The sequence below is a fragment of the Pseudomonas sp. B20 genome (assembly GCF_020515755.1).
GTDB lineage: Bacteria > Pseudomonadota > Gammaproteobacteria > Pseudomonadales > Pseudomonadaceae > Aquipseudomonas > Aquipseudomonas syringae.
This window is the reverse complement of sequence record NZ_JAHPJG010000004.1, coordinates 1-57671: the sequence shown is the minus strand read 5'-3', so window position 1 is coordinate 57671 and position 57671 is coordinate 1. Positions and strand designations below refer to the sequence as shown.

At 60.6% G+C, this 57671-nt stretch carries 45 protein-coding genes, 1 tRNA gene, 1 pseudogene and 1 riboswitch (1 of these 48 running past the window's edge); of the genes and pseudogenes, 17 read left to right on the top strand and 30 right to left on the bottom strand.

Annotation, left to right across the window (positions count from 1 at the left end):
- The 7 genes from LIX91_RS05425 to LIX91_RS05395 all read right to left on the bottom strand — a co-directional run.
- Window positions 1-816 carry the start of a hemagglutinin repeat-containing protein gene (locus tag LIX91_RS05425; RefSeq protein ID WP_226488083.1) on the bottom strand. It extends 17565 nt beyond the left edge of the window, so only the first 816 of its 18381 coding nucleotides appear in the window; it begins with the start codon at window positions 814-816; its stop codon lies off the left edge, out of view.
- 39 nt (window positions 817-855) lie between these two features.
- On the bottom strand, window positions 856-2565 hold the full coding sequence (locus tag LIX91_RS05420; RefSeq protein WP_317135431.1) for a ShlB/FhaC/HecB family hemolysin secretion/activation protein: 1710 nt from the start codon (window positions 2563-2565) through the stop codon (window positions 856-858).
- Between the two features lie 611 nt (window positions 2566-3176).
- Entirely contained in the window at window positions 3177-4418 is a 1242-nt protein-coding gene (locus LIX91_RS05415) for a M20/M25/M40 family metallo-hydrolase (RefSeq protein WP_003411431.1), read from the bottom strand.
- Window positions 4419-4491: 73 nt separating this feature from the next.
- On the bottom strand, window positions 4492-7545 hold the full coding sequence (locus LIX91_RS05410; protein WP_226488082.1) for an efflux RND transporter permease subunit: 3054 nt from the start codon (window positions 7543-7545) through the stop codon (window positions 4492-4494).
- Window positions 7542-8675 (bottom strand): efflux RND transporter periplasmic adaptor subunit, encoded by a 1134-nt coding sequence (locus LIX91_RS05405; protein ID WP_226488081.1) that lies wholly within the window; start codon window positions 8673-8675, stop codon window positions 7542-7544. Before LIX91_RS05405 ends, LIX91_RS05410 begins: the two co-directional genes overlap by 4 nt.
- A gap of 16 nt (window positions 8676-8691) precedes the next feature.
- A complete protein-coding gene (locus tag LIX91_RS05400) occupies window positions 8692-9540 on the bottom strand; it encodes a MipA/OmpV family protein (RefSeq protein ID WP_003411437.1) in 849 nt (282 codons plus the stop codon).
- Between the two features lie 19 nt (window positions 9541-9559).
- Window positions 9560-11032 carry an efflux transporter outer membrane subunit gene (locus LIX91_RS05395; RefSeq protein ID WP_226488080.1) on the bottom strand — a complete coding sequence of 491 codons (1473 nt, stop codon included), beginning with the start codon at window positions 11030-11032 and terminating at the stop codon, window positions 9560-9562.
- 98 nt (window positions 11033-11130) lie between these two features.
- Between LIX91_RS05395 and LIX91_RS05390 the strand changes: the two genes are divergently transcribed.
- The gene (locus LIX91_RS05390; protein ID WP_226488079.1) at window positions 11131-11820 is read left to right on the top strand and encodes a response regulator; all 690 of its coding nucleotides are present in this window, start codon (window positions 11131-11133) and stop codon (window positions 11818-11820) included.
- A gap of 5 nt (window positions 11821-11825) precedes the next feature.
- Entirely contained in the window at window positions 11826-13001 is a 1176-nt protein-coding gene (locus tag LIX91_RS05385) for a sensor histidine kinase (RefSeq protein WP_100072927.1), read from the top strand.
- A 23-nt stretch (window positions 13002-13024) separates the two neighbouring features.
- Here LIX91_RS05385 and LIX91_RS05380 read toward each other — a convergent pair whose 3' ends face one another.
- Entirely contained in the window at window positions 13025-14512 is a 1488-nt protein-coding gene (locus LIX91_RS05380) for a SulP family inorganic anion transporter (RefSeq protein WP_003411446.1), read from the bottom strand.
- A 427-nt stretch (window positions 14513-14939) separates the two neighbouring features.
- Between LIX91_RS05380 and mapR the strand changes: the two genes are divergently transcribed.
- Window positions 14940-16349 (top strand): GntR family transcriptional regulator MpaR, encoded by a 1410-nt coding sequence (mapR, locus tag LIX91_RS05375; protein ID WP_226488078.1) that lies wholly within the window; start codon window positions 14940-14942, stop codon window positions 16347-16349.
- A gap of 372 nt (window positions 16350-16721) precedes the next feature.
- Here the strand turns inward: mapR and LIX91_RS05370 are convergent.
- The 6 genes from LIX91_RS05370 to LIX91_RS05345 all read right to left on the bottom strand — a co-directional run bounded on the left by LIX91_RS05370 (window position 16722) and on the right by LIX91_RS05345 (window position 23483).
- Window positions 16722-16797, bottom strand: a tRNA-Asn gene (locus LIX91_RS05370).
- Between the two features lie 127 nt (window positions 16798-16924).
- On the bottom strand, window positions 16925-17776 hold the full coding sequence (locus tag LIX91_RS05365) for an energy transducer TonB (protein WP_226488077.1): 852 nt from the start codon (window positions 17774-17776) through the stop codon (window positions 16925-16927).
- Window positions 17773-18219, bottom strand: a complete 447-nt coding sequence (gene tolR, locus LIX91_RS05360) for a protein TolR (RefSeq protein WP_103695581.1) — start codon at window positions 18217-18219, stop codon at window positions 17773-17775. Before tolR ends, LIX91_RS05365 begins: the two co-directional genes overlap by 4 nt.
- Window positions 18220-18228: 9 nt before the next feature.
- Complete coding sequence (gene tolQ, locus LIX91_RS05355) at window positions 18229-18939, bottom strand: protein TolQ (RefSeq protein ID WP_226488076.1); 711 nt, start codon at window positions 18937-18939, stop codon at window positions 18229-18231.
- A 55-nt stretch (window positions 18940-18994) separates the two neighbouring features.
- Window positions 18995-20929 (bottom strand): phytase, encoded by a 1935-nt coding sequence (locus tag LIX91_RS05350; RefSeq protein ID WP_226488075.1) that lies wholly within the window; start codon window positions 20927-20929, stop codon window positions 18995-18997.
- Between the two features lie 37 nt (window positions 20930-20966).
- Complete coding sequence (locus tag LIX91_RS05345) at window positions 20967-23483, bottom strand: TonB-dependent receptor (RefSeq protein WP_226488074.1); 2517 nt, start codon at window positions 23481-23483, stop codon at window positions 20967-20969.
- A 611-nt stretch (window positions 23484-24094) separates the two neighbouring features.
- Here LIX91_RS05345 and LIX91_RS05340 point away from each other — a divergent pair.
- Together LIX91_RS05340 and LIX91_RS05335 are read left to right on the top strand one after the other, a co-directional pair.
- Window positions 24095-25009 (top strand): GGDEF domain-containing protein, encoded by a 915-nt coding sequence (locus LIX91_RS05340; protein WP_100072922.1) that lies wholly within the window; start codon window positions 24095-24097, stop codon window positions 25007-25009.
- Between the two features lie 9 nt (window positions 25010-25018).
- Complete coding sequence (locus LIX91_RS05335; protein WP_003417501.1) at window positions 25019-26056, top strand: AraC family transcriptional regulator; 1038 nt, start codon at window positions 25019-25021, stop codon at window positions 26054-26056.
- A 7-nt stretch (window positions 26057-26063) separates the two neighbouring features.
- Here LIX91_RS05335 and LIX91_RS05330 read toward each other — a convergent pair whose 3' ends face one another.
- Genes LIX91_RS05330 through LIX91_RS05320 form a run of 3 tightly spaced genes read right to left on the bottom strand, consistent with a single transcriptional unit; the run spans window position 26064 to window position 28323 of the window.
- Entirely contained in the window at window positions 26064-26738 is a 675-nt protein-coding gene (locus LIX91_RS05330) for a response regulator transcription factor (protein ID WP_003417503.1), read from the bottom strand.
- 20 nt (window positions 26739-26758) lie between these two features.
- Window positions 26759-27661 carry a phosphatase PAP2 family protein gene (locus tag LIX91_RS05325; RefSeq protein WP_226488073.1) on the bottom strand — a complete coding sequence of 301 codons (903 nt, stop codon included), beginning with the start codon at window positions 27659-27661 and terminating at the stop codon, window positions 26759-26761.
- Entirely contained in the window at window positions 27628-28323 is a 696-nt protein-coding gene (locus tag LIX91_RS05320) for a histidine phosphatase family protein (protein ID WP_226488072.1), read from the bottom strand. Before LIX91_RS05320 ends, LIX91_RS05325 begins: the two co-directional genes overlap by 34 nt.
- Before the next feature lie 314 nt (window positions 28324-28637).
- A riboswitch (cobalamin riboswitch) is annotated at window positions 28638-28838 on the top strand.
- A 129-nt stretch (window positions 28839-28967) separates the two neighbouring features.
- Between LIX91_RS05320 and LIX91_RS05315 the strand changes: the two genes are divergently transcribed.
- The 4 genes from LIX91_RS05315 to LIX91_RS05300 all read left to right on the top strand — a co-directional run bounded on the left by LIX91_RS05315 (window position 28968) and on the right by LIX91_RS05300 (window position 33901).
- Complete coding sequence (locus LIX91_RS05315; RefSeq protein WP_226488071.1) at window positions 28968-29981, top strand: ABC transporter substrate-binding protein; 1014 nt, start codon at window positions 28968-28970, stop codon at window positions 29979-29981.
- The gene (locus tag LIX91_RS05310; RefSeq protein WP_004417354.1) at window positions 29978-31000 is read left to right on the top strand and encodes a FecCD family ABC transporter permease; all 1023 of its coding nucleotides are present in this window, start codon (window positions 29978-29980) and stop codon (window positions 30998-31000) included. Before LIX91_RS05315 ends, LIX91_RS05310 begins: the two co-directional genes overlap by 4 nt.
- Entirely contained in the window at window positions 30997-31788 is a 792-nt protein-coding gene (locus LIX91_RS05305; protein ID WP_226488070.1) for an ABC transporter ATP-binding protein, read from the top strand. The genes LIX91_RS05310 and LIX91_RS05305 overlap by 4 nt, the downstream gene beginning before the upstream one ends.
- Before the next feature lie 106 nt (window positions 31789-31894).
- Window positions 31895-33901, top strand: coding sequence for a peptidase U32 family protein (locus LIX91_RS05300; RefSeq protein WP_226488069.1), 2007 nt, complete (start codon window positions 31895-31897; stop codon window positions 33899-33901).
- A gap of 56 nt (window positions 33902-33957) precedes the next feature.
- Here LIX91_RS05300 and LIX91_RS05295 read toward each other — a convergent pair whose 3' ends face one another.
- On the bottom strand, window positions 33958-34452 hold the full coding sequence (locus tag LIX91_RS05295) for a GNAT family N-acetyltransferase (RefSeq protein ID WP_226488068.1): 495 nt from the start codon (window positions 34450-34452) through the stop codon (window positions 33958-33960).
- A 741-nt stretch (window positions 34453-35193) separates the two neighbouring features.
- On the opposite strand from LIX91_RS05295, the gene nirB reads away from it, so the two are divergent.
- Both nirB and nirD read left to right on the top strand, forming a co-directional pair.
- Window positions 35194-37755, top strand: coding sequence for a nitrite reductase large subunit NirB (gene nirB / locus LIX91_RS05290; RefSeq protein WP_226488067.1), 2562 nt, complete (start codon window positions 35194-35196; stop codon window positions 37753-37755).
- Entirely contained in the window at window positions 37755-38141 is a 387-nt protein-coding gene (nirD, locus tag LIX91_RS05285) for a nitrite reductase small subunit NirD (protein ID WP_003411481.1), read from the top strand. The genes nirB and nirD overlap by 1 nt, the downstream gene beginning before the upstream one ends.
- 68 nt (window positions 38142-38209) lie before the next feature.
- Here nirD and LIX91_RS05280 read toward each other — a convergent pair whose 3' ends face one another.
- Complete coding sequence (locus tag LIX91_RS05280; protein WP_226488066.1) at window positions 38210-39208, bottom strand: alpha/beta fold hydrolase; 999 nt, start codon at window positions 39206-39208, stop codon at window positions 38210-38212.
- A gap of 217 nt (window positions 39209-39425) precedes the next feature.
- Between LIX91_RS05280 and LIX91_RS05275 the strand changes: the two genes are divergently transcribed.
- Complete coding sequence (locus LIX91_RS05275; RefSeq protein ID WP_003411485.1) at window positions 39426-40355, top strand: LysR family transcriptional regulator; 930 nt, start codon at window positions 39426-39428, stop codon at window positions 40353-40355.
- Here the strand turns inward: LIX91_RS05275 and pstB are convergent, their stop codons facing one another.
- The 4 genes from pstB to pstS form a co-directional block, all read right to left on the bottom strand.
- Window positions 40356-41135, bottom strand: a complete 780-nt coding sequence (gene pstB, locus LIX91_RS05270; protein WP_002553918.1) for a phosphate ABC transporter ATP-binding protein PstB — start codon at window positions 41133-41135, stop codon at window positions 40356-40358. It lies immediately after the preceding gene.
- Window positions 41135-42019, bottom strand: a complete 885-nt coding sequence (gene pstA / locus LIX91_RS05265; RefSeq protein ID WP_003396464.1) for a phosphate ABC transporter permease PstA — start codon at window positions 42017-42019, stop codon at window positions 41135-41137. Before pstA ends, pstB begins: the two co-directional genes overlap by 1 nt.
- Complete coding sequence (pstC, locus tag LIX91_RS05260) at window positions 42016-43011, bottom strand: phosphate ABC transporter permease subunit PstC (protein WP_003371940.1); 996 nt, start codon at window positions 43009-43011, stop codon at window positions 42016-42018. Before pstC ends, pstA begins: the two co-directional genes overlap by 4 nt.
- A gap of 81 nt (window positions 43012-43092) precedes the next feature.
- Window positions 43093-44112, bottom strand: a complete 1020-nt coding sequence (pstS, locus tag LIX91_RS05255) for a phosphate ABC transporter substrate-binding protein PstS (RefSeq protein WP_003411488.1) — start codon at window positions 44110-44112, stop codon at window positions 43093-43095.
- A 517-nt stretch (window positions 44113-44629) separates the two neighbouring features.
- Between pstS and LIX91_RS05250 the strand changes: the two genes are divergently transcribed.
- Together LIX91_RS05250 and LIX91_RS05245 are read left to right on the top strand one after the other, a co-directional pair.
- Complete coding sequence (locus tag LIX91_RS05250) at window positions 44630-44917, top strand: hypothetical protein (RefSeq protein ID WP_032698735.1); 288 nt, start codon at window positions 44630-44632, stop codon at window positions 44915-44917.
- Window positions 44918-45010: 93 nt separating this feature from the next.
- A complete protein-coding gene (locus LIX91_RS05245; RefSeq protein ID WP_046235354.1) occupies window positions 45011-45313 on the top strand; it encodes a hypothetical protein in 303 nt (100 codons plus the stop codon).
- Here the strand turns inward: LIX91_RS05245 and LIX91_RS05240 are convergent.
- Window positions 45289-46992, bottom strand: coding sequence for a VRR-NUC domain-containing protein (locus LIX91_RS05240; RefSeq protein ID WP_226488065.1), 1704 nt, complete (start codon window positions 46990-46992; stop codon window positions 45289-45291). The genes LIX91_RS05245 and LIX91_RS05240 overlap by 25 nt on opposite strands.
- Window positions 46993-47160: 168 nt before the next feature.
- Here LIX91_RS05240 and LIX91_RS05235 point away from each other — a divergent pair, with 168 nt between their 5' ends.
- Window positions 47161-47679, top strand: a complete 519-nt coding sequence (locus LIX91_RS05235) for a nucleoside 2-deoxyribosyltransferase (RefSeq protein WP_003417522.1) — start codon at window positions 47161-47163, stop codon at window positions 47677-47679.
- 10 nt (window positions 47680-47689) lie between these two features.
- Here LIX91_RS05235 and LIX91_RS05230 read toward each other — a convergent pair whose 3' ends face one another.
- Window positions 47690-48592 (bottom strand): LysR family transcriptional regulator, encoded by a 903-nt coding sequence (locus tag LIX91_RS05230; RefSeq protein ID WP_003417523.1) that lies wholly within the window; start codon window positions 48590-48592, stop codon window positions 47690-47692.
- A 106-nt stretch (window positions 48593-48698) separates the two neighbouring features.
- Between LIX91_RS05230 and LIX91_RS05225 the strand changes: the two genes are divergently transcribed.
- On the top strand, window positions 48699-49787 hold the full coding sequence (locus LIX91_RS05225) for an AbrB family transcriptional regulator (protein ID WP_103695567.1): 1089 nt from the start codon (window positions 48699-48701) through the stop codon (window positions 49785-49787).
- A gap of 48 nt (window positions 49788-49835) precedes the next feature.
- Here LIX91_RS05225 and LIX91_RS05220 read toward each other — a convergent pair whose 3' ends face one another.
- The 5 genes and pseudogenes from LIX91_RS05220 to LIX91_RS05205 form a co-directional block, all read right to left on the bottom strand.
- Window positions 49836-51080, bottom strand: a complete 1245-nt coding sequence (locus LIX91_RS05220) for an AGE family epimerase/isomerase (protein ID WP_103695566.1) — start codon at window positions 51078-51080, stop codon at window positions 49836-49838.
- Between the two features lie 125 nt (window positions 51081-51205).
- Window positions 51206-52045 (bottom strand): methyl-accepting chemotaxis protein, encoded by an 840-nt coding sequence (locus LIX91_RS25695; protein WP_371676311.1) that lies wholly within the window; start codon window positions 52043-52045, stop codon window positions 51206-51208.
- Window positions 52046-52060: 15 nt separating this feature from the next.
- Window positions 52061-52831, bottom strand: a pseudogene (locus tag LIX91_RS25690) (MCP four helix bundle domain-containing protein); the annotation flags it as partial.
- A gap of 173 nt (window positions 52832-53004) precedes the next feature.
- Window positions 53005-54144 (bottom strand): glycerate kinase, encoded by a 1140-nt coding sequence (locus LIX91_RS05210; RefSeq protein WP_226488064.1) that lies wholly within the window; start codon window positions 54142-54144, stop codon window positions 53005-53007.
- A gap of 111 nt (window positions 54145-54255) precedes the next feature.
- On the bottom strand, window positions 54256-55347 hold the full coding sequence (locus LIX91_RS05205; protein WP_226488063.1) for a sugar diacid recognition domain-containing protein: 1092 nt from the start codon (window positions 55345-55347) through the stop codon (window positions 54256-54258).
- Between the two features lie 230 nt (window positions 55348-55577).
- Between LIX91_RS05205 and LIX91_RS05200 the strand changes: the two genes are divergently transcribed.
- Window positions 55578-56669, top strand: coding sequence for an alpha/beta hydrolase (locus LIX91_RS05200; protein ID WP_226488197.1), 1092 nt, complete (start codon window positions 55578-55580; stop codon window positions 56667-56669).
- Window positions 56670-57671: the final 1002 nt, after the last annotated feature.

Sequence of the window (57671 nt, the reverse complement as noted above, 5' to 3'; positions counted from 1 at the left end):
GGCATACATGCCGCCCAGCGCCGAGCTGTCGACGGCCAGTTCCGGTTTGGCGCTGCCGTCGTCAGGCAAGGCGGTGGGGTTCAGCGTCTGTGCGTCGACATCGTTGCGACCGGCAATGATGTTGAGGCGCTTGGCGTGTATCTCGGCATTGATCTTCGCGCTACGGGTGATGATGTCGAACTGGTCGACGTTGTCTGCGTTCAGCCCCACACCGTCGATGGATATGCTGCCGCCCTGCACATTGAAACGCTGCAACTGCCCGTTGGCATCCAGCACCGGTTTGCCGGTGGTCAGCGTGACCTGCGGGGTATTGATGAAACCGCAGCCGTTGCAACTGATGCCGTAGGGGTTGGCGACGATGACACGTGCCGCCTGCCCGGCCACTTCCGTATAGCCTCTAAGCTGACTGGCGTTGGCCCCGACCACTTCGTTGAGAATGGTGGTGGCCGCCGTGCCGCGCAGGTTTGAGTTGCCGACGATGATGCCGCCCAGTTGAGTGCTCTGGGTCTGGTTGGTGGAGTTGTTGAGGATGACGCCCTGGCTGTCGACGTTGAACTGCTGGTACTGGTTGTGTGACAGGCCGCTGGCATTGGGCGCGGCAATATTGACAATAGGCACGCCATTGCCTGCCTGGTTCAGGCTGGTATTCGTGCCGCTGACCACGATGCCTTCGGCTTGAACCAGCATCGGCTGCCAGAACATCGCATTGGCGAGAATCAGCGCGAGGCCGCGCTTGGGCATTCCCCAGAAAGACCGGCGCTCGACCAGCACAGCAGAAGGCTGACGAGCAAGCAGAGCCAGTTGGTGAACGTCCATGTAAATGACCTCGGAACAGGTAGGTTGAATACGGTGTGGTTAGAGGAAAAAGTCCATACGGAAATAGATCGGCGCTTCGCGCTCGATCACATCGGGACGTTCCAGGGAATGAGCGAACGTCACTGAGGCAGCAACGTGCTGGCCACGCGTAAACAGCTCGAACGAGTTACTGGACAAGCGCCCATGCTGATTGCCGTTGTAACGGTCATTGCGAATAACACCCTGGTCGTAACCGGCAGCCGCGCCATACTCGGCGAACACCGGGCGCAGCCAGTCCAGGGCCACCGGGCGAGTCAGGCGCAACTCGTTACGCCAGTAACCACCGCTGTCGCCAGACAGAAACTCATCCTTGTAACCGCGCACCGATGCTGATCCGCCCAGGCTGGTGCGTTGCGAGCTGAACAGCACATCCTCACTGCGCTGCCCGGTGGCCAGGCTGGTGAAGCTGAGGTTTTCGCCCCACAGTTGAAAGGGGTGCAGATAGCTGAGGGTGCCGGTGTATTTGCGATACCGCGCATCGGCCTCACCCGGGCGAGGATCGTGGTTGCCCTGCGCGTCCAGTGCACCGATGCCTTGCTGCATGCCCAGATCGATGTTGACGAACGCCGAGCCGACCCGCCGACCGTGGTTGATGCCGAACTGCGCCTCGGTGATGCGATTGCTGCTGACTGCCAGCTTGCTGCCTTCGACATAATTGTTGGTGCGCAGGTAGGACAGACCGGCATTGAGCGAGGTCTTGCTCAGCGCGTCGCGATACACGACCCGCTCGGCCTTGAACTGGTGGTTCTGGCTATCGCCGTCCTGCTTGAAGTTGACGTTCGAGGCCTGCGCCACCGAACGATATTCACTGGTGTTGTACAGGTAGCTGAACGTCCACCAGCCCCACGGCAGGCTGTAGGCAAGCGAGGCGTTGCGGGAGGCTTTCTGCCGATCGCTGATCGCATCGTGGCCGCCGCGCAGGCTGAACTGGTCGGCCAGCCCCGACGGATTATCCCACTCAAGGCCGGCGTTCCATTGCTGCTCGCCGGTGCTGCGCTGACCTTCGTTGGTACGCGACAGGTTGGCCCGCCATGGTTTTTGCGGAGTGTTCTTGACCACTACGTCACTGCCGCCGACGACTTGGCCGGGGGTCAGTTCCATCTGCGCCTGATTGGATGGCAGGCGATTGAGCTGATCGACCATCTGCTCGATTTCGCGCAGGTTGACCATCTGGCCTTCTTTACCGGGAAACGTCATGGCCAGCTCACGCGCCGACAGGCCGCTGGCGGCATCGCCACGCAGATGCTCCAGCTTGCCTTCGATGACCAGCACTTGCAGGTCGCCTGTCGACAGGTCCTGTTGCGGCAGGTAGGCGCGAGTCGTCACCAGGCCTTTTTCGAGGTAGTGATCGGTGATGACTTTAAGCAGCTCATTGAGCTGCGCGACACCAAGGCACTTGCCGATATAGGGCTTGGTCAGCGCATCGCGCTCGGCGGCCGACAGCGAGTCGGCGCCCTTGAGCTCAATACGATTGATGGTGAAACAACGTGTATCGGCCGGAGAACTCGGGGCAGCGGGCGTGGCTTGTTTGCCCGGCAGGTCCTTGAGCTCTTCAAGACGGCGGCGCTGCTCTTCGAGCAGGCGATCCTGACGGTCACGAATAAGATCCTGGTCACCTGGCAAACTGGCGGGGGCAGTGGCTGCAAGCGAGGTAGCTGGCGCGATGGCGAGCAGTAGCAGCAAAGCCAGTTTGAGGGCATGAGGATACACGGCGCGTCCTTGCGGTAGCAAATTGATATCAAAAAGGTGGGCAATATTAGAACGCCATCATAGCGGCGTCAAATATTTGTATCGACCTTGTATCCGATTTGCTGAACTTTTTTTGAAGCTTATTTTTACAACACTGACCTTTAGCCAGCGCTCAAGGGTCATGTGCTTAATATTGATAGGGGACAGCGTATCTTTTCGACATAGCATTAAGGTCATAATTAAATATATGCAGAAATGCTGATCGGCTAGCACGCGAAAACCGGCTCGGCTCAAGGCCGCAGACACACTAATAAAATGACTATGGGTTAAGGAAACAGGCGCAAGCATGCTGACCTTCCAGGGCTCTGGAGCCGCGACGACGGTCTTTTTTGCATGGCTAGAGTGTAAGACAGAGGCAGCAGGTTTCGATCAAACCCTGTGGTGTGGCGCATGAGCAAAACGGGGATGAGTAATAACACTAGTTGTCGGCCACCACTCGACAATGAGCCGCTATGTCAGAATCAGCGCCGCCTGCCGTTGTATGCAGTATCGGGTCTCTGCAGCCTGTGTCTATTTAAAAGCGAGTCATCGACTCTACAGCCTCCCGCGCCACGCACGGGAGGCCTGTCGAATCACTGTTGCCCGGACAACTTCATGATCATTCGCGACAGCAAGTAGATCCGCGGCGCCACGCTGCCTACTTCGGCATACTCTTCGGGCGTATGGATATTGCCGCCGACAATCCCGAAGCCGTCCAGCGTTGGTGTACCCACGCTGGCAGACAGACTTGAATCCGCCGCCCCGCCGCTGCCCTCAATGGTCAGGGTGCGACCCAGTTCACCGTAGATGCCTTGTGCCATCGCGACCAGTGCATCGGACTGCGCGGTTTGTGGCATCGGTGGCAGGCCACGGACCAGGCTGGTCTTGACCTCGGTATCAGGCACCAGCTTGTTGGCCGACACCCTGGCCAGGTCCTGTTCGACGCGGTCGAACTCCTCCGGTACGGCAGCACGCACATCAGCCTTGGCGCTGGCCTGATCAGGAATCACGTTGGTGCGATCCCCTGCCTTGAGCACGGTAAAGTTGATGGTGGTTTTCTTCTCCTCGTCACCCAGCTTGCCGAGTTGCAGGATCTGATGGGCAACTTCGGTCGCGGCGTTACGTCCCAGCTCAGGCGCAACGCCTGCATGCGAGGCCTTGCCCTTGACTTCGACCAGCGCGGTGGCCGAGCCTTTGCGCCACACCACCAGACCGTCGGCCGGACGACCCGGTTCGAGGTTAAGGGTGACGTCATGCTCCTTCGCGGTTTTCTTGATCAGCTCGGTAGCGACGCCTGAGCCGGTCTCCTCGCTGGCGTCGAGCAACACCGTAATCTGTGCGTAGTCGGTGAACTTCAGGTTGTGAAGCACCTTCAGCGCATAAATAGCGGCAACGATGCCGCCTTTGTCATCCATCACGCCTGGGCCGTAGGCACGCCCGTCCTTGATATGAAACGGTCGCTCGGCCGCGGAGCCTTCCTTGAACACGGTGTCCATGTGCGCCATCAGCAGAATCTTCGCCTTGCCGGTGCCTTTCAGGGTGGCGATGACGTGGTTGCTGGCTTCTGGCGTATTTGGAACGAGCTCGATGGTGGCTCCGAGCTTTTTCAGTTCTTCGATCGCGATGTCGCTGACCTTGGTCAGGCCCGGGACATACCCGGAACCCGAGTCGATGTTCACCAGACGCTCCAGCAGCTTCAAGGCTTCGTCCTTGTATTGCTCGGCATCGGCCTGGATGGCCTTGTGCGGTTCGGCCATGGCCGCCGGTGCCAGGGCTGTCAACGCAAGCGCCAGGGCGAGATGAGCAGCCAGTGGCGAGCGGGAAAATGAGCGCATGTGTTTCATCCTTGTGTTCGATCATCGAGGTTTTTTCAGGACCATACCCTACACACGTACCGGCCGTCATGGTTCAGCTCGCCTTGCGCCAGCGCTCGAAGCGGTCGAACAGCAACGCGTAGAGGATCGGAATCAGGCCCAGTGTCACCAGCGTACCCAACGCAAGGCCACCCATGATGGTGATCGCCATGCCCTCCCAGAGCGGGCCGGCAAACAGCATCAGCGGCACCAGCCCGATGATGCAGGTCAGTTTGGTCATCACGATCGGCCGCAAGCGCTTGATCGCGGCATGGACCACTGCGTCACGCACCGACAGGCCTTGCTCGCGCTCAGCCTCGATACGTTCGAGCAGCAGCACGGCGTTGTTGACGATGATGCCGGCCAGCGACAGCAGCCCGAAGGTGGCCATGAAGCCGAACGGATAGCCGGTGAGCACCAATGCCAGCGCCACGCCGATCAGCACGAAGGGCACGCTGGAGATGACGATCAGCAGCTTGCGAAACGAATTGAACTGCCAGACGAACAACAACAGCATCGCAACCAGTGCGTGTGGCATGTACTGCAACAGCGCCTGATTGGCCTCGGCCGAGTCTTCTATTTCGCCACCCGGTTCGATGTGGTAACCCGCCGGCAGGCTGATTGCAGCTATCTGCGGTGCCAACTGCTCGACGATCGAGGTCGCTGTCATTGACGGATTGTGTCCGACCACCGTGATCGCGCGTTGCAGATTACGCCGCTGGAGGGTCGATGCCTCGGCCCTGGGCTCGACAGTGGCAATGGCCGACAACATCAACGGCACGCCCCCGGAAGCCGGGTAAATCAATGTGCTGTCCAGATCATTGCCCGGTTTGCTCAGCGTGCTCTGCTCGCGCGCCACAATGGCGACAGCAGTATCGCCATCCTGCAGCGACGACACGGACAGCCCGCTGTTTCTCAGTTGCAGGGCCTGGGCGATGTCCTGAGTGGCAACACCGGCCTGCAGGGCCTTGTACGGATCGACGACAACGTCGTAACGCAGCAATCGGGTCCGCCAGTCATCGTGCACATCCAGGGTTCCGGGCAACGCCAACAACGCCTGCTCGATCTGCCGGGCAATACCGCGCAGCACGTTCTCGTCAGGACCGATGACCCGGTAGACCGCAATTCCCGCCTCAGTGGTGCCCATCGAGAATCGTTTGGGCTGCGCTTCGATTTCGGGGTGCTGCGCGAGGATAAACTGCCGTGTGCGCTCGATCACCGCATCGAGGTCGGCACCCTCGCGCACGCTGACAGTGAAATACGCGATATTCGGCGCCGGCAACGGGGGATTGAGGCCAAGCACGATCCGCGGCCCGCCACTGGCGACATAACCAATACTGTGTTCCACATCCTGATCGCTGCTCAGCCACTGGCTGATATCACGCACCGCTCGCGACGTGTCTCGCGAGCTGCTGCCGGGCTCCAGCACCAGCGGAATCTGGAACTGCATGCGGTCTGACTTCGGCAGAAAATCGTACGGCACCCGGGTCAGCACCACGACCGCCAACGCCAGCAACCCCATCATGCAGGCGATGAAGAGCAACGAGTGATTCAGCAACCCCTCGATGACCTTGCGATAGCCACGGTAGAACACCGAGGCATACTCATCGGCCTCGTCCGCCGACGCTTTGACGGCCGGCATCCTGGCGAAGTAAAAGCACAACAGGGGCGTCACCGTGACGCTGAGCAACCACGAGCTGATCAGCGTAGTGGCGAGCACAACCGCCAGCGAACGCAGGTATTCGTTGGTGCTGGTCTGCCCCAGAAAGAAGGGCGAAAACGCCAGCACGATGACCAGTGAAGAGGTCAGCAGAGGGATCATCAAGGTGCGCCCTGCCTCCTCACAGGCACTTCGTCGATCCTCGCCCGCATGCAGGCGTCGCTCGATGTCTTCGGCGATGACAATGCCGTTGTCCACCAGCAAGCCCAGCGCCAGGATGATCGCGGCAATCGACACCGTCTGCAGCTCGATCCCCAGTGCGCGCATGACCAGCAGCGTACTGAGGATGGTCAAGGGCACAATCACCCCAACCACCAGGCCGGTGCGCCAGCCCAGAAACAGCATGACCACGCACATCACGATCACCACCGTCTCGGCCATGACGTGATACATCTTGCTCATCTCGTGCTCGACCACGCTGGACTGGAAGGTCACCACGTGCAAGGTAAAGCCCGTCGGAAGTTGCTGCTCCAGCTCACCGAGTCGCTTGCGCAAGGCATCACCGAACGTTTGCACATTGAGGCCTGGCTGCATCGAAACGGCCAGCACGACAGCATCCTGTCCCTGGTAGATCGCTTCGGTTTCCGGCGGATCGACAGGGCTCACCGATACCCGGCTCAGGTTCTGCAACGCGACCTTCTGACCATTGGGCAACTGCACCGGGAACTGCCGAAGCTGCTCCAGCGAAAGCACCTCGCCACTGATCGAAAGCGTGGTGCTCTGCTGCCCGATGACCGGGTTGCCTCCTGTCGCGATCAGGTTGCGGGCTTGCAGTTGCTGAAGCAGCTGTTGCGGGGAAAGTCCGGCGGCGGCCAGCGTCTGGTGCTCGACATCGAGGTAGATGCGTTCATCCTGCAGACCATATAGCTGGACCTGATCGACGCCCTTGAGCGCATAAAGCTGATTGCGCAAGCGTTTGATCGGGCCGCGCATCTCGCTCATGGTGAAACCCGGTGCGGTCATCGCGACCGAAGCCACGGCCACGCGACCGAAATCATCATCGACAAACGGCCCTTGGGTGCCAGGCGGAAAACCACCGCTCGTTTCGCTCACCTTCGCCCGGAGCCGTTGCCACAGCAGCCCAAGATCCTTGACGTTGTCATACGCCGTGACCTGCACGATCACTCGGCCAGGCTGGACCGTGGTGAGCACGTTCTTGATCTCGGCCAGTTCACGGATACGCTCTTCGAGCGGCCTGGCGAGCAGTTCCTCGGTGCGCTCTGCGGACAGCCCTTCCAGAGACACGCTGACCAGTGCGTCGCGAACGGTCACCGACGGCTCTTCCTGAGAAGGAAAGCTCAAAAAAGTCGCGACACCGGCCAGCAAAATCAGCAAGGCGGCAAACAGGGTCAGGCGGCTTGCGCCCATGGCGCGGGAAGTAAGGTTCATTGCGCGGCACCGCTCAGGCGAGTGTCTGAATGAAATAGCGTGACGGGCTGACCGTCCTGCAGAAAAGCAGCGCCGGCAGTGACCACTTGCTCACCAGCGGTTAGCCCGCTGACGACCACTGCCCGTCCTTCTCTGACCGTACCCAGCGTGACAGAGCGGACGGCGACTGTTCCTCCCGGCTGGTAGACGAAGACTTCGGCAAGGTGGCTGCTGGTCCCCATCCATAACGCTTGCACCGGAACCGACAGTGCTTGTGCGTCGGCAGCGGGATGCATTTGCACAAGTAGCGTGACGCCACTGGGCAGCCTGCCGGCAGGTCGCAGCACTCGGAACACGGCCGTTCTGACCAGCCCGTCATCAGCTCGGGGCGAAATGCCTTCCAGGGCGAGATCAAACCCTACCGTACCGTCTGCGCTACTGGAGGCGCTGGCGAGGTCGCCCGGCTCAAGCGAATTGGCAAGTGCCAACGGAACAGCAGCTACCACTTGTTGCTCTGCGGCGGACTCGATATCCAGCAGCACCTGCCCGGCGGGCAACAAGCTCTGCGGTTGTGCATGACGGGCCACCACGCGCCCGGCAAAGGGTGCGATCAACCGGGTGCGATCCAGTTCGCGACGGGCCAGGTCCAGCTCGGCTTGCGTGCGCATCAGCTCGGCGCTGGCTTGTTCACTGGACGACTGGGCCGACTCGACCACGCTCTGGGCGACACTGCCCGCTGCGAGCAGATTTTGCTGACGCTGGTAGTTACGCTGGCGCTCCAGCGCCTGAGCCCGAGCCAGCCGCAAAGCGGCCTGCGCCTCCTGCAGGCGCAATTGCGCAGGCTGCGGATCAAGGCGGGCGAGCACCTGGCCCGGCTTGACGCTATCGCCAATATCGACCCGCAGCTCTGTCAGGGTGCCTGCCGATTCAAACGCCAGACTGGCGCGCTCCTGCTCTCGAACGGTGCCGATGAAGCGCAGCGCAGCGCCCTCTCCCGCCCGCACCATCTCAACCTTGACTGCCCGGACAGGCGGAGCACTGGCCGTCTGTTTATCACCGCAGCCACCGATCATCAGGGTGATCAGCACGACGCCGCAAGCGCGTGACACACACCGCCGTAGAGCCAGAAACGCATCAGGATTCAATCGCATGGCAGGCTTCAACCCTTCAGAAAGCGTAATTCAAGGCAATCAGGCCACTGCCTTCGGCATCGGTCTCGACCAGTGGGCTGCCACGGGTCTGATCGGTGTAGTGCGTCACCCCGACGCTGGCGACGGTTGACCAGTGGGCGTCGAAGGTATGCTGCCAGGCGAGCGCCGCCGAGTACGCATAAATGCCGCTGTCTGCGTTGAAACGGGAGAAGCCGGTGCGCTGACTCTGGATCGGGCTCACGCCGAAATAGGTCTGGTTGTAACGACCGTCACCGGCGTGCGCATCGATGTCGAGGGTCACCGTATCGGTCTGGCTGTGATAAGCGATGCCCTCGAAGCCCAACCGATAGCGATTGCCACGTTGTTCGCCAGCCACCCGCAGTTCGGCCTCGGCACTGACGGACAGCCACGGCATGAGTTGCTGAGAAACCATGAAGTCGCCAACGGTCGCGCCCTTGACGGTGCCCATCCCTCTCAGCTCGTTGGAACCAGGCCGATTCGTGCTGTTTTTCTCGGTACGACCGAAATCGTAATTGAGTGCAGCGCTGGCGCCGAACCCGGAATCCGACTGCCATTGCAGCCCCAGACCGCGTGTGGTGTCGGCGAAGAAGATGCCGCGCTGGACCGTCAGCATGGGCACCACCTGACTGCGGTATTCATCGGCCCCCATGTAGCGCGGCAGCACGGCCATGCCGAGCCCGAAATTGACGTTGAACCGGTCACCCAGCATCGACTGGCTTTCAGCGGTGCTGTCCTGGGCACAGGCCTGACCGGCCAGGGTCATGGCCGCAGAGGTGATCAACACGGTCAGCACAGGTTTAAGCAGCGCAGACCGCAGGTGAGTACGAGAGATTGCAGGGCTCATGGGGATACTCCGGTGTCATTCAGGATTGGGGTGGGGTTGTCGGTTCTGCTCCGTGCAGCACTCGAAACAGATCGACGCGGTTTTGCTGCAGCGCGTCGAGAGACTTGCGAGCGGCTGCGTCGGCTTCGGCAATACGGAGAGTGGAAACCAGCAATGCAGTACGCTCGACGGCGCCCGCATTGAGTTCAAAGGACAGGCGCCGCACTTTTTCCTGGACCAGCGCAACCCGCTCGACCTCGTTGCGGACATGGTTCAGGGCCTGCTGACGGCGGGTCAGCACGGCGGACATTTCACGGAAGGCGTTCTGCACGGCCTTTTCATACTCGGCCACTGCGATCTGCTGACGCACCTTGGCAAGATCCAGGTTGGCCTGATTACGCCCGCCGTCGAACAGCGGCAGATTCAATTGCGGCGTGAACAGCCACGCACCGCTGCCGTTGCTGAACAAGGTGCGCAGGCTGTCGCTCTGCAAGCCCACGCCGGTACTGAGTTTTATCGACGGAAAGAACGCCGCACGAGCAGCACCAATGTTGGCATTGCTGGCCTTGAGGGCTTCTTCGCGCTGACGGATGTCAAAACGCTCCAGCAGGCGCTGAGACGGCAGATTAGACAGCCAGGCCGGCGTATCGACCAGCGCGGCGCTCAGCGCAGGGGTGTCTGGCGTGCTGACGGGCAATACCGTCGAATAACCGGTGAGTAACAACAAGGCCTGCGACGCGTTGGCGTGATCGCTTGCCGCATCCTGTACCTGCTGTTGCGTGCTCAGGGTGTCGAGGCGCTGTGCCATCAGATCATCCAGCGAAAGCGCACCTTGACGCTGCTGCTCTTCGGCCGCCTTGACCAGCATCAGCCGGGCCTCGTGAACCGCCTGCGCATCCTGCTGCACGGCAGCGGCCAGACGCTCGGCCAGCCAGGCGCGGGCGACTTCCGCAATCAGCGCACTGCGTGCCGCCTGCTGGCCGTAGGTGCTGGCCAGATAATCGTGCCGCGCCGCCTCTGACAGGCTGCGCACGCGCCCGAAAAAATCCAGTTCGAAGTCAGAGACGCCCACCGACGCGATGGAAATGTCCTGACCATAACGCTCGTCGGCGGCCGCATTATCGAAGTGCTGACGATCGCGCTCGACACCTGCGGCAAGGGTCGGAAAGCGATCGGCGCGGGTAATGCCGCGCATTGCCCTGGCCTCCTCCACACGCAGCACCGCCACACGAAAATCGCGATTGAACGCCAGGGCCGATTGCAGCAACCGGCGCAGTTCGCCCTTCGGCGATAACTCGCCAGCCAGCGCTTCTTCGTCGGCACTGAGCACGACGGCTGTGGAGGTATTCGGAGCCGCGACCACAGCAGACACCTGATCGACAGGGACCGGCAACGCCGGACGCTGATAGGCCGGTATCAACGAGCAGCCCGAAAGAACCAGGCTCGCCAGCATGGCCAGGCAATACCGGCGGCGGTTGCGGATACGCTTGGACAGCGGTGCACTCATCGGCATAGGATCTGTCCGCGACAGTGGGCTCTGGACAGCATCCTGAACGTCGACTTTCAACAAACCGTTCGTGAATTATCAAGATTTGATCAAGAGGCGCTCTCGTGTCAGGAAAACGCATTCTTATCGTTGAAGACGACGCCGACAGTGCCAGCATTCTCGAGGCTTACCTGCGTCGTGACGGTTTCAACGTCGGGCTGGCCGAAAACGGTCAGCGCGGTATCGATATGCACCGTCAGTGGAAACCCGACCTGATTCTGCTGGACGTCATGCTGCCGCTTGTCAGTGGCACGGACGTGCTGTCGGCAGTCCGGCGCTGCAGCGACACGCCGGTGATCATGGTCACCGCCATGGGCGACGAACCGGAAAAACTCGGTGCCTTGCGCTATGGGGCCGACGATTACGTGGTCAAGCCCTACAACCCTCGGGAAGTGGTGGCCCGCGTGCATGCGGTTCTGCGGCGCTCCCAGCAGAACGGCAACAACGAGCGTCATTTGCGCTACCAGAACCTGCTGGTAGAGCTGGACGCCGTCACCGCGATCATTGAAGGTCCGGATGGCGCAGAGACCGTACTCGACCTGACACCTACCGAGTTCAAGATCCTTTCGACGTTGCTGAAAACGCCGTCCAAGGCCTTCACTCGCGAAGAACTGCTGGAAATCTGCCTTCCCGACAGCGAGGCGCTGGCCAGGGTTGTCGATGCGCATGTGCATAACCTGCGGCGCAAACTGGAGATCCATGGCGTGGACAACGTGCTGGTCACCGTCCGTTCGGTTGGCTATCGGTTCAGGTGATCCTCATGCGACATTTTTTCAGGCACAGACAAAAACCGTTGTGGCACTGGGTCGGCATGCGCATGAGCATGCTCGCCGTCGGTGCGGTCATCGTCATCGCATTTTGCATGTGGCTGCACGTCACGGTCTCTGACTGGCTCACCCTGCAGGCCATGCCGGCCGACGTGCGCATGGAATTCCTGCGGCTGCAGGCCGAGCCCACCCTGGACATGGTCAAGCTGCGCGAACTGTTCTTCGAGTATTACCCGATCGAAAACCTGCTGCCGGGCATTGCCAACAAGGAATGGTGGGTGCTGGCAGCGCTGGTGTCGATCGCGATCCCGATCATCATATTCTTCGGCTTTCTGTTTTCCCGTCCGCTTTCCAGCCAGTTCTCCTCGATTGCCAGGGGCGCACGTCAGGTCGCCCAGGGTGACTTCAAGACGCGCCTGCCGATGAGCACCAACGGCCCGGACGAATTGCAGGCGCTGGTCAGCGACTTCAACACCATGACCACTCAGCTCGGCCGTTACGAACTGGAAGTCAGCGAGTCCAGTGCCATGATTGCCCATGAGTTGCGCACGCCACTGAATGCCGCCATGGGACGCATACAAGGCATGATCGACGAAGTGTTCCCGCGTGACCTGGCACAACTGGAAATGGTCCATCGCCAGCTCGGCCAGTTGAACAAACTGGTGAGTGATCTGCACCTGCTCTCGCTCGCCAGCGCGGGTCAGCTGACCCTGGACAAGACGGAGTTTTCCCTTGAGAAACTGGTGGTCGAACGTCTGGGCTGGTTTGCCACGCCGCTCGATGAGGCAGGTGTCGCCGTGACGATCGATATCCCGCGGAAATTGACCGTCAACGCCGACCGTGACCGGATCGGTCAGGTGGTGAATATTCTCGTCGATAACGCGCTGCGCTATTCGGCGATGGGCAGAGAGCTGCTGATTGTCGGCAAAGCCAGCGCTGGGCGCATGGAACTGACCGTCTCGGACCGCGGGCCCGGCTTTGACTCGGAGAACCTCGAACAGGTATTCGACCGCTTCTGGCGTGCCGAACGTTCGCGGGCGCGTTATTCGGGAGGCAGCGGCCTTGGCCTGTCCATCGCCAGAGCCATTTGCCTCGAGCATGACGGCACTATCGAGGTCCGCAACAGGCCAGGCGGAGGATCCGTCATCCGCCTGGAGATTCCGGGCTGAGCCTGCCTGCCCGGCCCCGCAGATCAGTGCCCCATCAACGAGTCGATGCCGTCCGGCTTGTCGTGCACACCAAACCGGTCCACCAGCGTGGCGGTGGCCCGGTTCATGCCGATAACGTCGACGCTGATGCCTGCCTTTCTCAGTTTCAAAACCACCTTGTCCAGTGCGGCCACAGCGGTGATGTCCCAGAAATGCGCCTCGCGCAGATCGATGACCAGTGTCTCGAGGCTTTCACGCAAGTCGAATGAGGCCATAAAACGGTCAGCGGAAGCGAAGAATACCTGGCCGGTGACGTAGTAGGTGCGATGGCTGTGGAAGGGATCACGGTGCGACGTGACGTCAAGGAAGTGAGCGATCTTGCTGGCAAAGAACATCGAGGCAAGCAGAGAACCGACCAGCACACCGTAGGCAAGGTTGTGGGTCGCCACGACCACCACCACGGTGACCACCATCACGATGTTGGTCGAGAGCGGGTATTCCTTGAGGTTGCGGATCGATCCCCAACTGAAGGTACTGATCGACACCATGATCATCACCGCCACCAGCGCCGCCATCGGAATACGCGCCAGCCATTCGCCCAGAAACAGCATCATGATCAACAGCAGCAAACCCGCACTGAGGGTTGAAAGGCGTGTTCTGCCTCCAGACTTCACGTTGATCATCGACTGGCCGATCATGGCGCAGCCAGCCATGCCGCCGATCAGACCCGTGGCGATATTGGCAATGCCCTGCCCTTTGCACTCACGGTTTCGGTCACTGGTGGTATCAGTCAGGTCATCGACGATGGTCGCGGTCATCATCGACTCCAGCAGGCCCACCACAGCCAGCGCGGCGGAATACGGCAGAATGATCAGCAGCGTGTCGAGATTGAGCGCGACGTCCGGCCACATGAAGGTCGGCAGGCTGTCGGGCATTGCGCCCATGTCTCCCACGGTTCGTACATCAAGCCCCATGTAAATGGAAATTGCGGTGAGCACCAGAATGCACACCAGCGGCGAAGGCAGCAGCTTGCCCAGCACCGGCACGCGCGGGAACAGGTAGATGATTGCCAGGCCCGCCGCGGTCATCGCGTACACCGGCCAGGTCACATGGGTCAATTCCGGCAACTGGGCCATGAAGATCAGAATCGCCAATGCATTCACGAACCCGGTAACCACCGAGCGTGAAACGAAGCGCATCAACTCACCCAAGCGCAGATAGCCGGCGATGATCTGCAATACGCCGCAGAGCAAGGTGGCGGCCAGCAAATACTGAAGCCCGTGCTCTTTGACCAGATTCACCATCAGCAAGGCCATCGCACCTGTAGCTGCAGAAATCATCGCCGGGCGTCCGCCCACGAAAGCGATGACCACGCAGATACAGAACGACGCGTAAAGCCCGACTTTCGGGTCTACCCCGGTGATGATGGAGAACGCGATGGCCTCTGGAATCAGGGCCAATGCAACAACCAGCCCGGCCAATACATCGGCACGAACGTTGGAAAACCACGTAGCTTTGATTTTTTCGAGCATGGAAATACCTGTGACAGACGCAGCAAGACGCACGGCAGCAGTTGCCGGACGAGCAGGAGCATCGGTTTTCGATTGAGTAGTCAGATTGGGAGTGGCGGCGACCAGAAAACGGGCGCAGCAACGGGCGACTGCAGCAAGAAGGCAGTCAGGTGTTGCGAGGGGGGCGTAGCGCTAAGGCGGCGTAGGCAGCCAGTTGGAACGGGACACGTCTATTTCCTTCGATGGGTCGTAAGGCGCTGGCATCATAGACCTATCCGTTTGAGTGATTCAAGGGCAAGTCATCTCCCCGAACGACCTGAGTGACGGATGGCGCAACACCCTGAAACACGCAAAAAAGCCATCTGATACTGTTTTTTACAGCTGTTGTGTCTCTGTTCGTTATGACCGGTTTCGCTCATGATGCAGCCTTGCTCATTCGAAGCCGCTTATGAAACGCTACGAAAAATTCGCCGCCGACATCTCGGAAATGATTCGCAGCGGCGTCCTGCCCGCCGGGGAAAAAGTCCCGTCCGTACGCGTCGCGAGTCGCACATGGTCCGTCAGCCCGGCGACGGTCTTCAAGGCCTATTACCTGCTGGAAGACAAGGGACTGATTCAGGCCCGCGCACGCTCCGGGTATTACGTGCGCGAGCATGCCGCCAATGCACTGACCGAGCCTGAACTGATCAGACACACCAGCGAAGGCACCGAACTGGGCGTCAGCGACCTGATCTTTTCAGTGCTCGGCTCGCTCAAGGACCCGGACACCGTGCCGTTCGGCTCGGCGTTTCCCAGCCCGCACCTGTATCCGCTGGCGAGCCTGGCAAAGTCGATGGCGTCAGCTGTGCGTGCGCTGACGCCTGCGGGCATCGTCAGCGACATGACCACCGGGAATCCCGAACTGCGCCGACAGATCGCCCTGCGCTACATGATCAGTGGCGTGCGCTTGCCGGCGGACGAACTGGTCATCACCAATGGTGCGATGGAAGCCCTGAACCTGTGCCTGCAGTGCGTCACCGAGCCCGGCGACCTGGTCGCCATCGAAGCCCCGGCGTTCTATGCCTGCCTTCAGGTGCTGGAGCGTCTGAAGCTGAAAGCCGTCGAAATCCCCGTGCATCCGCGTGACGGCGTGGACCTCGACTCGCTGCAGGACAGCCTGACACGCCTGCCGATCAAGGCTTGCTGGTTCATGAGCAGCTTTCAGAACCCATTGGGCGCGAGCATGACTCAGGAAAACAGGATCAGGCTCTACGACCTGCTGGAACAGTATCAAATCCCGTTGATCGAGGACGATGTGTACGCCGAACTGTATTACGGCGCCAAGGCGCCTCACCCGGTGAAAAGCCTGGACCGCAGCGGACTGGTGATGCACTGCAGCTCGTTTTCCAAAACCCTCGCACCCGGCTATCGGGTCGGCTGGGTGGCAGGCGGGCGTTACACCGAGCAGATTGACCGCCTCAAGCTCATGACCACCCTCTCCCCTTCGGTCCCCGCTCAGGCGGCGCTCGCCGACTACCTCAAGCACGGCGGCTATGACCGCCATCTGCGTAAACTGCGTGACACTCTCGAACTGCAACAAGGCGCGATGCTCGCCGCTGCCGCCCGCTATTTCCCGGCGGCGACACGCGTCACCCGCCCCGTCGGCGGCTACTTTCTGTGGTTCGAATTCCCCGAGCAGGTTGATTCGCTGCAGCTCTTTCAACTCGCGCTAGCACAGGGCATCAGCCTGGCACCCGGCCCGATCTTTTCCGCGTCACGGCGCTTCAAGAATTGCGCGCGCCTCAACTACGGCACGCCCTGGGACGAACGCAGCGAGCAGGCCATGGCGATGCTGGGCCGTATCATCGCGTCGTTCTGAGCGTTTTCATGCCTTGCACAAAGGCAACTGATCCGTATTTTTAAGCTGTTTCTGAATCTGTATCAGAATCTGTCCGAGCACGATAATGGCAGCGCTTTCAAACGCGCAGGCCAACCGCCAGAAGCGGCGCCTGCGGCTCGTTACAGACGGATCGATCAGCAGGAGACGCTCATGGGCAAGCTCGGACTTTCTTTGATAGGTTTTTTATTGTTGGCAATCGCGGTGGGTTTGTTGGGGACTATTTCGCCGTATTGAGGCGCCGCGAGCCAGGAATGCTGAAGCCGCGTTGCATTAGCGCCAAAACGAAAAAACCCGCCATCAGGCGGGTTTTTTCTTGTTCAAAGGCCTACACATCGCCTTTGAAATATCGTCTGGCTCCACGACCTGGACTCGAACCAGGGACCCAGTGATTAACAGTCACTTGCTCTACCAACTGAGCTATCGCGGAATGAGCGCTATGTTACTGATTCGGAAAAGGAAGTCAAGCAGAGCAGAAAAAAATCCTGCTCGTTCATCCGGATGCCATTTCCGGCCAAACAGGAGCACGGTTCAGAAGCCTGCCTGACACGGTAGCCCTACTTGATCCGATAGTGGAAGGTATTCTTCACCCCGGGCACGGTCACCGCCCTGCCCTCGACAACCCGTGGCTGATAACGAAAGGTTTGCGCTGCGGCCAGTGACGGACGGATGAACAATGGATGGCAGGCACCCTGCACTTGCGGGTTGATCACTGTGCCTTGCGGTGACACGTCGTAGACCACCGTGCAATCACCCTCGATGCCTTTGTCCAGTGCCCGTTCAGGATAGTCCGGGGCCTCCTTGCTCAGCGGCTGGTACTGGCTGCTGTCGGCAGCGGCAGCCTGTTGCTGTGCTGACTGCTGCGTCTGACGGGCACGCTCGGCGGACTGGCGTGCCTGTTCAGCCTGACGCTGCTGCTCGATCTGCTGACGTTGCTGTGCGGCCAGTTGCTGTTCCTGTTGCTTGCGCTGCTCGGCCTCGCGCAGGCGTTGGGCATTCTGCAGTTGCTCGCGCTCGTGCTTTTGCTCTTCGACGCGCTTGCGGGCCACTGCAGCCTGGTCAGGTTGACGCTGCGGCTCTGCCTGCGGTTTCGCAGCTTCGAGCGGTTTGCTGACCGGCAACGATGCCGGTGCAGGGGGTGGCGGCGCCTGCACAGGCTCGGTTACCGGTGCCGCCGCCACCGGGACTGGCTCAGGCGCTGGCGCTGGCGGCAGAATCAGTAACTGGGTGGTCAGGGTTCTGACCTGTTCGGGCGGTTTTTCCCGGGCGCTCCAGCCGAGCATCAGACCGCTCAGCAGTGCGCCATGCAACGCCAGCGCGACCGCCGCCGCGAGGCCATTGCGGCGCAGCCAGGGCCCGGTCCCCCATTCGCGGCGCGGCGGCTGATAGTCGAGGGTCAGGGTGTTCATTGCGGCGCCTCGGTCACCATCCCCAGTTGCGTCACGCCACTGCGTTGCAGAGCCGCCATGGCAGCGACCACACGACCGTAATCGGCTTTATCATCCGCACGGATGAACACTTGCGTGTCGTTGCGCTCGGCCACCAGTTGAGCAATGCGCGCCTGCATGTCCTCCAGGCTCGCGGCCTGATCGGTCTGCGCCTGAGTGTCGACGGTGTCGCCCAGGTTCCAGTAGTAGCCGCCCTGCGCCTTGACGGACAACGTCACGATACGCTGCCGGGTGTCGGTGACGAGCGCTTCGCTGGCGACTTTCGGCAACTCGATTTTCACGCCTTGGGTGAGCATCGGCGCCGTCACCATGAAAATCACCAGCAGCACCAGCATCACGTCGATGTAAGGCACGACATTCATTTCGGCCTTCGGGCCATGTTTGCGTTGTGGTTTGACCAGCATGACAAGTCCTCAGGCCGCAGCGGCCATGTTGCGTGTCAGGCCTTGCAGAGTGCGGTTCAGGCGCACCTGCAGTTCGTTGCCGAAGCTGTAGTAACGCGCCGTGAGGGTCTGGCCACGGGCGGCAAAGCGGTTGTAGGCGATCACCGCCGGAATGGCCGCGAACAGGCCGATGGCGGTGGCGATCAGCGCTTCGGCAATACCCGGCGCGACGGTCGACAGCGTGGCCTGCTGCACCTGCGACAGGCCGATGAAGGAGTTCATGATCCCCCAGACGGTGCCGAACAGGCCGATATACGGGCTGACCGAGCCTACCGTGGCGAGAAACTGCAGGCCTTTTTCCAATTGCAGCTCTTGCTCGCTGATGGCGACCTGCAGCGAGCGCTCGACGCCGGAGAGCACCACATCAGGCTCGATGCCCGGCCGCTGCTTGAGCTGCATGTATTCGGCGTACCCCGCATGAAACACGTCCTCGATCCCGCCCGCATCGCCCTGCGCAGCGGATGCCTGGGCCTGCAGCGGCGCCAGGTCGGCGGCACTGCGAAAGCGTTGCTGGAAGGCATCCAGTGAGCGCTCGTAATGACGCAGCGCAAGGCTGCGCTGGATGATCAGGAACCAGCTGACCAGCGAGGCGAGCAGCAAAATCAGCATCACGGCCTTGACCAGCAGGCTGGCATCGCTGATCAGGCCCCAGATGGTCATGTGTTCGAGAGTGGCGTGCATTGGGGTAGTCCTCTGTAATGGAACGAATGATTAGCACCGCTTGATGACAAACGACTTACGGCAGCTTCAAGGTCTTCATGACCTCGGCCCACGGCACGAACTTGAAGTTCTGCGCCTGCTCGGGCATGCGCTTGCGTCCGTCCTGAACCACCAGCATGCCTTTGCTCCAGGGGCCGCCGAGGTTCATGGCGGTCACTTCGATGCCGTCGGTTTCCGAGGTGCCGTCGATCCCTGCCTTCGCGTTCAGGCCGACCCTAAATGCGCCGCGCAGTGCATAAGGCGGCTCGGCATCCACCACCACATAGCTGTCGTTGCCCTGGCTGGAAATCAGCAGATAGTCATGACCATCACTCTGGTACAGCGCCAGCCCCTCGACGTCGGCGTGCACCACTTCACCCACCTTGATCACACTGGACAGCGTCGCAGGCTGATCCGCCCGCGCATCGACTTCCCAGACGCCAACGTCTTCTTCACCGAGAAACAGGCGCTGACGCTGGTCATCGGCCACGCAGCCTTCCGGTTGGGTGTCGACCTTGAAGCGGCGCACCAGCTCGCCTTTGGCCTTGCCGTCCGGTGCACTGAGCCGGTACTGGAGAAAGCTGCCGTCCTTGCCATTGGCGAAGGCATACAGCTCGCCACTGGCCGGCTTGAACAGGCAGACGCCGTAGATTTCCGCCAATGGCGTGGCAATTTCCCCCGCCTCATGAAGCGTGCCGCTGGCCCGATCGATGCTGAACAGACTCAGGCTGTTGCGATCGCGATTACTCGCCACCGCCAGATCGACGTTCTTGCTACCCAGCATGAAACCGGGGCGCACATCGACATTGTTCAAACGCCCGACCGGCAGTTCCTGTAACTGCTTGCCGCTCAGGTCGTAGGCCAGCAGACCCTGCTTCTTGTTGGTGCCCAGCACCCGGCTGAGCGCCGGATTTTTCGGGTTGACCCAGATCGCCGGGTCATCGGCAGCGTCACCCTGACGCCCGACCGACTGGCTCTGACTGGCCGGCATGACACTCGGCAGCGGCGCAGCAACCGCGACCGGTTCAGGCGTCCAGTTCAGCGCCCCCTGATACAGATGCTCGCCGTCCTTGTCGTTGACCAGCACCTGCAAACCGCCCTTGTCCTGATGCACCGAGAGACCTTCGGGCTTCTTCAGGTTCATCAATGACAGATCGGCCACCGGCGTCCAGGCTGCCTGCTGTTCATCATCCTGCTGCTGATAGAGATGCAACGACTTGCCCTTCGGGTCCAGCGCCAGCAGACCGCCAGGCACCACGGCCATTGCCCCGGCGGCCTGTTTCAGCTCGCCAAACGGCTCGCGCAATGCCACCGGCTGCCGGGCGACATCAGCCTCGGGATGCGCTGGGTAGGCCCACCAGCCGATGTTCGCTTCATTGACGAACAACCTGTGCGCGGCATCGTCGACCTGACAAAACTCGGCATCGGGAGGCAGCGGCAGATTGCGCACCAGGCGCGGCTCGCCGTTGAGCCGGTTGTTCGCACCAATCAGCCATTGCTCGCCCTTGCCCTCTTCGCCCACCAGGAACACAAACAGGTTGCTGGCATCATCGCGGTACAGACACAGGCCGGCCACTGAATAGTCGCGTGTCGGCAGGTAGACCGGCTTCGACCAGTGCATCTTCGTCGGATCGAGCTGGGTCAGCAGTGCCTGTTGACGTGTGTTGTCCAGCGTCGCGACCAGGACGTTGTCGCCCGTTGAGCGACTGTCGAGCCCTTGAAATGAACCCGGCATTTTTGCCAGTTCGCGGCCCTGTTCATCCAGCAGCAACAGGCCGGCCTTGACGCTCGCGGCCAGACGCCGACTGCCGTCACTGTCCGGCAAGAAGGCGACAGACTGAGCCTTGAACGAGGCGTTTTCAGCCCAGCGCGTCAGGTTCAGGTCCATCGGCGACGCGGCCTGCGCAGCCCCGGCCGTCAGGCAAAGCAAGAGCGCCAGGCACACTGGCTTGGGTGATAGCGAAATCATCATGAACGGTTGAATCCTTTGAATGAGCGCTTCAGATCGATCAGAAATGGGTGAAGGTCAGGCCGACCTTGTAAGTCGGGCCGTACTCTTCGTACTGGCCGTTGTAGGCACGATGGCCGCTGTAGACGAAGTACGGCTGATCGGTGAGGTTCTGCGCCTCGAAGCTGACCTTGAGGTTCTTCGTCAGTGAGTAGCGCGCGCTGAAATCAACGAAAGTCTGCGCGTCCACGTACTGGTCATGGTCCTTGTCGCCGATCGCCGCCAGCTCGTAGAGGTAGGCCGACTTGTAGTTGGCGGACAGACGCAGACTGAGTTTGTCGTTCTCCCAGCCGAGCATGACGTTACCGACGGTTTTCGACTGGCTGGGCAGGTCGATATCGCGTTTGCGATTGGTGCCGGTGCTCTGGTCGAAACCGTTGATGCTGGCGTCGGAGCGGCTCAACGTGGCGTTGGCGCCCAGCAGCAGACCGTTCCATGGCGCAGGCAGCCAGTCGAGTTTCTGCGAGTAGGCCAGCTCCAGGCCATACAGCTTGGCCTTGTCGCCATTGGCAAAGGTGTTGGCTTCGGAGAAGTTCGCCCACTGTCCGGTGCCCGCCAGGTCAGTGTTGTAGACGAAATTCTGAATGTCCTTGTAGAACACGAACGCCGACACCGTGCCGGCGCGGCCCATGAAGTGTTCGATGCCCAGGTCGAGGTTGCTCGACTCCAGCGGCTTGAGATTCGGGTTACCGAAAGACGCTTCGTCATCGTCGATCACAAAACCCGGTGCGAGTTGCCCGAAGGTGGGACGTACCACGGTTTTGGTCCACGCGGCGCGCAGCTGGGTACTCTTGTCGATCTGATAACGGGCATGCAGGCCCGGCAGCCAGTGGTGATAGCGACGGTTGGTGGTACTGGACTCGAAAGCGCCATCACGCACACCGGTGCCCTTGGCGTCCATTTCAGTGCCTTCATAGCGCAGGCCGGCGATGAAGCGCCACTTGTCGACATCCAGGGTATTCATGAAGTAACCGGCGTTGATGTCTTCGTTGATCTTGAAGTCATTGGCCCGGCTTTCGGCCTCGTCGTAGGCATCGGCAGCGTTCAGGCCACCGATCAGCCCCTTGATTGCACCGGGGCTGATGCCGCTGCCAAAGTTACCCAGTCGGTAGTCGATGTTGCCTTTCTGGAACTGCGTCAGGTTGAGTTGCTGGTCGCTGAAACCCAGATCATCGAAATCCTCGTATTTCCATACTTCCAGGTCATTGCTCTTGTCGCGGCGGCTGACCTTGCCGCCAAACTTGAATTGCGAGGCGTAGCCCTTGAAATCGTAATCGCGGGCCAGGTCCAGACGCAGGTTCTTCTCGGTGTCCTTGGTGTACTGCTTTTCCCAGTCGACCTTGTCCAGGGTGAAGTTCGAGTTGTCGTAGAACGCGGAGCCGACAATAGGCCGCGGCTTGTCGCGGTCATAGAAACCGCTGTCGGCAAAATCATCGTTGCCGACGAACGTGGCGCCTGCGATATGGCCAGGGCTGTCCTCGCTGGATTCGCTGTAACCGGCCTGGCCGCTGAGGGTCCACAGACCAACCATGCGCTCGCCACCGAACACGTAGGACTGGATTTCCTGGGTTTCCGTACGCGCCTTGAGCTTGCGCGTGCCCTCGGCATCGCCTGTCTGCCCTGCGCTCTGCGCATCGGCAAACTCGAAACCGTTGGTGGTGCGGACCTCGTCGTCCTTGAAGCGGCTGTACAGGGTGCGCAGGTAATACTTGCTGACGTCATCGGGCCGGTAATCGAAGTTCAGCCCGCCACCGGCGCGCTCGCGACTGATGTCGTAGTCGCGCTGTTCGAAGGATTGCAGCCGCGCGCCATCCCAGTCACCGCCGGTTTCGACGTTGTCGGAGCCGAAGTCACGCTTCTGCCAGCTCAGCGCTGCCGCCACGCCGAAGTTGTCGATGCCGTCGCCGAGGCTGAAACGATTGCTTGCCGCGCCGGAAAACTTGGGGCTGGTCTGACGGGTGTTCTTGTCGTAGCTGGCCTCGCTGCTGCCGGTGTAGAACAGGCCCTTGTGGTCGAAGGCCGAGAGGCTCTCGACATCGATGGTGCCACCCAGCGAATTGGCGTCCATGTCCGGGGTCAGGGTCTTGATCACTGACAAGGACTGCACCAGTTCGGCGGGCAGAACATCCAGTGCCACGGCACGTCGATCACTTTCCGGGGCGGGCACCATGGTGCCGTTGATGGTCACGCTGTTCAGGTCGGGGGCCAGGCCACGAACGGTGACAAAGCGCCCCTCACCCTGATCGCGCTCGACGCTGACGCCCGGCAGGCGCTGCACTGCTTCGGCGACGTTCTGGTCCGGTAACTGCGCAACACCGTCGGCATGCACCACGCTCTTGATGCTGTCGGAGCTGCGTTGTTCCTTGAGCGCGTTGTCGATGCTCGCGGCCTGCCCGACCACTTGCACGTGCTCGGTGGTATCGGCTTCGGCGGCCTGCAAACGTTCGCTGCCGATTGCAAACGCCAGCGCGCTGAGTGTGAAACCGACCAGTTGGGCCCTGCTGCGACGCCTGTGCATGTAAGTCCTCCCCCATAAACCCGACAGACCAGGCAAATGGCCCGGCAACTGGAGGCGCAAGCTAGAGTCGTGCAGTGACGGTTCTGTGACAGGTAACGGGCTAAGGGACTGAAAACAGGGGGGTTGAGGGGAATGGGGCAAGTAAATGAGCTGATTTGACTTTCCGGCGGGGCTGGAGCTGTAGGTCTTACTAAGGCTCGGTGTGTCTGGCACATCGTATGCGCCGATTCTACTGTCGGTTCCCGACAGATCGCGAGCAAGCTCGCTCCCACGGCCGCTGGCCAGAATCAAACGCCGACATGCAGGTAACTCTGATGCGACACAACCTCATGCGTTAACCGCGACCGCTGCCAACGCAGTATTTCTCGAACGCGATGGCACTGACGACGCAGCGCTTTTCGATCGCGATGGCACTGACGACGCAGAGTGCGACGTTAGTGACGGCTGAGTCCTCGCGCTGATCCGGGGTGGCGTACACGTCAGATGCGAAGCAAAAACCTGCAACACACGTGAGCTGATTCGACCTTTCGCGGTCCGCGTTACCCGTCACCTAAGTGTCATGTGCATCTGTTCTGCTGGCCGATAATCAGCACCTCGGGAGCCGTCTGTTCATGTTCAGGATCATCCAACCTCATCGCTGGAAACTCGCCGTGCTGATGGTCGCCTCCAATCTCGGCCTGCTGGCGTTTCTGGCATTCGGCACCGTCAAACATGTCAGCGAATGGCAATGGCTGGACATCGTCGGTGAAGGTGGCTCTGCCCTGCTATCGCTGGTCTGGCTGTTTCTGGTGTTCAAGAGCAGACCGGCCGGCCGGGTAACCAATTACCTGTCGATCGGCCTGAGTTGCGTGTTCTTCTCGTGGTGGATCGACGCGCTCGACGAATTCATCCGCCTGCCCGCCGCGATCGAATGGGATCACTGGCTGGAATCCGGCCCGATGCCGGTCGGCCTGATCCTGCTGACCCTGGGCATCTACCACTGGCATCGCGAACAACTGGCGATCAGCGCACAAATGGAAAAACGCGAGCGCGGCTTCCGGGAACACCGGCTGTACGACAAACTCACCCCGCTGGGCAGCGCCGACTACCTGAAACGCCAACTGGTGGTCAGCCTGGAACAGAGTGTCTGCCAACAGCAGCCGCTGTCGCTGCTGGCGCTGGACGTGGATGGTTTCAGCGCGATCAACAATGCCTTCGGGCATGCCGAAGGCGACGAGGTGCTGTCGGCGCTCAGCCACTTGCTGGTACTCAATCTGCGCCGCCAGGACCTGCTCTGCCGTCTGGCTGGCGACCGCTTTGTGGTGTTATTGCCCAACACCGGAGAAAGCCAGGCGAAGCTCCTGGCGCTTGAGTTGCAGCAGGCGGTCGCCAGTCTGGCGCACAAGACCCGGCAACAGGGCGAACGCATTCACCTGTCGGCCAGCGTGGCGGTCGTCATGGCACTTAATGAAACGCCGGACAACCTGCTGCGCCGCCTCAATCTGTCGCTGGCCCGCGCCCGACGCCCTCTGACCTGCACTGCCTGAGCGCCTGCCATGACGCTTAAAAGTGACTGGTATGAAATCGACAGCCGCTTCATCCCCGGCCACTACCAGCCGGCGACGCTGATTGATCTGGCTTTGTCGCGCGGCATTGACAGCCATCGTCTGCTCAAAGGAACCGGGCTGTTCTACGAGGATATCGTTGCGGGCAAGACGCGCCTGAGTCCACAGCAGTTCTTCGTCCTGATCGGTAACGCGCAACGTCAGATGGAAGCCGACGACACCAGTTTCCTGTTCGGCCAGCGGCTGTTTCCCGGCCACTACGGCGCGGCCAGTCACGCGCTGCGGCATGCGCAAAATCTGCATCAGGCGCTGGAGATACTGATCCGCCAACAGGCGCTGCTCAGCCCGCTGCTGATACCGCGTCTGGAGCTGGACGAACAGTTCGCCTATCTCTACTGGCTGGACAGTTGTGGTGCAGACGAACAACAGCGCTTCCTGCTCGAAGCCGGCATGACCGCCCTGGTGGCGATGAGTCAGTCGCTGAGCGGCGAGCGTTTGCCGTGGGAATGCAGTTTCTGTCACGAAGAGCCACGCTACATCGAGCAGTACTGGGTTCATCTGGGCGAAAACACGGCATTTGGCCGCCCGCTGGACATGATGCGCCTGCCCAGGCATTACCTCACCCATGCCTGGCCTGGCGCCTCCCCCATCGCCGTGCAGGTCGCGCAACAGGAAGCCGACGGGCAACTCGCAGCGCTGGGCATGTCGTTCAGTCTGCTGGACCGCTTGCACCAGCACCTGCGTGAACATGTGCGACAGGCCACCAGCCTGGAACAGGTCGCTCACGCTTTCGCCATGAGTCCGGCCACGCTGAAGCGCAAGTTGCACAAGCACGGCACGCACTTTCAGGCGCAGCACGATCTGGCCCGCAAGCACGTCGCGTTGTACCTGTATCAGATCAAGGGGATGAGCAACGAAGCTGTGGCGGACTACCTGAACTTCAACGATCCGGCCAATTTCCGCCGCTCGTTCAAACGCTGGACTGGCAGCACACCGACCCTGATCCAGCGCCTGTTCAACTTCGAATGAGTCCGCCTCAGCGCTGCACGCACAGTTTGTAACCCAGGCCATGGGCGGTGTGCAGCAACGGCGTGTCGTGGCCGCCATCGAGTAACCGCCTGAGCACATGGATATTGCTGCGCAAGCTGCTGCTGTTCGGGGCATCACGGCCCCAAAGCGCCTCTTCCAGCTCGGCCCGCTTGACGATATGCGGGCTTTTGCGCATCAGCAGTTCCAATAGCTTCATGTTGGTCGGGTTGAGCTTCAAAGGCACCCCTTTGCGGGTGACCTCCAGGGTGTCCAGATCGAACTGCAGGTCGGCAACCACCATCGTCCGGTTGTCCTGGCGCTGCCGTCGGCTGACGATCGCTTCTACCCTGGCGAGCACTTCGGACATTGCAAACGGCTTGGTGATGTAGTCGTCGGCCCCCACCTTGAAACCGGTGAGCCGGTCATCCAGTTCATCGCGCGCGCTGAGCATCACAATCGCGACTTCCGACTTCGAATACTGACGCAGGCTGTGGCAGATCTGGTTGCCGTCGATGCCGGGCAGCATGATGTCGAGGATGATCGCATCGAAGCGTTTCGAGGCGGCCAGATGCAACCCGCTCAGGCCGTCCAGCGCCCCTTCTACCGCATGCCCCCTGAGCTCGAAGAACTCCAGCAGGTTGTCGTGGATATCACGATGGTCTTCAATAACCAGAATGTTCATTGCCGCGCCTTGTTATTTTTCTACCCGACCGACCGGGCATCTGCTGCCAATGCGTCTGCAGGCCGAGTGCCGAATGCATCAGGTTTGTTGACGGCCACTGCCCGGCTAATCGGCTGTTGCAACCTCGATCGGCCATAGAAGCACAAGGCAACCAGCAGCGTGCTCAGCCACACCACGATACCCGCCCAGAAGGTGTGCGACATGAAGTGCCAGCCTTGCAGCACCCGCGTGGTGCCGTAAATCATCCCGAGCAGGAGAATGACCGCCAGCAGGATTTTCGAGTGTTGCCAGCAATAGCGACGAGCCACGAAGTACAGGGCAAGCAGACTGAACGCGCTTGACGCATGACCGCCCGGCCAGCATCGCCCGGCGCCGGCCTCGTGGAGCAGGTTGAAGTTTCTGAACCACTCGATGTGCGCCTGGCTGCCACCGTACAGGGTGGTCTCGACAGGGCAGTAAACGCTGGTGTGGCTTTTCAGGTAATGGATCATGCCGGTGCTCAGCGCAAAGGCAACGATGACGAAAAAGAAGTCCAGCCGGTGCCTGCGCGCAAAGCGCAAACAGGTGCCCAGCCGAGAGCCCGTCAGCCGCCTCGCGAGGCGCGAATCATCATATTTTTCCAGCAACGGCCAGACAAAGGATAGCACCGCACCGATGATCGCCAGCTCCCCGGTCCAGTTCGGAAGGATCCGCGCCCATCTGTGCGTGATGTTCTCGAACAGATGGCTCTGGCCGATGGGGAACACCCCGGCCGTCGAATCAAAAAACAGGTCAGTCAGTTGCCGGTCGATCGTGGTCAGGTCGAAAGTAACGAAGACCAGTAGAGCGAAAAACACCGGTACACCCAGGTTTATGCCGTAGAACCGCAGTCTGGCACTGGAAGATGTCGTCAATTGAATTGCTCGCTGTTGAGGTTTGCCCATTGCCCGGCATTCAGGGAGCCGAGAATTTTCGGCGGGTGGTTGCCGTCTATTTGTACGAAAAACGCCTGGGCGTACTCACTGGAGCGCTCGCCGCCAGGTACGCCGGCCTTGCGTTCGAACTGGTCGATGCAGCCACTGTGAGTGACCAGTACCATGTTCTCGCCGCTGACCTTGTGGGCCTGCACAGCCTTCATGAAGCCGCTGTCACAGTCGTTGATCCAGTCCTCAGCGACCACCGCGTGTCCTGCCAGCAGTTGCGCAGTCTGTTGCGTGCGGGTCTTGGGGCTGGCGATCATGCGCGCGTGGTCCATGCCCATCTTCTGCAACCCGGCACCCACCGCCAGCGCGGTATCGCGGCCGTTGGAGGTAATGCCGTCGGCGTCGCTCATGCACGGGTTGCTCGAGCGGTCACAGCGTTCGGCGTGGCGAATCATCACCACCACATTGCCTTGTCGCCAGTGCTCGCCAAGGCCGGATACGCTCAGGTTTCTACCGACCCCCAGGTCCACTACATGCACGCCGGAGAACGCCGAGTAGAACCACGCGCAGATAGCCATCAGCACGACGGCAACGGACATCGATACGATGTGCCGATGCAATTTGTAGCGCTGACTGATGCCCGAACGGGGAAGTACATTCTTGTTGATTATCGTGTTGGTCAAGGGACCACTCCTGCCATGAACCTATGTGTGGCGTTGACCCAGGGAGTGCCCGAGGTCTTCGCCGCTCCCATGCAGGCAAGATAGGTTCAGCATCGTCCCGATGCAGTGAAGAAGATGTGAAAAACGTGTTGTGGCCCAGCGCCATGTTTTTCACGCGAGCGCTCTGGAATGGGGGTTTGCGGTTTTACGGGCATGAACATGAAGATAATTTAAGCGTTTTTGCCGAAAGTTCCGTGCTCATCAGGACGATTTTGAACTGGCCGACCGTCTGCTGCAGCGGCGCTGCAAAGGATTAGCCACTAAAACGCTTATCGTTTACCATGCCGCGCGTCGGTTTCCGAGAGGAACTAACAGGGAATTCGCGCGCCTTTTTCCACCAGGCGAAAAACGAAACTGCCCCCGCAACTGTAGGCACCGAGCCTGCTCCATGACTGCCACTGGATCGTGATCCGGGAAGGCCGGAGCCTGGCGATGACGTGTCAGTCAGGAGACCTGCCGACCCGATTCAACCAACTAACCGGCGGGGTGTCCGGGAAGGACATCCGCACGCGTCGGCATTTCCTGCCGTGCCCGGTTATCTTCCGGGGATGTGTTTCCTGATGTGCATTGCGCCCTGGCACCTGCTCCAAAGGAGACCGCATTTCATGTCGTTGCCCCGCCTCGCCGCACTCGCTGCCAGCCTGACGCTGTCCACCCTGGCCCTCGCTGCCCCTACTCAGTACCCGCTGCCCCTTGAAAACTGTGGCGCGACCCTGACCTTCACGCATGCGCCAACCAAGGCTGTAACCATTGGCCAGGCCGGCACCGAAATGCTTTACGAGCTGGGTCTGGGTGACAGACTGGTCGGCACTTCGCTGTGGTTCAACAACGTATTGCCACGCTTCAAGGCGCAGAACGACAAGGTCGAACGCCTGGCCGACAACGAGCCCAGTTTCGAAGCAGTGATCGGCAAGCGACCGGAACTGGTGGCCGTGCAGCTGGAGTGGATGGTCGGCAAACAGGGCGTGGTCGGCACCCGCGAGCAGTTCCATGACCTGAAGATACCCACCTACATCCTGCCGTCCGACTGCGAAGGCAAGGACAATCTGGTCGGCGCCGATGGCACACGCCTGGAGCCATTCCGCATCGAGACCATCTACAAGAGCATCGAGCAACTGGCGCAGATTTTCGATGTGCAGGATCGCGGCGACGCGCTGGTCACCGACCTCAAGGGCCGCCTGAGCGCAGCGATTGCCAACGTCAGGCAGAACAAGGCCAACGACGTCTCGGCGCTGTTCTGGTTCTCCAGCTCTGACCTTGCCAGCGACCCTTTCGTGGCAGGCCGCAAAGGCATTCCAGACTTCATGCTCAACAGCCTGGGCATGCGCAATATTGTCCAGTCCGACGAAGAGTGGCCAACCGTGGGCTGGGAAACCATCGCCAAGGCCAACCCGAGCATTCTGGTCATCGCGCGCATGGATCGCCGCCGTTTCCCGGCCGACGATTACCTGAAAAAAATCGAATTCCTCAAGACCGATCCGGTGACCCGCAACATGGACGCAGTCAAGCATGACCGGATCGTGATCATCGACGCCGAGGGCATGCAGGCCGGCCTGCGTCTGTTCACCGGGTTCGAGGAACTGGCTGACGCCGCCAACCGTTTCAACGCTGCCAAATGAGATTGCCGATAGCGTTGGTTCATGTGCTCTGGGTTTCGGCGGTGCTGGTGCTGGCGATCATGATCGGGGCCGCGATCGGCGAAACCTCGATCAGCCTGCAGGTGGTTTTTCAGGTGCTGGCCAACAAACTCTGGGCCGCCGGCTATGTGCTCGACCCTATCGACGAAGGCATCGTCTGGAACTACCGGCTGACCCGCGCCATTGTCGCAGCGGCCTGCGGGGCCGGGCTGGCGATCTGTGGCGTGGTGTTGCAGTCGCTATTGCGCAACCCGCTGGCAGACCCGTATCTGCTGGGGATCTCCGCAGGGGCCTCGACCGGCGCAGTACTGGTCGCCATTCTGGGCTTCGGTGCAGGTGCGATCTCGATGTCGGCGGGCGCTTTTGTCGGGGCCGTGGCGGCATTTTCGCTGGTCGCCCTGCTGGCGCACTCTTCACGCGGCACGACGGCAGCCGGGCAGATCATTCTGGCCGGGATCGCCGGTTCGCAACTGTTCAATGCTCTGACCTCGTTTCTGATCACCAAATCGGCAAGCTCCGAGCAGGCACGCGGCATCATGTTCTGGCTGCTGGGTAACCTCAGTGGCGTGCGCTGGCACTCGGTCTGGCTGGCTGTGCCGACGGTGCTGGTCGGTCTGCTGGTGTGCCTCTGGCACCGGCGAGCGCTGGACGCGTTCACCTTCGGCAGCGACTCGGCGGCATCACTGGGGATCGCGGTACGGCGCGTGCAGATCATCTTGATCGCTACCGCCGCGCTGGTCACCGCAGTGATGGTCTCGATTGTCGGCTCCATCGGTTTCGTCGGGCTGGTGATCCCGCACGCGGTGCGCATGCTGGTCGGTGTCCGGCACGCACGGCTGGTGCCGCTGAGTGCCTTGAGCGGCGCACTGTTCCTGATCGCTGCCGATATCCTTTCGCGCACACTGATCAAGGGCCAGGCGCTGCCGATCGGGGTGATTACCGCACTGATCGGCGCACCGGTCTTCGCTTTGATTCTTATCCGGGGCAACAGCACGCGATGAATGCCTTACCTCATCCGCTCAGTGCACCGGTGCTCGGTTGTTCCGGTCTGGGTTATTCGGTTCGTGGCGCGGCGCTGCTGCGCGATGTCGACCTGAGCATTGCCGCGGGTGAAACCCTGGCCGTGGTCGGCCCCAACGGCTCGGGTAAATCCACCCTGCTCAAGCTGTTGGCCGGTATTCAGAAGCCGGTCAGCGGCTCGGTCAGCCTGGGCGGGCAAGCACTTGAGTCCTTGAGCCGCAGGGACGTGGCGCGCCTGCTGGCGGTGGTCGAGCAGCAGGCTGAAACCAGCGACGCCGTGACCGTACTGGACGCCGTCGAACTGGGCCGCACGCCCTGGCTGTCGGCACTCCAGCCGTGGAGTGCAGAGGACGATGCGATCGTTCGCCAGGCGTTGCAGGATGTGGACATGCTGCACCTGCAAAAACGCGCCTGGCACACCTTGTCCGGTGGCGAGCGGCAGCGCGTTCACATCGCCCGGGCGCTGGCGCAACGGCCGCAGATCCTTCTGCTGGACGAACCGACCAATCATCTGGACATCCAGCATCAACTGACCATCCTCGGCCTGGTCAGAGCCTTGCCGGTGACCACCGTAATTGCCCTGCACGATCTGAATCAGGCGCTGGACTGCGACCGTGTGGCGGTCATGGAAAAGGGTCGGCTGGTCGCGCTGGGTGCGCCGCTCGAGGTGCTGACCCCGGAACGTCTGCTGAGCACCTTCGGCGTCGTGGCGCACTGGCTGACCGACCCCAGTGACGGGGCGAAGATTCTGCGCCTGCGCTCGCGCTGAAACCGCGCCGATGGTCAGTCCGGCACCTGCTGCAATCTGCAACAGGTGCACCGCGCGGTCTGTGGCACTACAATGCGCGCTTTGCCCGCAGCCGGATCCCGTTGCCATGTCGTTACCCAAGCACCACCTGGAATTGCTCAGCCCTGCACGGGATGTGACCATCGCCCGTGAAGCCATCCTGCATGGTGCCGATGCGGTGTATATCGGCGGGCCGAGCTTTGGTGCGCGGCACAACGCCTGTAACGAGGTCAGTGACATTGCCGAGCTGGTCAAATTCGCGCACCGCTATCACGCGCGGATCTTCACCACCATCAACACGATCCTCCATGACGACGAACTGGAGCCTGCGCGAAAGCTGATTCACCAGCTCTACGACGCCGGCGTGGACGCACTGATCGTGCAGGACCTCGGGGTGATGGAGATGGACATTCCGCCCATCGAGCTGCACGCCAGTACGCAAACCGATATTCGCACCCTGAGCCGGGCGAAGTTTCTCGATCAGGCCGGTTTCTCGCAACTGGTGCTGGCCCGCGAACTGAATCTGCAGGAAATCCGCGCAATCGCCGACGAAACCGACGCGGCCATCGAATTCTTCATCCACGGCGCACTGTGCGTGGCGTTCTCCGGGCAGTGCAATATTTCCCACGCGCAAAACGGCCGCAGCGCCAACCGTGGTGACTGCTCACAAGCCTGCCGCCTGCCGTACACCCTCAAGGACGATCAGGGTCGCGTTGTGGCCTTTGAAAAGCATCTGTTGTCGATGAAAGACAACAACCAGAGCGCCAACCTGCGTGCTCTGGTGGACGCCGGCGTGCGCTCGTTCAAGATCGAGGGGCGCTACAAGGATGCGGGCTACGTAAAAAACATCACCGCTTATTATCGCCAGCGTCTGGACGAGATTCTCGAAGACCGCACCGACCTGGCACGTGCGTCCAGCGGCCGTACCGCGCACTTTTTCGTGCCGGACCCGGAAAAGACCTTTCATCGCGGCAGCACCGATTATTTCGTCAGCGACCGCAAGATCGACATCGGCGCGTTCGACACGCCGACCTTCACCGGTCTGGCGGTGGGCGCCGTTGAAAAGCTTGGCAAACGCGACCTGATCGCCGTGACCCATGAGCCGCTGTCCAACGGCGATGGCCTCAATGTGCAGATCAAGCGTGAAGTGGTGGGCTTCCGCGCCAACATCGCCGAGCTCAAGGGCGAGTTCGAAGAAGACGGCCAGAAACGCTGGCGCTATCGCGTGGAGCCCAACGAGATGCCCGCGGCCCTTTCCGGCCTACGCCCCAATCATCCGCTGAACCGCAACCTGGACCACAACTGGCAACAAGCGCTGCTCAAGACCTCGGCCGAGCGTCGTATCGGCGTTCAGTGGCAGGTCACGCTGCGCGAAGATCATTTGAGCCTGAAAGCCACCAGCGAAGAAGGCGTGAGCGTCACCGTCGGCCTCGATGGGCCATTCGGCACGGCCAACAAGCCCGAGCAGGCGCTGGATCAGCTGCGTGACCTGCTCACCCAACTGGGCACCACGATCTATCATGCTCAGGACGTCAGGCTTGACGCGCCACAGGCGTTCTTCGTACCCAACTCGCAGCTCAAGACCCTGCGCCGCGACGCCATCGAGGCGCTGACCGAAGCCCGTATCAAGGCTCATCCGCGTGGTGGCCGCAAGGCCGAAACCGCCCCGCCACCGGTGTACCCGGAGTCGCACTTGTCTTTTCTGGCCAACGTCTACAACCATAAGGCTCGCGACTTCTATCATCGCCACGGCGTGCAGTTGATCGACGCGGCCTACGAGGCCCACGAAGAGACCGGCGAAGTGCCGGTGATGATCACCAAGCATTGCCTGCGCTTCTCGTTCAACCTGTGCCCGAAACAGGCTAAAGGTGTGACGGGCGTGCGCACCAAGGTCGCGCCGATGCAACTGGTGCACGGTGATGAAGTGCTGACCCTCAAGTTCGATTGCAAGCCTTGCGAAATGCACGTGATCGGCAAGATGAAAGGTCACATTCTCGACTTGCCGCTCCCCGGCAGCGCGGCGGCCAAATCGGTGGTCGGCCACATCACGCCGGAAGACCTGCTCAAGACTGCGCGCCAGCGTTCTCCGCACTGATCGGTACAAGGGGTTGGCGCCCTGCCAGCCCCTTTCTGTCTTCTGATAAAGGCCTCTTAAAGAACGCGCTCCATATGAGTGGTGTTCCACACCGGATCGCTCTCCACACCGGTTACAGCAAAGCCCTGTTTCTCCCAGAAACGGATCGCGCCGGGCAGAAACGGATGGGTATGCAGGTACAAAACCTCTATGCCACCTGCCTCGGCATGGGCCCAGAGCGCCTGACACAAGCGGCTGGCCAGCCCGTCGCCACGAAACTCCGGCGTGACGAACAGACGTACGATCTCGACGGTTTTGCGCCCGCGGTAATCGAACTGCGGGAAACGATGATCGTATGGCAGATAGCCCACAGCTGCGATGATCTGCCCTTCACTGCGGGCGATCAGAAACTTGCCGTCCTCACCGTTCAGATACACCTGCTCGAAACCGGCCAGATCGGGCGGAACGGTGACGGTGTCGAGCAAGGGGAAGATCCCGGCGCGCGCAAGCATGACGAAATCGACAGTGTGCGGAATCTCGGAGGGGTGCACTTCAGTGATAGTGATGTTCATGAGCACGGACTTATTGGGGGAATTGCAGGGTGATACAAATGTTACGCCAGACTTGGGCTTCTGGACGCACGGCTTAACTATAGAGCAGGCGGCGCGGCGCAGAATTGTGACGCGGAGCGTCACGACAGGCATTCCCACCCGGAGCGCTCAGCGTTATACGCAAGTCCGCTTTTGATTCTGGCCGAAGGCCGTGGGAGCGAACTTGTTCGCGAAAGCGCCGGTACAGTCTGAGGAAATGCGTCGTCTTGCCCGCCGTCTTCGCGAACAATGCAGATCGCCGCCCCGGTCGCTCCTACGCCCAGCGGGCAGAATCAATGACAGACCGCAGGCACGCCGTTATCGTGCCCACGCTCCGCGTACGGCGCACAGCTTTACAGCGCAGCCTCCTTTGTGCGCACCAATGCAAGGCAGGAAAAATCATGCGCCAGACGCCTTCGTAAACGCTGCGCAGCTTTGCAGGCGTTGCCAATTCGGGCTTGAAGCGCTGCCGGCGCAAGCTGGCACAACCTCTGCATAATTCTCAACAACCCCACCATGAATGTGGTCGGGCCGCCCCGGTTGATCGACGTGGATCGCCAGTCTCGCAAAGACCAGAGGGCTACTCGGGTGCTTCCGGCAACGTGGCTCGATGACACCCCCGAATACCCAATAAGACAACAGGCAAAGGCGCCTGGAACCGAACGGTTCCGGGCGCTTTTTTTTTGCTTTGAAAAACCTGATTGGCCTCGGCCGGGACTCGCTATGAACACCACAGTCTTCCCCCCCAACGATGTAAAAACCCTGATCGTCGTCGGTAATGGCATGGTCGGGCATCATTGCGTCGAGCAGTTGATCGCAGGCGGCGCACTCGATCGTTATCGCATCCACGTCTTTGGCGAAGAAACACAGCGCGCCTACGACCGCGTGCACCTGTCCGAATACTTCACGGGCCGCGACGCCGAATCGCTGGCCATGAGTGAGATGTCTGTCTACGAACAACCCGGCCTGACGCTGCACCTCGGCGTACCGGTGCTGGAGATCGATCGTGATCGTCACGAAATCATCACCGCCGAGGGCTGCTTCGGTTACGACAAACTGATCCTGGCCACAGGCTCCTACCCGTTCGTACCGCCTATCGAAGGCGCCCGGGGCAATTCCCGGCTGGTCTATCGCACACTGGAGGACCTGGACAGCATTCGCTATGCCGCGACTAAAGCCCGCCGGGGCGTCGTGGTCGGCGGCGGTTTGCTGGGGCTGGAAGCGGCCAATGCGCTTAAATCGCTGGGGCTGGAAGCCCATGTCGTCGAGTTCGCGCCGCGTCTGATGCCGGTGCAACTGGATGAGCTCGGTGGCGCTGCGTTGAAAGCGCGTATCGAAGCGCTGGGCGTCGGCGTGCATTTGTCCCGCGCCACGCAGTCGATCAGCGACGGCAAGCAGTACCGCTATCGCATGAACTTTGCCAATGACGAGTTTCTCGAAACCGACCTGATCGTGTTCTCCGCAGGTATTCGTCCGCAAGACGCCCTGGCCCGTCAGTGTGAACTGGCGCTCGGCCCACGCGGCGGCATCGCAATCGACGAGCATTGCCGCACCAGCGACGCCGATATCTATGCCATCGGCGAATGCGCAGCCTGGAACGGCAGTGTGTTCGGCCTGGTTGCGCCCGGTTATCAAATGGCCCGCGGCGTGGCAGCGCAGCTGTGCGAACAGGATACTGACGCGTTCTTCGGCGCCGACATGTCCACCAAGCTCAAACTGCTGGGCGTGGATGTCGGCTCCATCGGTGATGCGCACGGTGCGCTGGCCGGGGCCGTCAGTTATCGCTTCATTGACGAAGCCACCGCCAGCTACCGTCGCCTGGTGGTGTCGGCCGATGGCAAGCAGGTACTCGGCGCGGTGCTGGTCGGCGATAACAGCTATTACGACACGCTGCTGCAGTACGCGCAGAACGGCATCCCGCTGCCGGCCGACCCATCGAGCCTGATTCTGCCGCGTGGCGAAGGCGCGCCGACGCTGGGCGCCGATGCCCTGCCCGCCACAGCGACCATCTGCTCCTGCCATAACGTCAGCAAAGGCGCCGTGTGCTCGGCTATCGACAATGGCTGCACCGATCTGGCCGCAATCAAGTTCTGCACCAAGGCGGCCACCGGCTGCGGCGGTTGCACCGCACTGCTCAAACAGGTATTCGAGCATGAACTGATGGCTCGCGGCGTGGCGGTCGACAAAAGCCTCTGCGAACACTTTGCTTATACCCGCCAGGAGTTGTACTCGATGGTCCGCGTCGAAGGCATCGAGACCTTTGATGAGCTGCTGACTCGCCATGGCAAAGGCGCGCATGGCTGCGACATCTGCAAGCCCGCAGTCGGCTCGATCCTGGCGTCGTGCTGGAACCGCCCTATCACCGAGCCTTCGCTGGTGCCACTGCAGGACACCAACGACACCTTCATGGCCAACATGCAGAAAAACGGCACCTACTCGGTGGTGCCACGTATTCCGGGTGGTGAAATTACCCCGGACGGCCTGATTGCGATTGGCGCGGTGGCGAAAAAATACGACTTGTACACCAAGATCACCGGCGGCCAGCGCATCGACCTGTTCGGCGCACAGCTGCACGAGTTGCCGGATATCTGGAGCGAGCTGATCGAGGCAGGCTTCGAGACCGGCCATGCCTACGGCAAGTCGACCCGTACGGTTAAATCCTGCGTCGGCAGCACTTGGTGCCGCTACGGCGTGCAGGACAGCGTCGCCATGGCGCTGCGCATTGAGGACCGTTACAAGGGCCTGCGCTCACCGCACAAGCTCAAGTTCGCCGTGTCCGGCTGCACCCGCGAATGCGCCGAAGCGCAGAGCAAGGACGTCGGCGTGATTGCCACCGAGAACGGCTGGAACCTGTACCTGTGCGGTAACGGCGGTATGCGTCCGCGTCACGCCGAGTTGTTCGCCACCGACCTGGATGACGAAACCCTGATTCGTTACATCGACCGCTTTCTGATGCTCTACATCCGCACCGCCGACAAGCTGCAACGTACCTCGGTCTGGCGTGAAACGCTGGAAGGCGGCCTCGATTATCTCAAGGCGGTCATCATCGACGACAGCCTGGGCCTGGCCGCAGAGCTGGAGTCGCAAATGCAACTGGTGGTCGACCGCTACGAATGCGAATGGGCCAACGCCCTCAAGGACCCGGAAAAACTCAAGCGCTTCCGCACCTTCGTCAACGACGGGCGTGCTGACCCTGACGTGCAGTTCGTCAAGGAACGCGCTCAGCGTCGTCCGGCAAAACCCGAAGAGCTGGCCCTTATCCCGTTGTTCAAGGAGGTGGTGTGATGAACGTGTCTCAGACGATACTCGCTGGCGAAAACGCGCCCACGGCAGCGCAGCCTCATTGGCAAACCCTGTGCGGACGCGCGGATCTGGTCGCCAATTCAGGCGTCGTGGCGTGGCTGGACGGCGCGCAGGTCGCGCTGTTCTACCTGCCCGAAACCGCGCAGGGCGAGCAGCTTTTTGCTATCGACAACCGCGACCCCAAATCGGGGGCCAACGTGATCGGTCGTGGTCTGATCGGGCAGATCGCGGGCGAGCTGGTCATCGCCTCACCGCTGTACAAGCAGCACTTTCGCCTGCACGACGGCAGTTGCATCGAATACCCGGAACAGCGGCTCGACGTCTGGCCGGTAAGGCTCAAGGGTGATCAGGTAGAGATTGCCGTTTAATCGACAATGCCGGTCGCAGACAACCTGGTCGCTGTCGGACCAGGTTGCTGCGGGGCATTTCTTGCAGCTTATTGAAGCTCGGAGACCAACGACTTGTTGAAGCCCTGCGGGTCTTCCATCTGCGGGGCATGGCCCTTGCCCTTGAACTCCACCAGCCTGGCGCCCGGGATCATCTGCGCCACCTGCTTGCCCAGTACCTTGTAATTGCCGATCTTCGCCTTGACCTCAGGCGGCGCGATATCGCTGCCGATGGCAGTGGTATCGGCGTCGCCAATCATCAGCACCGTCGGCACCTGCAACCTGGGAAACTCGTAGAACACCGGCTGGGTGAAAATCATGTCGTAGATCAACGCCGAGTTCCATGCCACGATCTTGTGCCCCGGCCCTTTGTTCAGACCGGCCAGCATGTCGACCCACTTGTCATACTCAGGCTTCCAGCGGCCATCGTAGTAAGTCTTCTGCTCGTAGGCGCGAATGCCTTCGGCGGTGGTCTTCAGTTCCCGTTCATACCACTGGTCGACGCTGCGGTAAGGCACGCCGAGTGCTTTCCAGTCCTCGAGGCCGATAGGGTTTACCATCACCAGCTTCTCGGTCTGTTTCGGGTACATCAACGCGTAACGCGTAGCGAGCATGCCGCCCGTGGAGTGACCGATCACAGAGGCCTTGTCGATACCCAGCTTTTCCAGCAGCGCATGGGTATTCATCGACAACTGCTGGAAGCTGTACTGATAGTGCTCCGGCTTGGTCGAGGTGCAGAAACCGATCTGATCAGGTGCGACAACGCGATAGCCCGCGGCACTCAGTCCCTTGATGGTGTCTTCCCAGGTCGCAGCGCAAAAATTCTTGCCATGCAGCAGCACTGCAGTGCGGCCATTCGCCTTGCCGCTGGGCGCGACGTCCATGTAACCCATTTCCAGTGTCTGGCCCTGGGACTGGAAACTGAATTTGTGCAGCGCATGGGGGTACGTGAAACCTTCCAGTTGCTGGCCATAACCGGGCGTCTCAGCCAGTGCTGCGCCTGACAGCGTCAACGACATCAACATGCCGGCAATCTTTGCAGCCCGCATAAGGGGGCACCTCCTGTAGCTAGGGTTCGGGAATCTGCGGCGGTTTTTACGTTAAACCGCAGGCCCGCCAGTAGACCCTGTTTCCCCCTACAGATTCGCCCTTTTCCTGCCTGAAGAACCGTAAGCAGACGTTTCATCATGCCGAGGCAAAATGCTGGACGCCTTCTGTGCGGACTGCCTAGACTTGGCCGTCCAGGTCTGATGCCAAGGAACAGCAATGAATCGAAATGAACTGCGCAAGGCCGACATCAACCTGATGGTGGTATTCGAAACATTGATGCAGGAGCGTAACGTCACCCGTGCAGCCGAAAAACTGTTTCTCGGCCAACCCACGATAAGCGCTGCCTTGAATCGCCTGCGCAGTCTGCTCAACGACCCGCTGTTCATCCGCGTCGGCCATCGTATGGAACCCACCGCACGCGCTCACGAGATTCTCAAGCACCTGACGCCCGCGCTGGACGCCATGTCCACGGCGCTCAGCCTGACCACCGACTTCGATCCGTCGGTCAGCAAGATGACCTTTCGCATCGGCCTGACCGATGACGTCGAATTCGGCCTGTTACCGGCGATGCTCAAGGCCATCCGCGAAGAAGCGCCCGGCGTGGTGATCGTGGTCAAGCATGTCGACTACCTGAATATTTCCGAGGTGCTGATGTCCGGCGACATCACCGTCGGCGTCTGCCTGACCCGTGAACTGCCGGCCAACGCCAAGCGCAAGACCCTGCGTAACGTGCAGCCGAGGCTGGTGCGCGCCGACAAGCCTGCCAGCCCCATGAGCCTGGACGAATACTGCTCGCGCCCGCACGTCGTGGTGTCGCACGTCGCGAGTGTCAGTAGTTTCGCCGATGAGTGGCTGACCGCGCTGGGGCGCAAGCGTCAGGTGGTGTTGTCGGTGCCGCAGTTCGCCACCCTGCCCGCTTTGATGGCCGGCACCGACATGATTTCGGGGCTGTCCGACTATGCGGCAAAGGCAATGAGCGCCTTGGGTTTGCTGTATGACGAGCCACTGCCCTTCCCCACACCGGGGCTGGACCTTTCGATGACGTGGCTGAGTGTGATGGACAGCGACCCTGCCGAGCGTTGGCTGCGCAGCAGGATCGAGGAGTTCATGGGCGAGCGCCAGGAAGCGCCCGCCCTGGCCGGATGATCAGCCGAAACGACCGGTGATGTAATCTTCGGTCTGGGTCTTGGAGGGCTTGGTGAAGATGGTATCGGTGTCGCCGTGCTCGATCAGTTCACCCATGAACATGAAGGCGGTGTAGTCGGAGCAACGCGCCGCCTGCTGCATGTTGTGGGTCACGATGATCACGGTGAACTGCTCTTTAAGCTCGGTGATCAGCTGTTCGATACGACCAGTCGAGATCGGATCGAGCGCGGAGGTCGGCTCGTCGAGCAGCAGGACCTGAGGACGCAGCGCGATGGTGCGGGCGATGCACAGACGCTGCTGCTGACCACCGGACAGGCCGGTCGCGCTCTGCTTGAGCTTGTCCTTGACCTCGTCCCATAAAGCCGCGCCACGCAGGGCCTGCTCGACGCGATCTTCCATTTCCCGACGCGACAGTTTTTCGTGGTGCTTGATGGCGTAGGAAATGTTGTCGTAAATCGACATCGGGAACGGCACAGGCTTCTGGAACACCATGCCTACATGACTGCGCAGGCGGTTCATCGAATAGCCTGGCGCCAGGATGTTCTCACCATTGAGCAGCACTTCACCGCGCGCTTCCTGCTTCGGGTACATCGCGTAGATGCGGTTGAAGACGCGCAGCAGGGTCGACTTACCGCAACCCGACGGGCCGATGATCGCAGTGATGCGCTTCTCGGGGATGGTCATGTCGATGGACTTCAACGACTTCTGGTTGTTGTAGAAAAACTCCAGACCGCGTACTTGGATCTTGGTTTTTTCGTTGGCCAGGGAAAGGTTGTTCATCAGGACGCCCTATTGCGCAGAAGAATTAAGCGAGACAGCAGACTCAGTATCAGTACGAACAACGTCATGACCAGCGCACCGGCCCATGCCAGGGAGTGCCAGTCATCGAACGGGCTCATGGCGTACTGGAAAACCACCACCGGAACACTGGCGATTGGTTTGAGCAGATCGCTGCTCCAGAACTGGTTGCCGAAAGCGGTGAACAGCAGCGGCGCGGTTTCGCCGGTGATGCGTGCCAATGCGAGCAATACGCCGGTTACCACACCAGCCTTGGCCGCGCGAAGGACGATTTGCAGGGTCAGCTTCCATTGCGGTACACCCAGCGCCAGCGCAGCTTCACGCATGGTCGAGGGTTGCAGTTGCATCATTTCGTCAGTGGTACGCACCACCACCGGGATCACCAGCAATGCAAGGGCCAGCGCACCGGCAATCGCCGAAAAGCCCACCTGATGGCCTGTCACCGCGTTGAGTGGCAGTACCACGACGGTGTAGACGAACAGGCCGAGCACGATGGACGGTGCCGATAGCAGGATGTCGTTGATGAAGCGAACCGTGTTGCCCAGTTTGGTGTAACGGGCAAACTCGGCCAGCCAGATGCCGGCCATCAGGCCGATCGGCGTACCGATCAGCAGGCCGATGCCGGACATCAGCACGCTGCCGTAGAACGCGTTGGCCAGGCCACCCTCGGTACCAGGCGGCGGAGTCATGCCGGTAAACAGTTGCAGGTTGAGCGCGTCGATGCCCTTGATGATGGTGGTCAGCAAAATCCACACCAGCCACAGCAGGCCGAAGGCAGTGGCACCACAGCTGAGCACCATCGCAATCTTGTTCTTGAAACTGCGAACCCGATACAGGTGCTCGCTGCCGGTCACATCCTTACTCATAACCCCTCCTTACGCGAAAGGCGCGACAGCATCAGGCGTGCAAGGGCCAGCACGATGAAGGTGACGACGAACAACAGGAAGCCAAGGGCAATCAGTGCCGAACGGTGCAAGTCGGTGTAGGCCTCGTTGAACTCGTTGGCGATCACCGAAGCGATCGAACTGCTCGGCATCATCAGCGAAGCCGAGAACTGATGCGCGTTGCCCAGTACGAAGGTTACCGCCATGGTTTCGCCGAGCGCGCGTCCCAGCCCCAGGAACACACCGCCGACCACGGCCGAACGGGTGTAAGGCAGCACGATGTCCCAGACCACTTCCCAGGTTGTACCGCCCAGTGCATAGGCCGACTCTTTGAGGGCCACGGGCACGGTGCGGAAGACTTCCTGCATCACCGAGGTAATGAACGGCGTGATCATGATCGCCAGCACGATACCGGCAGTCAGCATGCCGATACCCAGCGGCGGCCCTTGGAACATCGGACCGATCAGCGGCAGTGCGCCAAGGTTTTCGGTGATCCACGGCGACAGGTGTTCAGCCATGAACGGGCCGAAGACAAACAGCCCCCACATGCCGTAGATGATCGAAGGGATACCGGCCAACAGCTCGATGGCCGAGGCGATCGGCATGCGCAACCACGGCGGCGCTACTTCGGTAAGAAAGATTGCAATGCCGAAACTCACCGGTACGGCGATCAGCAAAGCCAGAAAAGAGGTAACCAGGGTGCCGTAGATTGGAACCAGGGCGCCGAACTTGCCGGCGTTCACGTCCCACTCGGTGCTGGTCAGAAAGCCAAACCCGAAAGTCTGGAATGCCAGACTGCCGCCCCACAGGGTCGACAAGGCAATACAACCCAGCAAAGCAAGCACCAGCATCGCTGCAGCCTGCAATGAACGCTTGAACCACAGGTCATGACGATGATCCCGTTTGGCGCGCTTCTCGCCCTCGGACTCACCAGCGGAGACGTTAGCGGACAGGTATTGGGTGTTTTCAGTCATGTTGAGGCCACTCGCAAGGAAAAGCCCCTGTCACCGAGCCGATATCGCGGCTGATGACAGGGGTGGTACGGGTTGAATCACTTACTTGGTGAATTCCGTTTTCCAGTAGCTTTCCACGCGATCAACCAGCGATTTCGGCAATGCTACATATTCCAGTTTCTCGGCCTGCTTCTGGCCGTTTTCCAGGGACCATTTGAAGAAGTCAAAAGCAGCCGTGCTTTTCTCTTCGTTCTTGGCTTTCTTGTACATGATGATCCAGGTGGTCGCGGTGATCGGCCATGCATCCTTACCCGGCGCGTTGGTCATGATCAGGTTGAAGTCTTTGGCGCTTGCCCAGTCGGCAGTGTCAGCGGCAGCAGCAAATGCCTTGGCATCAGGCTTGATGAATTCACCGGCGGCGTTTTTCAGCTGGGTGTAGGACAGCTTGTTGGTGGTCGCGTAGGAGTACTCGACGTAGCCGATCGAACCCTTGATCTGCTTCACGTAGGCCGAAACACCTTCGTTACCCTTGCCGCCCACGCCTGCTGGCCATTGTACGGTCGAACCGAACTTCAGCTCAGTGTTCCACTCCGGGCTGACTTTGCTCAGGTAGTTGGTGAAGTTGTACGTGGTGCCCGAACCGTCCGAACGGTGAACGACGGTGATCGCAGTCTCAGGCAGTTTGACGCCCGAGTTCAGCGCGACGATTTCAGGGTCGTTCCACTTCTTGATCTTCCCCATGAAGATCTTGGCGAGGGTTGGACCGTCCAGCTTCAGTGCGCCGCTTTCGATGCCTTCGACGTTGACGATCGGCACGATACCGCCGATCACGCTTGGGAACTGGCCCAGGCCGCCGGCCTGCAGGTCTTCTGCAGACATCGGGGCGTCGGATGCACCGAAGTCAACGGTCGCCGCCTTGATCTGGGCAATACCACCACCCGAACCGATGGACTGATAGTTGATACGGTTATCCTTGCTCTTGCTGTAGTCCTGGGACCACGCCGAAATAACCGGGTAGACGAAACTCGAACCAGCGCCTGTTACATCAGTCGCGTGAGCCACACCGCTAAGGCACAGCGATGCGATCAGAAGCGACAAGCGTTTTTTAGTCAGCAGAATCACGGTAATACCTCAGTCCAGGAGATTGTGTGGTGGTCCACTTAAGGAGGCCCGAGGCGGATTTAAAACCTCAAATGTTGCTGTTTAATGACAATCCAACGAATCGTGTCGGTAAGGGAACTTTTTTGTAAGTGATTTCCTACGTCGCTGGCGATGGAAACCCCTTTAAAAGCCAATGTTTACGGGGCATTCGCGTCGCGCCAGGCAAAATAGCGTTCTGCCACCACTCATCAGATAGCGGAGTGCCAGCTTCGTTATAAAAATGTAAGAAAGTGTGATTTTAAGAATCGTTGTAAATGACCGAGCGGTCACGTTATAGCTAAATCAACTTAAAACTTTGCTGTCGGCAGTGCTCAGGGGGCATGAATGACCGAAAAAAGCGCGCGATCACTCTCAAGGTGGATAGCAACGGCGTAAGCCTTGATGCATCGAAGATATCTACCGTTCGTCGGGTTCGACGGCACCTATGGCCACTGGCCAATGACCAACGTGAGTACTTTAAAACAACGGAGTAAGCACCATGATCAAGACCAAACTGACTGCCCTGACTCTTGCTGGCCTGATGGCTGTAGCTTCGGGTGCCGTCTTCGCCGAGTCGACCACCACCCCTGAAACCCCGATCAACAAGAATGCGACCAAGCTGCCGGGCACCAATACCCAGCCGATGGACCGCACTTCGTCCGAGACTCCAGGCGTGCAGACTGAAAGCAAGGAAGCGGCAGCCGAGCGTTCGATGAAGCACGACAACAAGGCGGCCCACGGTACGCACGACAAGAGCACCACTACAGAAAAGACCAAGACTCAGTAACCAGGCGTCTTACGCGGGCAGGACCATGCCCTGCCCGCGGGTCTACCCTTCTCGCGGCACCGTTTCAGTCACAGTACTTACGGAGGTTGCATCATGATCAGGAATAGATTGGGGGCAATAAGCCTCGCGGCATTTTTGGCCTTGTCGGGCACCAATGCATTTGCGGGTTCGACCGGCCCGACCAACCCGGTCAGCGACGGTCCGAAAGTCCCGGGTACCGGAACGGAAAAGAACGTCGATGGAACCAGCCCCGGCGCGCCAGGCACTAGCCCCGGCACCAAAGGCATGGACCCCTTGCCTGGAAAGAACGGCAGTGCGGATGACAAGCCTCATGATTCGAAACAACCTCATGATGCGGATCACCAGGACAGTCAGGACGGGCACAAGGCCCCTTGAAGGTCTGACAGGTCGCTACTGACACAGACAATGTCGTCAGCCGCCCATTGCACGTAACACACCTCCACCGGCATGCCATGCTCGGCACAGAAGTCCAGCCAGCGCAGTTGGTTGTCCTGGAGGCGGTCACCCGGCCCCTTGACCTCGATCATTCGATATCGACGCTGTTCCGGAAAAAACTGGATCAGGTCGGGCATTCCTGTCCGGTTGGCTTTTATGTCCTGCAACAGCCGACGAAACCAGTGAAGCAAGTGCTCTGCCGGCAGGCAGTAGAGTGCCTGCTCCAGAAGCTCTGGCGTCAGTGCTCCCCAGAATACAAAGGGTGATTGCAGACCGTATTTGCTCTGAAAATGCTCACGAATGGTCGCCAGGTATTCATCCGACTCCAGTTGCATCAGACAGGCATCGAACAGCGTCGCCCTGCGCTGATAGAAGTCAGGGCTGTACAGGTCACTCGGCGCACTGTGAAACGGATGAAAGAATGCACCCGGCAAAGGCGCGAAAATGGCCCGCCAGCACAGCAGCCCGAACAGTGAATTGATCAGCGCATTCTCGACATAGTGCACTTCCCCGCCCTGCTCTTCTTCGAGGTGCAAGCGTATCAGACGCTCGACACTCATCCCCGACACCGGCGTGACCTGCACGTCCAACCGCGCAATGGCCCGCACCGTGCGCTTGCGCGCGGCCGTCAGGCCGAGCTTGCGTTGCAGTCGTGGCAAGACGCGTGACAGGTGCTGGACTTCGGCATCACTTTCCGGGGCGAGACGGGCCTGTTCCGCCAACGCCAGCGCCGCTGCATACTCGGCGTTGCGCTCCAGCACGCGGATTTGCCTCGAGCGCGCGCCGGGGTAACTCGACTGACGATACACCGCCATCGCCAGAGGCCAGTCCTGCATGCGCTCGGCCTGTTGCCCGATACGGAACAGCAGTTTGCCGCGCCGCATGAACAACCACGGGTTGCCGCACTCGATGGCAATGACACGCTCGGCCAGCGCATGCAGTTCCAGGCAGGTTTCCAGGGCTTCCCGGCAGGCATGCAGTTGCAGGCACACGTCAATGTCGGCACGCTGGTTAATGCCGCGCGACTCCAGCGAAAACTCGACTTTTTCGTAGCGGTAGATGCCCAGGTCAGCCAGCACGAACTCAGACCATTCCTGGTAGAGATTGCCGAAGTACAGCAAGCGCAGGCGATCGCACAGCGGCATGATCTTCAGGCCGAATACGGCGTCGGACAAGGTCGGGTGCCATTGTTCGAGGGACTGCGGCGACGGGTACATCGGCTGCAGGCGCTCGAACCATTCCTGCTTGCGCTCAGGGCCCTTGACCGCGTGGTCTTTGAAGCAGTGGCTCAACTCATCCCGACGCAGCAGCTGGAACAGCTCGCTCAGGCCCAGCGGCGGAGCGCTGTCGACCCACTCCCGCGCCAGCAGCGGCAATACCGCGTCATGAGGGTCGCCAATCTCGACATAACCGAGTTTGCTGGCCCGAAACAACACGCCTTTGCGCATCACCATGCGCACCAGCAAACCCTGGGCGGACACCGGCAGCTCGGCAAACTCGCTGATGAAACGGCGCTCGCTCGCATCGAGCAGGTCATCGTAGCGCCGGGCAATCCAGTCAAGGACCCGCCGGAAGTTTTCCAGGTAATAAAACGGATTGTCGAGGGGCGAAGTATTCAAGGCCAGCGTTCACATGAAAAATGAGCAGACTGAACAAGGATACTGGTTATCCGTACAGATTCCAGCGCAAACGCCTGCTGATCGTGTTCGGCCGATCAATGGCATGTATCGCGGGCAGACGGTCCGCCTTAGAATCGGCGCGATAATATCTGCAGCCGAGAGACGAATATGCACGCGCCACTGGTTTATCTCGCAGGCTTCGACGTGTTCAGGACCGACGCCTTGGAACATGGACGCTATCTCAAGGCTCTGTGTGCCGCACATGGGCTTGAGGGTCTGTACCCGTTTGACAATGAGGTCACGCACGGACGAGCAGCGCATGAAACCGCGCAGCAGATTTACTCGATGAATGTCGCGATGATCCACCGCTGCACTGCCATGCTGGTCAACCTCAACGTGTTCCGCGGCCTGGAGCCGGATTCGGGCACGGCCTTCGAAGTCGGTATGGCGGTCGCACTGAACAAGCCGGTGTGGGCTTACTTTGAACCGGTAGCGTCGCTGCGCGAGCTGGTTCCCCACGATGAAAACGGTTTCGACGCCAATGGTTTTATGGTTGAGGACTTCGACTTGCCGCGCAACCTGATGCTCGCCTGCAGTTGGGCGGGCACCAGCTCGACCGTGGAGCTGGGCGCAGAGGCGCTGGCAAAGTACCTGAGTGGCTTTCAGGCACTGCCGGCGAGCGGCTGAGCGCAGGCTGTCAGCCCCACCCCAGAAAGTCCCCGCCGTTGTCGCGCAGCATCTGCAACATACCCTCTGCCGCGGGTGACAGATAACCGCCCTTGCGCAACGTCACACCAATGGTGCGTTTGAGGGTGGTTTGCTCCAGTGGCACTTCACGCAGGTGCTGCATGGTCTTGCCGAACTCCAGCGACTCGCGGGCAATGAAGCTCAACAGATTGCTGCGCGCAATCAGCCCCGGCAACAGCGAGATCGAGTTCGCTTCGATCTGCACCGTCGGCAGCGGCAGGCCATGAGCGGCGAAGGTCGCGTCCAGCCATTTGCGCGATGAAACACTCACCGGCGGCAGTACCCAGCGATACGCGCACAGGTCACTCATTTTCAATGCCGGCTTGAAAATCGGATGATTCTTGCTGGCCACCACCACAGCTTCGTCCTGCAGTATGGCAAAGCTGGTGACGTCTTCACTGTCGGGCGCCAGCGCGCAAATGATCATGTCCAGCTGCCCCGAGCGCAGTGATTCGCGCAGCAGGTCATCCTGGCCTATCACCAGTTTCAAGGTGACGTCCGGGGTACGCTGCAACAAGGCCGAAGTCAGTTTCGGCATCAAATATTCCGCCATGGTCGCGGCGCAGCCGACCCGAATATTGCCCACCATGCCACTGGCGAAATCCCGGATCTCGCGCTGGGTCTGGGCGATGCTTTGCTGCAACTCCTTGCCGCGCGCCTGCAGCAGCTCGCCCACCGGCGTCAGTTTGATGCGTCGGCCGTCACGTTGAAAAAGTCGCGTGCCGAATGATTCCTCGAGGCGCTGAATGCTTTTGGTCAGCGCTGGCTGACTGCGATTGAGCTTCTCCGCAGCGCGTCCGAGGTGCCCCAGCTCGGCAATGGTTTCGAAATAGGTGAGATCGCGCAAGTCCATATCTATCAACCAAAGTTATCAATTCATGATTATTAGAAAATAGACTTGATGGGTTGCGAAGTCGATACTGTGTGCATGTGATTTACCCCAATCAAGGAGAACGTCCTTGTCAAACGCTTCACGCTTTTCGCTTTCCTCCCTTTCCCCGCTGACGCAATGGGCGGGTCTGATCCTGATGGCCGGCATTGCCGGGCAACTGCTCAAACTATTCGATATGCCTGCTGCGATGTTCCTCGGGCCCATGCTGGTCGCCATCGGCTTTGGCGTATCAGGGGCCAGCATCCGCATGCCCAAGCGGGCCTTTCAACTCGGTCAGGGCACGGTTGGCGTGCTGATCGCGCATGCCATGTCGGTCAGTGTGCTGCTCACCGCCCTTCATTCATGGCACGTCATGCTGCTGGCGACCATCCTCACGGTGGTGCTGAGCGCGGCAGTTGGGCTGGTGCTGGTGCGCTTTGCCGGTATCCCGAGCAATACCGCAGCCTGGGGCACGTCACCGGGCGCGGCTTCGGCAATGGTCGCGATGTCCGAGGATTACGGTGCCGATTCGCGCATCGTCGCCACCATGCAATATGTGCGCGTGGTCTGCGTGGTCACCATCGGCGCGTTGGTCAGCCATTTCATCGGCGCACCGGATTCCGCTGCGGCCCTGCACACCAGTGCAGCGGCACTGCCCAGCCTGAACCTTGTCGACCTTGCGCTGAGCCTGGCAGTGATTGTCGCAGGCGTGGCCCTCGGCTCGCGTCTCCCGGCAGGCGCCCTGCTGGTGCCGCTGATGCTGGGCGGCGCGCTGCAATTGAGTGGCGTGATGCAGATCACCGTTCCGGCCTGGTTGCTACCCATCGCTTACGGTGCCATAGGCTGCTACGTCGGCCTGCGTTTCGACCGGCCGACGGTGCAGTACGTCTGGAGACGGCTGCCGATGATGATTCTGGCCTCATTGCTGTTGATCGTGCTCTGCGCCGTGTCGGCCTGGCTGATCGCCGTGATGATGGGCAAGGATTATCTCTCGGTGTACCTGGCGACCAGCCCGGGCGGCCTGGACACCATGGCCATTATCGCCATCGACACGCATGCCGACGTCGGTTTCGTGTTGGCGATGCAGACCCTGCGCCTGTTCGGCGTGATCCTGACCGGTAGCTTCCTGGCCCGGCAGATCATCCGCCTGACCGACAAACGCATCCCTGCGCTTTGAGTTGCCGATTTCAGGCTTGAGGCGACAGCCCAGGCTTGACCCAGTGGTTTATTCCAGTCCCGCCAGAGCGCTGGCCAGGCTTGGCGCCAGCGGCAACACCGGCAATAACGTGGCCTGATAGGCGTGATAAAGGTCCGGCTTGCCGGGCCATATGTCTGCGCTGGGCTCGTTGCGCTCGTTCAGCTCATGGCGCCAGCTGCCATGTTCCTGATCGATGAACAGGGTCTCGTTGAACTCCCAGAAACAGCGATACCAGTCTTCATACTGCTGCTCGCCGGTACGTTGCAGCAATGCGGCAGCAGCAGCTGCCGCCTCGCAGTGAGTCCAGTGAAGACGATGACGGACCACCGGCTGGTTCTGCCAGTCGAGGGTGTAGACGATACCCGGTGCTCCATCGACATCCCAACCGTACTGGCAGGCATTGCCAAACAGTTGGCGGGCGTCGTCCAGCAACCACTCGGGGTTGGCGCGTCCGGCCTGACGGCGCGCAGCCTCCAGGTGCAACACCAGACGCGCCCACTCGAAGGCATGCCCCGGCGTGGTACCGAAGGGTCGAAAACCGTCGGCCGGGTTATCGCGGTTGTAATCCGGCAACGGCTGCCAGTTCTGGGTGAAATGCTCGATGACCTGAAAGTTGTTGGCACCGGCATGCTCGTGGATAACCCGCTCGACAATGCTCAGCGCCCGGTCGAGCCACTGCGCGTCGCCGGTCACATCGGCCAGCGCGAGGAAGGCTTCGGTGCTGTGCATGTTGCTGTTGGCGCCGCGATACGACTCTTCATGGCTCCAGTCCCGCGCGAACGACTCACGCATGGCGCCTTCCTGCTCGCTCCAGAAATGCGTCTGGATGACCTGGATGGCGTCTGAGAGCAGTGCCTGAGCGCCAGGCCGCCCCGCCACCACGGCAGAACTGGCCGCCAGTGCGACGAACGCATGCAGATAAGCCTGTTTGTCGGTCTTGCCGCCGTCTTCGAGCGCGGCACTGAACCAGCCGCCGTGTTCGGCATCGTGCAACGGTCCGCGCAGTGCGGCGATACCGTGATCGACCAGCGCAGCGCAGCCGGGAATGCCCTGCGCATGCGCCATGGCAAAACAGTGGGTCATGCGCGCCGTGTTCATGGTTCCTGCGGTGGCACCGACCATCAGCCGACCGTAGTCATCAAGACTGCCAAAGCCGTTGTCCAGCCTGGAAGCCTTGGCGAAGGTCAACAGACGATTGCCTTCCAGTGCCAGCCACTGGTGATGGGCTGGCGAGCGAAGCCAACTGCTGAAGGTTTGATTATTGTTATTCATGAAGCGATGCCGCCCCCTTCGATAAGGTTGTGCCCAGACTGTACCGGAGGTCATTTCGACCGAGGGCATAATGCGCGTCCGGTCGATCGTCGGCAAGCGGACACAACCTGTATCAATGTAGGGTTTTACACCTTGAAGCGTGAGACCACCTGGCTCAGATCGGCCGCCAGACGCGACAATTCATGGCTCGACGCACTGATCTGGTTGGCACCCTGAGTCGACTGCATGGACAGATCGCGAATGTTGACGATATTGCGATCGACCTCACGCGAGACTTGCGCCTGCTCTTCCGCCGCGCTGGCAATCACCAGATTGCGCTCGGAGATCTGATTGATCGACGAGGTGATTTCGCTCAAGGACTCGCCCGCGCCCTTGGCCAGTGCCAATGTCGAGTCGGCCCGATCGCGGCTGGTGTTCATCGAGTCGAGTGCCTGCGCCGAACCGCTGCGCATGGCACTGACCATCGAATCGATTTCCAGGGTCGACTGCTGGGTGCGATGCGCCAATGCCCGGACTTCATCCGCCACGACCGCGAAACCACGGCCCGACTCGCCTGCACGTGCCGCTTCGATGGCGGCGTTGAGTGCCAACAGGTTGGTCTGCTCGGCAATCGAGCGGATCACGTCCAGCACTTTGCCGATGTCCTGCGACTGATTGGCAAGGTTTTGCACCAGCGTCGAAGTGGCCTGTACGTTGTCGGTCAGCGTCTGGATCGACTGCACCGTCTCGATCACCCGCGTCTGGCCAGCCAATGCCGAGGTACTGGACTGGTTGGAGGCGTCCGATGTGGACACGGCGTTACGCGCAACTTCTTCGACTGCCGAAGTCATTTCGTTGATCGCCGTGGCGGCCTGATCGATCTCCGCATTCTGTTGGTTCAAGCCGCGGTAGCTGTCTTCGGTGACCGAGTTGAGTTCGGTGGCGGCCGACGCCAATTGGGTGGCCGAACTGCCGATGTGGCGCATGGCTTCACGCAGATTGACCTGCATCATCGCCAGCGCACGCAACAGTCGGGTGACTTCGTCTTCGCCATCGACTTCGATGGTATGGGTCAGGTCACCGTTGGCAACCTGCTCGGCAGCGGTTACCGCACGCTGCAGCGGGCCGACGATGCTGCGGGTCAGCCAGAGTGCCAGGCCGATGGTGCACAGCGCGGCAATTACCACGAAGATAATGACGATGTCGCGCGACTTGTCGTACTGGGCCTCGGCCGACTTGCCTTCCGCATCGACCTTGGTGACATAAAAGTCCGCCAGGTCACCGAGTTGCTTGCCTGAGCCGTCGACGATCTGCTTCATGTCGACCAGCAGCAGCTTGTTCAGCCCTACGCTATCGCCCTGGCCAGCCAGAACAAAGGAGCGATCCAGCGCACTGCGGTATTGGCCCATGGTCACCATGAACTGGTCGGTCAGCGACTTCTCTTCCGGGGTGTCGACAAAGGTCTTGAGGACAGACAGCTTCTTGTCCAGATCGCCCAGGCGTACGTCCAGCTGGCCACGGTAGGTCGGAATGCTCGCAGGATCGGTGTCCAGCGCCATGCGCAAGGAAATGGTCCGAATGCGCAGCATGATTTCGCGGATATCATTGACCACTCGCATGCTGGGCAGCCAGTTGGTCTCCACCGCCACCTCACTCTGGCGAATGGTCGACATCTGTGCCAGCGCAAACCAACCCAGCAAAGCAACCAACAGGGAAATGAGGGTAAAACCCAGACCGGCACGACGAGCGATAGTGAGTTTGCGTAGATTCATGGCCAAGGCTCTTTATATTTTTTTGAGGGCAGTGTCCGACACGAAGTTGTCAGACAACCGACAGCGTATCGCCCTGGTCAGGCAATTCTTTAGGACGGCCTGCGATCATTTGCAGGGTTACTTAAAATAACGGCCAATTGCCGGGCCGGTGTTCGCTGATCACCGCCCAGTCATCAGCCGCCCGAAGCCATCTGCCAGAGCCGCGCCACGTCACGCGCACGCTCGTGCAACAGGCGGCGGGTATCGCGGCAGGCCCGCTCGAGACTCATTGGTCCGCTGACCAGAGCAAAGGCTGCGCCGATGCCGTGCGCATACAACTGCTCGTAGCCTTCGCCCAGGGTTCCCGCCAGCACAATCACCGGCACTTGCCGACGCTGGGCGACCCGCGCAACGCCAAGCGGGGTCTTGCCACGCAGGGTTTGCGCGTCGAAACGGCCTTCGCCGGTGATGACCAGATCGGCACCGATCAACGCCTGCTCCAACCCGGTCAGATCGGCCACCACTTCCACCCCGGCACGAAACGAGGCCTTCAAGTAGGCCTTGGCGGCAAAGCCCATGCCCCCTGCCGCACCGCTGCCAGGACTGTTGCGCAAGTCTTGGCCGAGGACCTGAGCCGTTTGGTCGGCAAAACGGCCGAGTGCGGCGTCCAGCGCCATGACCTGCTCGGGCGATGCGCCTTTTTGCGGGCCGAAGACAGAGGAGGCGCCATTCGGTCCGCAGAGTGGATTATCGACGTCGGCGGCGATTTCGACGCACACGTCAGACAAGCGTGGATCGAAACCGCTCAGATCGATACGCGCCAGGTCGGCAAGCGCGAGCCCACCCGGCGCGAGAGTCTGATCGTCGGCATTCAGAAAGCGCGCGCCCAATGCTGCAAGCATGCCGCTGCCGCCGTCATTGGTTGCGCTGCCGCCGATGGCCAGGATCACCCGACGGGCCCCCGCATCAAGTGCCGCCGAGATCAATTGGCCGGTGCCTTCCGTGCTGGTCACACAGGCGTCGCGTTGTGCCAGGGTCAGCAGTTGCAAGCCACTGGCCATGGCCATTTCGATGATTGCGGTCCTGCTATCGGCCAGCCAGCCCCACTGGGCAGTGACCGGGGCGCCCAGCGGGCCGCTAACGCTGGCGCTCATCGGCTCGCCATTGCAGGCAGCCAGCAGCGCCTCGATGGTGCCCTCCCCGCCGTCTGCCATCGGGCATTTGATCAGTTCTGCGTGTGGCCAGACCTCGGCCAGACCACTGGCGATCGCGTCGGCAACTGCCTGGGCGCTGAGGCTGTCTTTGAACGAGTCGGGGGCGATGACTATTTTCATTGTTGTTCTCCAGATCCGGTACTCGAATGCTCTCATTCCAAACCGTGCTTTCCGCCTGCCGCTCGCACAATGATCCGTCGCCATTATCGGGCGTTTGAACAAAACCCGGCTTCAGGTCTGACGAGTGATCATCTGCGCCCCCAGGTACAGACGCAGCAGGTCATCGGTCTTGTAAGGGTCGCAGCCCGTCAACTCGCCGATCTTCTCCAGCCGGTAGCGCAGGCTGTTGCGATGGATGCCCAGCGCTTCGGCACAGGCCTGACTTTCGCCGCTGTACTCGAACCATTTGCACAAGGTGTCGAGCAGTTGCGTGTGCGTGTGCAGACGCTCCAATGGCTCGGCGACGTGTTCCGCCAGCCAGTCATGCCGGTAGCGCCAGAACAGCACCGGCAACCGATACGCTTCAAGACGCAACAGGCGCTGCGCCGGCCTTGCCTGGCTGGCGTAGTCGAGCAGATCCCGCGCTGCGGCGCAGGCCTGGCGCAGGGTGGGCAGGTCCGCCGATTGCGCCACGGTGGCCATACGCAGCACTGGCCAGTGGTGTTCATCGAACTGCTTGAGCAGCAGCGCATCGTCACGCTCCTTGCCCGTGGCGCGGCACCAGTACAGCAACTTGGGCTCACGCAGCACGCACCAGCTGTCGGCGTAGCGCGTGCCAAGCCATTTGGCAGCCTGGCTGGCAGCCAGCCCCTCCTCGCCAAACTGCAGCAGCACCACCTGACGCGCCATGTGCGGCTGCAAACCCAGCTGGCGCGCTTCATCCACCAGGCTGTCGGGGCACTCCGGCAACAGCAGGCGAGCCAGCAGGTCTTCGCTGCGCTGCGCCCGCCATTGAAGATCAGCCTGCTGACGACGCTGCTCCATGAGCATCTCGGCAGTCATCTTCACCAATTCGCCATACACCCGCACCTCGTCCGGCTCGCCAGTGATACCGAGCACGCCCACCAGTTGATGGTCGAGCATCAGCGGCAGGTTGACGCCGGGCTTGACACCCCCGAGCTGCGACGCCGCCAGGGAATCGATTTCCACCACCTGCCGGTTGGCCAGCACTTGCTGTGCACCTTCATGACGGGTACACAATCGCTCGGCATCACCGCTGCCGATGATGATGCCCAGGTAGTCCATGACATTGACGTTGTACGGCAGGATAGCCATGGCCCGGTCGACGATGTCCTGGGCCAGCGCTCGATCAAGGGCGAACATGGACGACTCCAGACGCGTGGCGAGGCTTGCAATGCTTGGGCATATGGATACATTTTGTTGAAGTTATAGAACGCCCGAGTGTGCCTGAAAGTAGGCACGGGCGCGACGTACACGGCAGAGTGCCCGCGTCGACCTTTTGAACCCTCGAATATGTGTGCACAGGCCCCCTTTTGATCAAATTCCGACTCGCCAGCCTGCTGTCGCTGCTGACCCTGCAAGCCTGCACGTCAGTGGCAGAAAGCGAAGAGCCGAAACAGCGCTTTGAAGACTACCGTCAGCAGACCCTCGAACTGATCCGCAACCAGCGTAACTTCCAGACCGCCGACCACCAGGCCGAGCTGGACTGGAACGCGCCGCGCCAATGGAGCCCGAGCGGGAAACCCAAGGGCGGCGTGCTGCTGGTGCACGGCCTGGGGGATTCGGCGTGGTCATTTCATGACGTGGCACAGACGCTCGCCGCTCAGGGCTATCTGGTCCGAACCGTGCTGTTGCCGGGGCATGGCACCAAGCCCGAAGACATGCTCGACGTGCGCCTCGAACAGTGGCAGCAAGTGGTACGCGAACAGGCGCAGTTGCTCGGTCGCGAAGTGCCGAAGGTTTATCTGGGCGGTTTTTCGACCGGCGCCAATCTGGTCCTCGATTACGCCTATGGTCATGACGAAATCGCCGGTCTGCTCTTGTTCTCGCCGGCATTTCGCTCCAACAGCGGCTATGCCTGGCTGACCCCGTGGATCGGCTGGGCACGACCCTGGCTTGCCGCGCCGAACCAAGGCCTGCGCCCAATGCAGACGCCGGTTCGCTACATGAACATGCCCACCAATGGTTTTGCGCAGTTCTATCGCAGCAGCGCGCTGGCCCAGGACCGTTTGCATCAGCGGCGCTATGACAAGCCGGTGTTCATCGCCATCGCCGAGCACGACTCGGTACTCGACACTGATTACGTGCTGGATAATTTCAGCCAGCGCTTCAGTAATCCCGCCAGTCGGCTGATCTGGTACGGCGACCTGCCCGCTCGGGCTGCCAATACGCCACGCGTCGAGGCGCGCAAGGACTACCTGCCGGAATACCGCATCAGCCGCTTTTCACACATGGGCCTGCTTTTTTCAACGGACAATCCGCTTTACGGCGTATCCGGCAGCCAGCGTATCTGCTGGAACGGCCAGAGCACGGCGGACACCGCCAAGTGCATGGCGGGCGAGCCAGTGTGGTATTCGGACTGGGGCTATAACGAGCCGGGCAAGATCCATGCGCGGCTGACCTTCAACCCGTATTTCGAGTGGCAGACCGAGGTGATGCTCGGCGTGCTGAACGCAACGCCGTAGTACGCAACCACCGCCCTTGTATTGTTGATACCGGGGGCCACGCCTATTTAGGAGCGAACTTGTTCGCGAAGGCGGTGTTTTGAACGCCAAATCTTCTGCGGCTGTGCGGGCCCTTTCGCGAACAAGTTCGCTCCTACATTTTTGCCGTACGCTCAAGCATGGAGGGCTTCTGTGGTAGCGAACTTGTTCGCGAAGGCGGTGTTTTGAACACCAAATCTTCTGCGGCTGTACGGGCCCTTTCGCGAACAAGTTCGCTCCTACATTTTGCCGTACGCTCAAGCATGGGCTTTTGTAGGAACGAACTTGTTCGCGAAGGCGGTGTTTTGAACACCAAATCTTCTGCGGCTGTACGGGCCCTTTCGCGAACAAGTTCGCTCCTACATTTTGCCGTACGCTCAAGCATGGGCTTTTGTAGGAGCGAACTTGTTCGCGAAGGCGGTGTTTTGAACACCAAATCTTCTGCGGCTGTAAGGGCCCTTTCGCGAACACGTTAGCTCCTACATTTTTGCCGTACGCTCAAGCATGGGGACTTTTGTAGGAGCGAACTTGTTCGCGAAGGCGTTGCTTTGAACGCCAAATCTTCTGCGGCTGTGCGGGCCCTTTCGCGAACACGTTCGCTCCTACATTTTTGCCGTACGCTCAAACATGGGCTTTTGTAGGAGCGAACTTGTTCGCGAAGGCGGTGTTTTGAACACCAAATCTTCTGCGGCTGTAAGGGCCCTTTCGCGAACACGTTAGCTCCTACATTTTTGCCCTACGCTCAAGCATGGGCTTTTGTAGGAACGAACTTGTTCGCGAAGGCGGTGTTTTGAACACCAAATCTTCTGCGGCTGTACGGCCCCTTTCGCGAACACGTTCGCTCCTACATTTTGCCGTACGCTCAAGCATGGGCTTTTGTAGGAGCGAACTTGTTCGCGAAGGCGTTGCTTTGAACGCCAAATCTTCTGCGGCTGTGCGGGCCCTTTCGCGAACACGTTAGCTCCTACATTTTGCCGTACGCTC

Excerpts from the sequence above, each read along its gene's own strand:
- LIX91_RS05415 (WP_003411431.1), bottom strand. The coding sequence starts at position 4,418 with ATGCGCTCATTTTCCCGCTCGCCACTGGCTGCTCATCTCGCCCTGGCG.
- LIX91_RS05410 (WP_226488082.1), bottom strand. The coding sequence starts at position 7,545 with ATGAACCTTACTTCCCGCGCCATGGGCGCAAGCCGCCTGACCCTGTTT.
- LIX91_RS05405 (WP_226488081.1), bottom strand. The coding sequence starts at position 8,675 with ATGCGATTGAATCCTGATGCGTTTCTGGCTCTACGGCGGTGTGTGTCA.
- LIX91_RS05400 (WP_003411437.1), bottom strand. The coding sequence starts at position 9,540 with ATGAGCCCTGCAATCTCTCGTACTCACCTGCGGTCTGCGCTGCTTAAA.
- LIX91_RS05395 (WP_226488080.1), bottom strand. The coding sequence starts at position 11,032 with ATGCCGATGAGTGCACCGCTGTCCAAGCGTATCCGCAACCGCCGCCGG.
- LIX91_RS05385 (WP_100072927.1), top strand. The coding sequence starts at position 11,826 with ATGCGACATTTTTTCAGGCACAGACAAAAACCGTTGTGGCACTGGGTC.
- LIX91_RS05380 (WP_003411446.1), bottom strand. The coding sequence starts at position 14,512 with ATGCTCGAAAAAATCAAAGCTACGTGGTTTTCCAACGTTCGTGCCGAT.
- mapR (WP_226488078.1), top strand. The coding sequence starts at position 14,940 with ATGAAACGCTACGAAAAATTCGCCGCCGACATCTCGGAAATGATTCGC.
- LIX91_RS05365 (WP_226488077.1), bottom strand. The coding sequence starts at position 17,776 with ATGAACACCCTGACCCTCGACTATCAGCCGCCGCGCCGCGAATGGGGG.
- tolR (WP_103695581.1), bottom strand. The coding sequence starts at position 18,219 with ATGCTGGTCAAACCACAACGCAAACATGGCCCGAAGGCCGAAATGAAT.
- tolQ (WP_226488076.1), bottom strand. The coding sequence starts at position 18,939 with ATGCACGCCACTCTCGAACACATGACCATCTGGGGCCTGATCAGCGAT.
- LIX91_RS05350 (WP_226488075.1), bottom strand. The coding sequence starts at position 20,929 with ATGATGATTTCGCTATCACCCAAGCCAGTGTGCCTGGCGCTCTTGCTT.
- LIX91_RS05345 (WP_226488074.1), bottom strand. The coding sequence starts at position 23,483 with ATGCACAGGCGTCGCAGCAGGGCCCAACTGGTCGGTTTCACACTCAGC.
- LIX91_RS05340 (WP_100072922.1), top strand. The coding sequence starts at position 24,095 with ATGTTCAGGATCATCCAACCTCATCGCTGGAAACTCGCCGTGCTGATG.
- LIX91_RS05335 (WP_003417501.1), top strand. The coding sequence starts at position 25,019 with ATGACGCTTAAAAGTGACTGGTATGAAATCGACAGCCGCTTCATCCCC.
- LIX91_RS05330 (WP_003417503.1), bottom strand. The coding sequence starts at position 26,738 with ATGAACATTCTGGTTATTGAAGACCATCGTGATATCCACGACAACCTG.
- LIX91_RS05325 (WP_226488073.1), bottom strand. The coding sequence starts at position 27,661 with ATGGGCAAACCTCAACAGCGAGCAATTCAATTGACGACATCTTCCAGT.
- LIX91_RS05315 (WP_226488071.1), top strand. The coding sequence starts at position 28,968 with ATGTCGTTGCCCCGCCTCGCCGCACTCGCTGCCAGCCTGACGCTGTCC.
- LIX91_RS05310 (WP_004417354.1), top strand. The coding sequence starts at position 29,978 with ATGAGATTGCCGATAGCGTTGGTTCATGTGCTCTGGGTTTCGGCGGTG.
- LIX91_RS05305 (WP_226488070.1), top strand. The coding sequence starts at position 30,997 with ATGAATGCCTTACCTCATCCGCTCAGTGCACCGGTGCTCGGTTGTTCC.
- LIX91_RS05300 (WP_226488069.1), top strand. The coding sequence starts at position 31,895 with ATGTCGTTACCCAAGCACCACCTGGAATTGCTCAGCCCTGCACGGGAT.
- LIX91_RS05295 (WP_226488068.1), bottom strand. The coding sequence starts at position 34,452 with ATGAACATCACTATCACTGAAGTGCACCCCTCCGAGATTCCGCACACT.
- nirB (WP_226488067.1), top strand. The coding sequence starts at position 35,194 with ATGAACACCACAGTCTTCCCCCCCAACGATGTAAAAACCCTGATCGTC.
- nirD (WP_003411481.1), top strand. The coding sequence starts at position 37,755 with ATGAACGTGTCTCAGACGATACTCGCTGGCGAAAACGCGCCCACGGCA.
- LIX91_RS05280 (WP_226488066.1), bottom strand. The coding sequence starts at position 39,208 with ATGCGGGCTGCAAAGATTGCCGGCATGTTGATGTCGTTGACGCTGTCA.
- LIX91_RS05275 (WP_003411485.1), top strand. The coding sequence starts at position 39,426 with ATGAATCGAAATGAACTGCGCAAGGCCGACATCAACCTGATGGTGGTA.
- pstB (WP_002553918.1), bottom strand. The coding sequence starts at position 41,135 with ATGAACAACCTTTCCCTGGCCAACGAAAAAACCAAGATCCAAGTACGC.
- pstA (WP_003396464.1), bottom strand. The coding sequence starts at position 42,019 with ATGAGTAAGGATGTGACCGGCAGCGAGCACCTGTATCGGGTTCGCAGT.
- pstC (WP_003371940.1), bottom strand. The coding sequence starts at position 43,011 with ATGACTGAAAACACCCAATACCTGTCCGCTAACGTCTCCGCTGGTGAG.
- LIX91_RS05250 (WP_032698735.1), top strand. The coding sequence starts at position 44,630 with ATGATCAAGACCAAACTGACTGCCCTGACTCTTGCTGGCCTGATGGCT.
- LIX91_RS05245 (WP_046235354.1), top strand. The coding sequence starts at position 45,011 with ATGATCAGGAATAGATTGGGGGCAATAAGCCTCGCGGCATTTTTGGCC.
- LIX91_RS05235 (WP_003417522.1), top strand. The coding sequence starts at position 47,161 with ATGCACGCGCCACTGGTTTATCTCGCAGGCTTCGACGTGTTCAGGACC.
- LIX91_RS05230 (WP_003417523.1), bottom strand. The coding sequence starts at position 48,592 with ATGGACTTGCGCGATCTCACCTATTTCGAAACCATTGCCGAGCTGGGG.
- LIX91_RS05220 (WP_103695566.1), bottom strand. The coding sequence starts at position 51,080 with ATGAATAACAATAATCAAACCTTCAGCAGTTGGCTTCGCTCGCCAGCC.
- LIX91_RS25695 (WP_371676311.1), bottom strand. The coding sequence starts at position 52,045 with ATGCGCCACATCGGCAGTTCGGCCACCCAATTGGCGTCGGCCGCCACC.
- LIX91_RS05210 (WP_226488064.1), bottom strand. The coding sequence starts at position 54,144 with ATGAAAATAGTCATCGCCCCCGACTCGTTCAAAGACAGCCTCAGCGCC.
- LIX91_RS05205 (WP_226488063.1), bottom strand. The coding sequence starts at position 55,347 with ATGTTCGCCCTTGATCGAGCGCTGGCCCAGGACATCGTCGACCGGGCC.